This window comes from uncultured Desulfovibrio sp., from assembly GCF_944327235.1.
Lineage (GTDB): Bacteria > Desulfobacterota > Desulfovibrionia > Desulfovibrionales > Desulfovibrionaceae > Desulfovibrio.
On sequence record NZ_CALVHE010000004.1, the window covers coordinates 1 to 57,158 of the forward strand.

The following is a 57,158-nucleotide window of genomic DNA, read 5'->3' on the forward strand; positions in this document are numbered from 1 at the left end:
AGAGTAGACATGGTAACCTCCGTCTCCATACCTACTCTTTTTTGAAGCGTATGGAAATAATGAGTCCTGACCCTAGTTGCCGTAGCGTGCTTCGATGTCCGCGGCGGCCTTTTCCACGCCTTTCTGCATGTCGGCGCGGGCGGCCAGGATGCGCTCATGCAGGGCGCTGTCCTCCACGGCCAGGATCTGGGCGGCCAGCCAGGCGGCATTGCGCGCCCCGGCCTTGTCCATGGCCACCGTGGCCACAGGGAAGCCGGGAGGCATCTGTACCGTGGCCAGCAGGGCGTCCATGCCGCCCATGACCCCGCCGGAGACCGGGATGCCGATGACCGGGCGGGCGGTGCGGGCCGCCACGGCGCCCGCCAGATGGGCGGCCATGCCCGCGGCGCAGATGAAGACCCGCGCTCCGGCGGCCTCCTGTTCGCGCACGAGTTTTTCTGTCCGCTCCGGCGTGCGGTGGGCGGAACTGACGGTAAAATGGTAGGAAATGCCCAGCGAACGGAGCACTTCCACGCAGGGGCTGACCTTTTCCTCGTCCGAGGCGGAGCCCATCATGATGACGACCTGAGCCATGTTTTCTCCTTGTGTTCCTTCCTGTGCGCCAGCGGCGCGGTCAGGGGGAGGGCGTTATGCCCCGGTCTTGCCCGCCAGTCGGTCGATGCCCTTCTGGCCGATATCGCTGCGGTACTGGCTGTCCGGCATGTCGATCTTCTTCAGGGCGGCATAGGCGGCGTCGCGGGCCTCGGCCAGCGTATCGCCCAGCGCGGTGACGCAGAGCACGCGGCCGCCGCTGGAGACGATCTTTCCGTCCTTGAGGCTAGTGCCGCTGTGGAAGACCTTGACGCCGGGCAGGGCATCCGCCTCACTCAGGCCGCCGATGGACATGCCCTTGGGGTAGGAGCCCGGATAGCCCTTGGCGGCCACCACCACGCCCAGCGCCGTGCGCGGCGTGTAGGAAAGGCTCGCCGGGTCGAGGCGTCCTTCCACGCAGGCCAGCATGACGGAGGGCAGATCGCCCTCCAGCCGCATGAGCAGGGGCTGGCATTCGGGATCACCGAAACGGGCGTTGTATTCTAGCACACGCGGGCCGTTGGGGGTCATCATGAGCCCGGCATAGAGGATGCCCACGAAGGGGTGTCCGTCCGCGGCCAGCTCGCGCAGGATGGGGCGGGCCACCAGATCGGCCATGCGCTCGGCTTCGCTGTCGGGCAGCACCGGGGCCGGACTGTACGCGCCCATGCCGCCGGTATTGGGGCCCTTGTCGCCGTCGAATACCGCCTTGTGGTCCTGAGCGGACGGCAGGGGGACGGCCGTCTTGCCGTCGCAGAAGCAGAGGAAGGAAGCTTCCTCCCCGATCAGGCACTCTTCGATGACCACCTGATCCCCGGCAGCGCCGAAGGTGCGGCGGCGCATGATGTCCTCCACGGCTTCCAGCGCTTCTTCGGTGGTGCGGGCCACCACCACGCCCTTGCCCGCCGCCAGACCGTCGGCCTTGATGACCAGCGGCGCGCCCTTGGCTTCCACATAGGCGCGGGCCTTGTCCGCATCGGTAAAGATCTCGCAGGCGGCGGTGGGCACGCCCGCCCGCCGCATGATGTCCTTGGCGAAGGCCTTGCTGCCTTCCAGCCGGGCACAGTAGGCATCCGGCCCGAAGCAGGCGATGCCGGCTTCCCGCATACGGTCCACGATGCCGAGCGTCAGCGGCAGTTCCGGGCCCGGCACCACAAGATCCACTTTCTCGCGGCGAGCCAGTTCCACCAGACCGTTTATGTCGTCAGCCGCCACAGGCACGTTGCGCGCCCCTTCGGCAGCGGTGCCGCCATTGCCCGGCGCGACGAGGATCTCCGTGACCGACGGGCTTTGCCCGAGTTTCCAGACAAGCGCATGTTCTCTGCCGCCGGAACCAATGACCAGTATACGCACGATGCCTCCCGCAGTTTCACCGGAATGTCTTCCGGCATCTTGGGTGTGAAAGGATGGTTGTCTTGCCGTCAAGGAGCCGCTCCCGGGGAAGCGCCCCAATGAAAAAAGCCGCCCGGAAAGCAGCTTCCGGGCGGCGGAAAAGGCTAGTTGTTGGGGTTGATCTCAAAGTCGCTCATGTCCGCCGGCGTATTGGGATCCATCTTGGTCACGTCCAGCGGATAGGCCGTGATGATGCACTGGCGGCCGCCCACGCCCAGCGAGGGCGAGGAGTTGAGGCCCACCACAAGATCCAGGATGCCGTCGTTGTTCACGTCGGCCAGGTCGGCCTGCGCCACGGAACCGCGGATACGGCGGGTCTTCCACTTGAGGGCAAGGCCCACGCCGTCCCAGAACAGGGCATGGATCTCGCCCTGCGGGAAGAAGCGGTAGCGATCAAAGAACTGCGAAGCCGTGGAGATGGGCTTGTTGATGATCAGGCAGTTCTCGCCCGTATTGCCGATGTCGGCCACGATGAGGCGCATGGGCGCGTAGTAGCGGCTGGGGAGCTGATAGTTCCTGTCCACGCCGAGGCCGGGCATACTCTTGTAGTGGTCCATCCCCGCCGCGGAACCGGAGAAGCGTTCCATGGTGGTGTGGATGAGCGTATTGTTGTTGCCCTGGAAGACCTTGATGCGTTCTTCCGGCGTCAGCATGATGAGCTGATCGCTCTTGTTGCCGCGTCCGGCCGGGATCCAGGCGCAGTTGAAGACGTTGGCCCCCTCAGGCAGGTTGATGCGCTGGCCGGGAGCGTAGCTGTCGCCGCTCTTCTGCAGGACGAACACGCCGCGCGCGAAGAGATTGACCGAATCCCAGCTCTGGCCCACCAGGACCGGCGAGAAGTTGGGCGGCAGCTTCATGACGCTGGCGAAGTAGGGGATGCGCTTGCTGCATTCCTTGAGGCGGTTGCCCTTGAAGGAATAGAAGTAGGAGTACGGACGGTTGTCGTTCTCGTCGTAGGTGGCGATGACCAGATCCTGCGCGCCGTCACGGTTGAGGTCAATGGCCCGCATGGAGAAGTTGGCATTGGTGCGGTTGATGGTGACGTCCTGCAGGGGATTGAGCTTGCCGTCGCGCCCCCACTTGAACATCATGAGCTTGTGGTCGGTCAGGATGGCGACCTCGTTCTGGCCGTCGCCGTTGAAATCGGCCACAGCCATGTCCACCATGGCTTCGGGGATGCGCTGTGAACGCAGACGCGAACCGTCGCTCGCACCGGCCCCCTGATAGCGGAACTGCGGATTGAGGTAAGCCTGGTTCTGACCGGTCTCGTTGACGATGATGTCGCTGCTGCGCCCGCCGGACGCGGCACGACCGCCGCTCGCGCCGCCCATGCCCATGACTTCCGAGGCAAGGGCGCCGGCCAGCTGCTGGGCGGTGCCGTTGAGGTTGCTCACCGGGCCGGACCCGGTCTTGCTCCATTCCTTGCCCGCCTTGTCGACGCTGTGCAAGGTGATGGTGCTGTCGTTGCCGACCACGCTCACCTCGCCCCAGATGGCGTAGTCCGCGCCGCCGAGAGCCTTTCTGGCCTGAGCGGCCGAGGTGGCCTTGGTCGAGCCGACGCGGCCCTGCGCCACGCCGGGACGGTTGAGCCTGTTCAGCAGGGAGGACGGCAGGGCCTTGGAAAGATAGCCGTAACTCTGCGGCGCGTTGACCGTAAAGGGCAACAGCACGAAAGATTTCTGGGCGGCCTGGGCCGCCGTTGCCTGAACACCGACCAGCAGCATCAGGCAGGCCATCAAGGCCAGTCGCATGGCGAATCTCATTCATTGTCTCCTTGAAAAGAAACGAAGCCGCGTCTCGCGGCGCCGGATTGCCGACCATACAGGCCGGGAGCCAAACTATAGCCGTACTTTTGCCGGGGCGCAACATGGCCGTGACGGCGCAAAAGACTTGCCCCACGGCGTTGGAGAGGCTATGCACACGGCATGGAGACCACGGAAAATTCTGTCCCCGCATCCTCCGGGCGTTCCTTTCGCCTGCTCTGTTCCCCGGAGGAGGCGCCGCATGTGGAGGCCCTGCTGCAGGCTCAGGGCTACCGCTTCGAGCCGGAACCCTTCTCGCCCCTCTGCCGCCGCCTGCTGCACGAACCGCGTCCGCTGGGCGCATCGCTGGCCGCCTTTTTCGGGTACATCTACATCCAGGACCGTTCGTCCATGCTGCCGCCGTTGGCCCTTGCTCCGGCGGCGGGGAGCAGCGTACTGGACATCTGCGCCAGTCCCGGCAGCAAGACGGGCTTCCTGGCCCAGCTGGTGGGCAAAAACGGCTTCGTGCTGGGCAACGAGCCTTCCCGTGCCCGTCTTGCCACGCTGCGGGCCAATATGCACGTCTGCAACCTGCTGTCCGTGGGCACCTGCACCTGCGAGGGGCAGAAACTCCCGCTCCGTCCCGGCAGCTGGGAGGCCATCCAGCTTGACCCGCCCTGTTCCGGCTGGGGCACGGTGGAAAAGCATCCCCGCGTCATGGAGCTTTGGCAGGGGGAAAAGGTCCAGCCCCTCGTCGGCCTGCAACGCCTCTTGCTGCGTCATGCGGCCTCGCTGCTGGCTCCGGGGGGACGGCTGGTCTATTCCACCTGCACCACCAATGCGGCGGAAAACGAGGAACAGGTACGCTTTGCCGAAGAGGAGCTGGGGCTTGAGCGTCTGCCGCTGACGCCTTTCCCGGGTTTCGTCTGGGAGGAGCTGCCGGGCGGGGAGGGCACGCTGCGCGTGGACGGACGCCGCTCCGCCGCACAGGGCTTCTATGTGGCCCTGTTCCGCAAACCGTACAGTGCCGTGGAGAGCGTAGCGGAGCCGCTGCCGACGCGAACGGACGCCCGTCCTCCCCGTCGGGGCGGCAAAAGCGTCGGCCGACGGGAACAGCCCGGACAGGAGTTGCCCCGCGAGGCGCTGGCCGGGCCGTGCTGCGATCCCTCGCTGTTGCCGCCCGGTCGGGTCATGCTCTACGGGGATCAGGCGCGTTTCCTGCCGGAGGATGCCGCCCGTCTGCTGCCGCCGGACATGGCATGGCAGGGGGCGCTGCTGGGCAAGTTCGCGGGCGGACGTCTGCATCCCGCGCCGCGTCTGCGCGTCCTGCTGCCGCGCCGTCCTGACGCCGGGACGGCCCTTGTGCTGGACAGCCCCGACGACCTGACGGCCCTCCTGAGCGGCCAGAGCCTCCGGACGGAGCTGGAGGGCCGTGAGGCCGCGCTCTGGTGGCGGGACCTGCCGCTGGGCCGGGTCTCCCTCAAGCAGGGCCGGATGACGGCGACGTTTTCTTAAGTATATTTTGGGATACTGATGGTTCATGCCGGGGGGAGGGGTTCCCCTTCCCCCCCAAAAAAGCACGCAGCGGATAGAGGATTTTGCCTTTGAAAAAAAGGCAAAATGCGAGGCGACGGCACAGCGCCGCCCGGCCCAAACCAAGCGGAAAATCGCGTTTTTTCCGCGAAACGACAGGCCGTATGGTTTGGAACGCGAAGCGTTCCAAACTGAAAATGTTCTAGTGTTGGGCAGTCCTCAGGACAGGCGGTTGCGGAAATCCTCGTAACCGAAGGCGTGCAGCAGGCGAAATTCCCCGTCAGGCCGGAGCAGGCCGATGCCGGGCAGGCGCAGGCCGTTGAAGGTCGTGGTCTTGACCATGCTGTAGATGGCCATATCGCAGAAGATGAGGCGCTGGCCCACGGCAAGCGGCGCGGCAAAGCTGTATTCTCCGATGACGTCGCCCGCCAGACAGGACTTGCCCGCCAGACGGCAGGTCCAGCTTTTTTCTCCGGCTTCGCCCGCCTGCGCGAGTCCCTCCGCTTCCCGCGCGAGCACGCGGGGCCGGTAGGGCATTTCCAGCACGTCGGGCATGTGGCAGGCCGCTGAGGTGTCCAGGATGGCGATGGGCATGTCCGCCTCCACCACGTCCAGCACCGTGGCCGTCATCCAGCCCGCGTCCAGGGCCACGGCCTCGCCGGGTTCCAGATAGATCTGCGCGTCGTAGGTGCGCTCCATGTGGTCGATGCAGCGGCAGAGCAGGTCCACGTCATAGTCCGCGCGGGTGATGTGGTGGCCGCCGCCGAAGTTGATCCAGCGGCACTGGGCGAGCTGCGCCCCGAAGTGGCGTTCCACGGCCCGCAACGTGCGTTCGAGTGCGTCCGCGCCCTGCTCGCAGAGGGTATGGAAATGCAGACCGGAGATGCCGTCCGGCAGACGTTCGGGCATGTGGCGCGGCCGGATGCCGAGGCGTGAGCCCGGCGAGCAGGGGTTGTAGATGGCTACCGCCCCTTCGGAATGTTCGGGATTGACGCGCAGGCCGCATTCGATATGGCGGCCGCTTTGACGGCGGTAGGCCGCGATGCGCGGCCGGAAATGCTCCCACTGGGCCAGCGAATTGAAAACGATGTGATCGGCCAGCGGCAGGAGCTCGTCCATATCCGTATCCGACCAGCCCGCGGCAAAGGCATGGACCTCGCCGCCGAACTCTTCCCGGCCGAGGCGGGCCTCGTCCACGGAGCTGGCGCAAGTGCCGTACAGCGGCCCTTGTCCGCCCCTGGCGGCGTCGCGACTGAGCAGCGGGAAGGTGGCCCAGGCGGCATAGCCCTTGAGGGCCAGCAGGATACGGGCGTGCGTGCGCTCCTGCACGCTGTTCAGGATGGCGGCATTGGCCAGCAGGCGGGCCTCGTCCAGCACGAAACAGGGGGAGGGGACACGGGCCGGGTCAAGCAGGGGAAGCAGATGGTTCATGCGCTGTGCTCGAAAGGAAAAAAGGTCGGAAAAAGGGAGAGGCGCAACGCCCCTCCCTCTGTTGACGATACTGGCGGCAGGTCCTCGGGCATGTCTGTGCAAAATTTCAGTCATGTTAAGGGGTAAAGAAAACGAGCTGACATGCCAGCTTGCCTTTTGATGAATGCTTACACCGAACTTCGCCTTTTCCCCTGCTAAAAGCGCGCTGGGGAAAGGATGGGGGGCTTGGGGGGAAGGGCCCCCCCTCCCGCGCCGGCGGAGGGGTTTCCCTTCCCCCCAAAATAAGCAATGGACAGTGTTAAGGTCCTAGTCCACGTCCACGCACTGCCAGGGCAGGCCGTAGACGTTGAGGTCGGCCATGAAGGGATCGGGGTCGAACTGCTCCATGTTCCAGACGCCGGGCTTGCGCCACTGGCCGGTGACGATCATCTTGGCGCCGATCATGGCGGGCACGCCGGTGGTGTAGGAAATGGCCTGCGAACCCACTTCCCGGTAGCATTCCTCATGATCGCAGATGTTGTAGATGTAGACGGCCTTTTCCTTGCCGTCCTTGACGCCGCGCATGACGTCCCCGATGCAGGTCTTGCCCTTGGTCAGCGGGCCGAGGGAGGCCGGGTCGGGCAGCAGCTTGCTCAGGAACTGGATGGGCACGATGTCCATGCCGTTGTAGTTCACGGGGTCGATGCGGGTCATGCCCACATTGCCCAGCACCTTGAGATGGTTCAGATAGTTCTCGGAGAAGGTCATCCAGAAACGGGCGCGCTTGATGCCCTTGAGGTTCTGTACGAGGGATTCCAGCTCCTCATGATACATGAGGAAGCACTTCTTCGGCCCGATGTTGTCCGGGAAATCGTAGGTCATGCTCCAGGCCAGCGGATCGGTCTCCACCCATTCGCCGCGTTCCCAGTAGCGGCCGCGCGCGGTCACTTCGCGGATGTTGATCTCCGGATTGAAGTTGGTGGCGAAGGGCTGGCCGTGATCGCCCGCGTTGCAGTCGATGATGTCCAGCACGTGCACTTCATCCAGCTTGTGCTTCATGACCCAGGCCGCAAAGACGTTGGTCACGCCGGGATCGAAGCCCGAACCGAGCAGAGCCGTCAGGCCCGCCTCACGGAAACGGTCCTGATAGGCCCACTGCCATTTGTATTCGAACTTCGCCGTATCCAGCGGTTCGTAATTGGCCGTGTCCATGTAGTGGACGCCGCATTCGAGGCAGGCATCCATGACATGCAGATCCTGATAGGGCAGGGCGATGTTGCAGACCACTTCCGGTTTGACTTCACGGATGAGGCTGCACAGTTCGGGCACGTTGTCGGCATCCACCTTCGCCGTGGCGATGTCCACGCCGAAACGGTTCTTCACCGATGCGGCGATGTCGTCGCACCGCGACTTGGTACGGCTGGCAAGGGTGATCTTGCCGAAAACGCCTTCAGCCTTGGCTGCCTGCGCCACCTTGTGCGCCACAACGCTGCCGACGCCCCCGGCGCCGATGATCAGAATGTCCGCCATGATGTCTCCTTTTGGGGTAAGGGGCCCGTTGGGCCTCGTCCAGAACGGGATGCGCCCAATCAGTTGCGCGTGCCGTTCACATAGCGTGAAGCGGCCACAAGGTAAAGGGCGGCGGGGGCCGTGGCCTGCGTTTTTTCTGTGACGGAGCCTGTCCGGCACGTCGATGTCTCATGGAGCATTTTCCGTTGGGAACGCTTTGCGTCTCAAACCATGCGGCCTGTCGTTTTGCGGGAAAACGCATTTTTCGCTTACGTTGTGCCGCCGTCCCGCGTTTTGCTTTTTTCAAAGACGCGACGCATCCAAGATGCATCAACCAAGTTTTGCAAGTAATTTCAATGAATAAGATGAGAGGCTTGCGACGGCAGCGCACGCCATTTTTTGCCGTTCCCGCATGGAGGGCATCCGTTGATGAGCGATTCCAAGCGAAGAGGTATATTGACGGAATGGTATATTTTCCCTGCAAAAAGGAAAACTATATTCGCGAAGTGGTCAGCTATGCAACGCTCGTCCGCAATCAGGTGCTGCCCCAGTCCGCTGTCTCCATGCTGGCGCAGGCCAACGCCTTTCCGCATATGTTATTGCGGCTTTTGCAAGAGTAACGGGGGATGTCGAGCAGGCTTTTCTCTGTCGCGGGGCTGCGTTTTCAAAAGGATATCGGGAAACATCCGCCGTTCGGCAGCGGAAAGAGATCCCGTTCCGGCAGGCTCAGGCTGTCTCTTCCGGCTGGTAGGGCAGACGTTCCAGCGGCACGCTGCGGGCGATATCGGCAAGGACGGCTTCGGCCTGTACGCGCATGTGCGGCGAGAAAATGTATTTGATGAGGGCTTCCTTGCGGTCGAGGACCGTGAAATAGGCCACGTTTTCATAGGCTTCCAGCAGGAAGCGGAACAGCGCCGTCCGTTCGGCGGGAAGGCGCAGATAGAGTGCGTCGCTCTCACGGGCCGAGGGGAGCGGGACGGAGCGGTCGCGGCGACGCCGCAGGGACGGCAGGGGAGCGGCGGCAGACATCAGTACAGTCCGAAAAAGCGTGCTCCGGCCACCAGCAGCATGGCGAAGATGATGGTGCCGAAAAAGCTTTTGGTCTTCCAGGCCACCAGCAGCGAGGGCAGGGCGGCCACAAGATAGAGATTGCCGGGCGTCGGGTCGAATTTGTCGTTATAATAGAAGATCTGTGAAGCGAGCAGAGCCGCCATGACCGAGACGGGCACGAAGGAAAGCCAGTGCCGGAGCAGGGGCGGCAGTTTTTCCGCCCGCAGGTACATGACGGGCAGGACGCGCGGGATGGCGGTCACCAGCGTGCAGCCGATGATGCACCAGACGAGTTCCATGTGCTGGGCAAGGAAGTTCATGCGTGTTCCTCCGGCGGCCGCCGGTTTTGGCGGGCGAGCAGGCAGGTCCCCGCGCAGGCGGCCAGCACGGTGGCCATGACCACGTTCCATTGCCCCATGCCGGCGATCTTGAAGCCAAGGGAAAGCACGCCTGCCAGCAGGGCGGTCACGACGTGCAAGCGGCTCACGCACTGCGGCACCAGCAGCGCGAGGAACATGGCCGTCAGCGCATAATCGAGGCCCAGCGGGCGGACATCGGTCACCAGTTCGCCGCAAAAGACGCCGAGCGCCGTGCCGCCGACCCAGGCGGAATGTGCCGTGACGTTACAGGAATACAGGGTCGCCGTCGCAAGCTGCCAGCCTTTCTGGAACGCGCCGATATGCACGCCGAAGGTCTCGTCCGTGAGTTCGCAGCCGAAAAGGAAGCGCTGCCAGCGTTTGAGCGGGGCCAGATATTCCGCCAGCGCGGCGGACATGAGCAGATGCCGCAGATTGACCACGAACACCGCCACCACCACCGAGGCCGCTCCGACGCCCGCCCCCCAGAGACCGGCGATGACGAACTGTCCTGAACCGGCAAAGAGCAGGACGGACATGACGACCGCCAGCGCCGGCGGGATTTGGCTCTTGACGGCAAGCACGCCAAAGGCGAAACCTACGGGCACATAACCGAGAACAATGGGCAGGGCGCGGCGAACGCCTGCGCTGATGGGGGATGGCATACGACCTCCTGCGGGCGACGGCCCGCAAATTGCGAGCCCCCTTGATAGCGCTTTCACACGGTACTGGCAAGGATACGTCCGCGCGGGAGACCTGCTCCAGGGAGTTGCCCCATGAACGATGAGTCCCGGCAGCATTCGCTGGCCGCTCTTTCTCTTTTGTGTTTTGCGCTGGCCGATGTCCGGGACGGGCTCGGCCCCTTTTTCGGGGTGTACCTGCAAAGTCACGGCTGGACTCCCGACGCCATCGGCTATGTGATGACGCTGGGCGGCCTCATGGGCGTGGTGGCGGCTTCGCCGCTGGGGGCGCTCGTGGATGCCGCGCAGGACAAGCGCCGTCTGCTGATCGCCGTGGTCCTGGGCATCTTGCTGGCCGCTGTGGCCGTTTTCCTGTCTCCTTTGCCGCTGGTGGCCGGGGCGAGCCAGATCACGCAGGGGCTGCTGGCGGCGGCCGTGGCTCCACTCATCAGCGCGCTGAGCCTGGGGCTCGTGGGACAGGAAGGTTTGTCCGCCCGACTGGGCCGCAACGAGGCCTGGAACCATGCGGGCAATGCTGCCAGCGCGATGCTGGGCGGCGCGGTGGGCTGGTTTTACGGCATCGGCGGCGTGTTGCTGGTCATGGCGGGCATGGGGCTGCTCTCGCTGCTGGCCGTGCGGGGGATCCGTCCCCAGCATATCGACTACGCCGCGGCGCGCGGGTTGGAAAAAAGCGTCCCCCCACAAGGCAAGCTCCAGAAATCAAGCCGTGAGGCCGGGCCTGCTCCTTCACATCTTGGTCTGCTGTTCAGCGACAAGGCGCTGCTTTGTACCGGCGGGATCATGCTGTTTTTCCATCTGGGCAATGCGGCCATGCTGCCCTTGCTCGGTCAGTCCGCCGTGGCCCATTTCGATGTGGACCCCGCCGTGTACACGGCATGTACGGTGCTGGTGGCGCAGGGGACCATGATCCTCACCGCGCTCTGGGCCGCCTCCATCGCGCCGCGTCGGGGCTACGGACCGGCGTTGTTCTGTGCCCTGATAGCCCTGCCCGTACGCGGCCTGATCGCCGGGTTCTGGCAGAGCCCGTGGAACATCGTGCCCGTGCAGATCCTGGACGGCGTGGGCGCGGGCATCATGGGCGTGGTGACGCCGGGCATGGTGGCCCTGCTGTTGCGCGGCAGCGGGCATATCAACCTCGGTCTGGGCATGGTGATGACGTTGCAGGGCATCGGCGCGGCCTTCAGTGCCTCCTGGGGCGGCATCGTGGCCCGGCACTACGGCTACGGCATGGCCTTCCTGGCGCTGTCGGTGGCTCCCTGTGTGGCCTTGCTGCTCCTGTTGCTGGGCATCCGCTGCCTGCCGCGTCTGCGTGCGGCGCTGGCGCGGCAGCAACTCCGCTAAAGACTTGCACAAAAGCGGCAGTCCGCGTATGGTTACGGATAACGATTCCCTTTAACGAAAAGGCAGGAACGTATGTCGCAGAATGCTGAACCAGTTGGCGGCGTCGGCGCTCTCACAGGCATGAGCCCGGCGGGGACCGTCGATTATTTCCGGCAGACATCCCGGACGCCTGGTCGCGAGCAGGATCCTTACGGGCAGTTCGGCCCGACGCAGGAAAAAGACGCCGCGCAACAGGGGGGGAGTCCTTCCAGTCAGACCGGCGACAGCGTCCAGCTTTCTCCTGAAGCGGAACAGCAGCTCAAGGAGCTGAAACAGCGGGATGCGGAGGTGCGCGCGCATGAGCGGGCGCATATGGCCGCAGCCGGGCAGCACGCCATGGGCGGCGCCCAGTATACCTATCAGGCCGGGCCTGATGGCCGCCGCTACGCCATTGGCGGACACGTCAATATCGACACGTCTTCCGTGCCCGACGATCCGGAAGCGTCCGAAGAAAAAGCGCAGCAGGTGCGGCGGGCCGCCCTCGCGCCCGGCGATCCCTCGGCGCAGGATATGCAGGTAGCCGCGAAGGCTTCCCAGATGGAAGCCGAGGCCCGTGTGGATGCGCGCGAAGAGGAGCAGGACGAAACGCAGTCCGGGGCTTCTGACAGCGGCGCGTCCATGAACGTGGATCCCCTTACCAGTAGTCTGGCGGCGGGGCCCAACGTCAACATGGCGGCACAGGCTCCCGGCATGGCCGCCTCCGGAGCGAACCGTCAGGATGAGGCGCTGGGGAGCATCGAAACGGAACGCAGTTCCCGGCGGCAGGCCGCACAGGCCTATGAAAGCGCCAGTCTGGGCTTCCCCGCGACGGGAGAGCTGCCGCGTGCGGCTTCCGGCGACGGCGGTTCGTGGCGCATGACCTCTGACGGCATCTTTGCCGCCTACAGCAGCAGCGGCAGCCAGTCGCAGCGTTCGCAGTCCTCCAGTGGCGAAAGCGTCTGGTCGGGCGTCAGCCCGCAGCGTGCCACGCGGGCCTACTCCGGCATGGCCGCCGGCGGCGCGGGCTTTGGCGTTTCCGCCAATGTGTCCGGCTCCATGTTCTCGTTCGCCGTGTAGACCGTTTCGCAATACGCTATACAAGCCCGTTCTCGTGAGAGAGCGGGCTTTTTTTGTGCCCGGCGTCGTCTTGCCGGACGGATCTGCGGTAGTGGCGCAAACCGGTCGTTGCGGCAATAGAGTTTTTTCCTTTGAAAAAGGCAAAATGCGAGGCGGCGGCACAGTGCCGTCCGGCCCAAAGTGAGCAGAAAAACCGCGTTTCTCCGCCTGAAAATGCCCCTATGACGAACGAGAGTGACACGGGCAGGCAGGCGGAGGACCTGGCAGAACACCGTGCGGACGGCATGTCGTGCCCCGGCAGCCTCAACGGGCAAGGAGAAAGGGGTTGCCGGAAAGAAGAGAGGCAAGGCCGTTTCCGGCCTTGCCTCTTCTTCCCGCAGAGCGGGATGTCCGCCGGGCATGATGCCCTCCATGCCCAACGGAATTATCATACGCTGGAATGCCTGCCAGCGCAACTAGTAGACGACGCTGTAGCTCATGACCTCGGGACGGTGGAAAACGAATTCCACGCGCCGGTTGGCTGCCTTGCTTGCCTCGTCGATGCCGGGCTTGTAGGGGCGGGTATCCCCGTAGCATATCCCGCGCAACGTAGTCGGCTTGATCCCCTGCGTGGTCAGATAATGCAGGGCGGCGGCGGCACGAGCGCCGGAGAGTTCCCAGCCGGAAGGATAATTGGGCTGGGCCTCGGCGGAGTCCGCATGGCCGCGTACCACAAGATACAGGTTGTACTCGCGCAGGATCTTCATCACGCTGCCGAGGACCTTCACACCCTGCGGGGACAATGCCGCCGAACCGGGCTGGAACATGGCGTCCGAATTGACACGCAGCTGTACGCCCACATCATCGGCGCTGATGCCCGAAGCGCTCTGCGGGATGGCGTCGGCCATGAGCATCTGCTGCAGCTTCTGGGCGATGGCGATGTGGGATTTCTCATTCTCCGAGATGCGGAGCGAATCCGTGCTGATGCGTGCCGTGTTCTGCAGGAAGGGGTTGTTGGAGACCGGCGACGTGGCGCTGGAATCGTATTGCAGTTCCCCCTTGAAGTAGGCGGCAAGACCGGCCTTCGTCTCCGGGGAAACCGAGCTCAGTACCCACAGGAGAAGAAAAAAGGCCATCATGGCGGTCACAAAGTCCGCGTAGGCAACTTTCCATGCACCTGCCATATATCCTCCTTAAAAGACTCGCCTTTCCCAGAGCGGGTTTAGGCGCTCCGCAGACGTTCTTCCATTTCCGCGAAGCGGGGCCGGAAGGGATAGGGGACGGCGCGGCGGCCATATTCCACGGCGATGAGCGGCGTTGCGCCACGGATGGCGGCGGAGACGGCTTCCTTGACGGCATTGAAATAGAAATGCTCTTCGGAAACGTAGTTCTCCAGCTTGGAGCCCATGGGACCAAACAGACCGTAGCAGGAAAGGATACCGATGAAGGTACCCACAAGGGCCGCGGCGATGTAGTGGCCCAGCACTTCCGGGGGTTCGTTGATGTTGCCCATGGCGAGCACGACGCCGAGCACGCAGGCCACGATACCCATACCAGGCATGGACTCGGCCATGTGCGTGATGGCGTGGGCGGGCAACAGGCCTTCACCCTGCATGGTGCGCATGTCCACGTCCATGAGGCTGTTGATGTCGGCCGGGTCGCCGGTGGTCAGATAGACGCGCAGAGTGTCCCCGATGAAGTTGACCAGCGTCGTATTTTTGGAGATGCCGGGATACTTGCTGAAAATGGGGCTCGATTCCGGCTTTTCCACGTCGCTTTCCACGCTGATCACGCCTTCACGATGCATCTTGGTGAAGAGGGTGTACAGCAGCGCAAGGGTGTCCAGGTAACGGTCCTTGCTGGAGCCCGGGTCGGAAAAGAGGTTTTTCAAACTCTTGGTGATGAGTTTGAAGGTGTACTTTGTCTGCGAACCGAAGAACGCGCCCAGGCCGCAGCCAAGAATGATGATGAGTTCGGCGGGCTGAAAAAGGACGGACCATTCCCCGTGCGCCACAGTATAGCCCACGATCACGGAGGAGAAAACGACGATGAGGCCTATCAGAAGATACATACAGTCCCACCAGCGCCGGCAGCTAGCCGGGTTTACCTGCCCGGAAGGATTTCCGGAAAAATGCCATACCTTACTATAACGCCCGGAGAAGAAAAATCTTTAGCCTTCTTCGGACACATTGTCTATCTGCCCAGGATGCCGCGCATCAGCCCGCCCGCGCCGCGCACGGTCTTGTCGATGACGCTGCCGGCTCCCTTGGCCGTCTCGCCGGCGGTCTTGCCGGCCTGCGTGCCGCCTTCCAGCAGAGCGCCGGGCAGGCTCGTGGCCATGCGCGCGAGGAAGCGGGGATCCACCGTATAGGACAGATCGTCGAACGGCCCGTCGATGATGACCGGGACGGTCAGCCCCAGCGTATGGACATCGGCGGTAGCGTGCAGACGCTTGCGGGGCAGACTGGCCGTGGCCTGACCGTTGGCGCTGAGCGCGTCGGAACTGGCCACGATGGGCTTTGCGTTCACTTCTCCCTGCCGGACGACGAAGGGGACCTGCACGCGCGTGATCTGTTTGGGGATGGCGCCGCTCACGCCTGGTATGTCGCGGGGCAGGGCGGAAAGGGCCTGCAGGTGCAGGTCGCGCACTTCCAGCGCCCCCTTGCCGTCAAGCGAGGCCATGAGGTTTTCGCTGCTCTCGCCCGCGGCGCTGAGGTCCGCCGTGAGCCAGGCCTTGCCGTCGGCGGGGCGGCCCTTGCCCAGCATCTGGGTAAGGCCGCCGATGTCCACATCGTCCGCCTTGAGGCTCAGGGCATACCGTTTTTGCGGCAGATCCGCGCTGCCCGTCCCGGCGACGGCGCCGCCGCAGGCAAGGCGGCAGCGAAGATCCCGGAGGCGGTAGCGCCCCTTTTCTCCCTGCAGGCGCAGGGCCAGTCCCTGTACGCCCATCTCCTTGTACCGCAGGCTGTCGACAGCCAGACTGACGTCCAGAGTCGGAAAATCGGTGGTTGTTGAGGAGGTCACGCGCTCCGTCCCCTTGCCGCCGGACGGCGAGGCTGGAGCCGCTGCCGTTGTGGGAGAAGCCTCTTCGGGCAGATAGTGTTCAATGACGATGTCGTTGAGGCGCAGGTTGCCGCGTATGGCCGTGTCTGGACGCAGGGAGAGGTCCAGCGAACCTTCAAGATGCGTCTTGCCGCGTGCGGCCTTGAGCTGGTGCAGCGCCACGCGGCTGGGCGAGCATTCGAGGCCCGTGGAGACCTCCAGCCTGTCCTCGCCCTGCTGCGGCAAGCGTACGCCCCAGAGGGCAGCCAGGGCGCGCGGCGCCGTGACCAGAGAGAGCGCGCCGGCAAAGCTCCGGGAGCCGAGGTCGGCCTCGCCCGACAGTTCGGCGCGGCTGGACGCGCAGGCCAGCGCCACATTCTGGAGGCGGAGTTTCCGAGTGGCGAAGTTCAGCGCGGCCTCTCCCTGCAGGGCCAGCGGGCCGAGGTCCTTCGGCAGGGGGCCGCTTTTCGGGGTCAGGCCAAGCTGCAGATCGCGGACAGTGAGATTGGGGGCCTGATAGCGCACTGTCGCCTTGAGGGCGAAGTTGCCGGAGATGTCCTGCCCTCCCTGTGACAGACTGTAGAAAAATCCGGTATCCACCGTCATGTCCGCATGGCGGCGAACGTTTTTCAGATCCAGATGCAGACCGTCGATGCCGAGCCGGTTGCCCACGGCATCGGTAAAGTTGATGCGGGCCTGTTCCACGCGTACCTGCCCCAGTTCCAGCGGCAGGACATCCGAGGGCACGTCAGCATCCGCGGCGGCGGGAGCCTGCGCGGATGGGGCGGCCTCCTTTTCCTCGTGGGGCGTCCCGGCGGCAGGCGCGTGCAGGACGATGTCCAGCGCCGGGCCTGTGAGCGTGATCTCCTCCACGACGATGTTGCCGGAAAACAGAGGCGACAGGGCCACCCGCGCATGACCGCCGGCGGCGCTGACCGCAAGGCTCTTGTCCGCCTGTTCCCGTTTCCAGGCCAGTCTGCCGAAATCCACGCCCAGCGGGTAGAGGGAAAGACGGGGCGGATCGGTGAAGGTCACCGGCGCGCCGGTGGCCTTGTTGACCGCATCGGAGATGGTCGTGGCCACAAAGCCGGTATCGACCCGGGTAAGCACGAAGGCCCCGGCCGCCGCCAGCAGGATGAGAAGGATGGACCAGAGCAGAAAGCGTTTCATGGGTTCTCCCGTGAGGCTCTGCGGCAGGGCAGGCACGGCATCCCCTCCCGGCGGCGTACCGGCCGGGAGGGGAGAAGTTCAGGGGGCGCCGGGATGACCGGCGGACGGAGGGGCACTCCTACAGATTGGCGGCGTACCAGTCGCCTGCCAGGCGCAGGCCCCGGCGGACGTCCACCTGCGGATCGTAGCCCAGCAGGGTGCTGGCCCGGCTGATGTCGGCAAGGGAGTGGCGCACGTCCCCGGCCCGGAAATCGCGGTGCACGGCCTGGGCCTTCGCGGCTTCGGGCTTGTGGCGGGAGACCTCCTCGCGGATGAGGGCAAAGAGTTCATTGAGCGTCGTGCGCTGGCCGAAGGCCACATTATAGATCTTGTTGCGGGCCTCATCGGCGGCGAAGCTCGCCAGCAGGTTGGCCTGCACCACGTTGTCGATATAGCAGAAGTCGCGACTGGTCTCGCCGTCGCCGTTGACGTAGACGGTCTCGCCCTTGAGCAGGCTGGCGAACCATTGCGGGATGACCGCGGCATACGCCCCGTAAGGATCCTGCCGCTGGCCGAAGACGTTGAAATAGCGCAGGCCGATGGTCGTGAAGCCGTAGCAGGCGGCAAAAACGTCGGCATATAGCTCGTTGACGTATTTGGTGACGGCATAGGGCGAGAGGGGGCGGCCTATCTTGTCTTCCACCTTGGGGAGTTCGGGCGAATCGCCGTAGGTCGAGGAGGAGGCGGCATAGACGAAACTCTTCACGCCCGCGTCACGGGCCGCGATCAGCATGTTGAGCTGTCCGTCGATATTGCAGCTGTTGGACAGCAGCGGATCGTCGATGGAGCGCGGCACCGAGCCGAGCGCGGCCTCGTGCAGCACATGGTCCACGCCTTCGCAGACGTGTCGGCAGGTGTCGAGGTCGCGGATATCGCCCTCCACGAAGCGGAAGCGATCCCACATTTCCGGCCCCACGGCCTCGCGCACCATGTCCAGGTTCTTCTGGTAGCCGGTGAGGAAGTTGTCCAGACCGACCACGGTCTGGCCCAGTTTCAGGAGATGCTCCAGCAGGTTGGAGCCGATGAAGCCCGCCACGCCGGTCACGAGCCAGCGGGAGGGGCGCGCCTTCATATCGTCACAAAGCGTATTCCATGTCAGCATAGTTACATCCTTGGCTGTTGCCGGGAGGCGGGGAGCGGCTCCCGGTGGATATGCAGTTTACGATGGAGCGTAACGGCTGTCAAAACTTCCGGGAGGAATGCGGCGGTTTTCTCTTTTCAGGCGGGGGCCTTGCTGGTATACCCTGAAAAAAAGCGCCTGAATACAGGCCCAGGGGATTGCTCATGAAAATTGTTGTGCTTGGTAATCAGGCCCGTTCCGTGGCCAATTTCTGGAGCGTGCTCATGCGCCGTATGCGGGGAGCTGGGCATGAGGTGATCTGCATGGTGCCGGCGGGGGACGTGGCCACGGAAGGCCGACTTGCCGCGCTGGGGGCCTGCCCGGCCGATGCGCCCGGTTTTCCGAAAGCCCCGGCCCTGCGCATCGTCAATTATCCGCTGGATCGCAAGGGCCTCAATCCCCTGTGGGATGCCGCCACCTTTGCCTCCCTCTACAAGACGTTCCTGCTGGAAAAGCCGGACATGCTCTTCGCCACGACCATCAAGCCGGTCATCTACGGTTGCATGGCCGCCAAGCTTGCCGGGGTGGAGCACATCTACGCCACCATCACCGGGCTGGGCTACGCCTTTGAGGCCGACAACCGCTTCAAGCGCTGCGTGAACAAGTTGAGCGTCTCCCTGTACCGCAACGCCCTGAAAAACGTGGAAGGCGTCTTTTTTCAGAACCGGGACGATCTGGCCATCTTCCGCGAGTCGGGCATCCTGGGGCCGCGGGCCCGCGTGCTCATGGCCCGCGGCACCGGCGTGGATACGCTCCATTTTGCCGAAGCGCCCCTGCCGCCCCTGCCCGCTGACGACACGCCGCCTGAAGAGCGTCGCGTCGTTTTCCTCCTGGTCGCGCGCCTGCTCGAGGCCAAGGGCCTGCGGGAATACGCCGCGGCGGCCCGTCTGCTCAAGAGCAAGTATCCCGCTGCGGAGTTCCGCCTGCTCGGTCCGGCCGAGCAGGGCGTGGGCAGCGTGAGCGAACGCCTTGTCCGGCAGTGGGAGGAGCGTTGCGGCATCACCTATCTGGGGCAGGCCGCCGACGTGCGTCCCCATCTGGCCGAAGCGCATGTGGTGGTGCTGCCGTCCTGGCGCGAAGGCACGCCCACGGCCATCATGGAAGGCATGAGCATGGGCCGTCCCGCCGTGGTGACCGATGTGCCCGGCTGTAGTGAAGTGGTGACCGACGGGGTCAATGGGCGGCTGTGCCGTCTGCGCGACGCGGCCTCCTTGGCCGAGAGCATGGAGCACTTCCTCCTGCATCCTCAGGATATCGCCGCCATGGGACATAAGGGGCGTCAGCTGGCCTGTGAAGAGTTCGACGCCACCGTGGTCGCCCGCCGCATCCTCGACGACATGCGCGTGCCGCAGCCGTCCGTGCGTCTGGATGAGACCCGCTAAAAGGAGTCATCATGGTCAGTCGTTATCGCATGGCCTTGCTGCAATGCATGGACCTGCTCTGCATCCTCGTGGCGCTGGGCGTGGTCGGCGTGCTTGCCATCGACCCGGAGCTGAGCGTTTTTGACGACTACACCGGCGCATCCCTGTTCACCATCTTCTTCTACATGCTGTTCTTCTATATCCTTGACGCCTACAGCGTGGGCGTCGAGGATTTCCGGGACAGCGTGGTGCGGGTGCTTCTGGCGGGAGTGCTGGCCATCATTTCGTCCGCGACTTCGTCCTACGTCTTTGATCACTGGCGTTTCGACCGGCCGAGCACCGGATTGCTCTTCCTGCTGTCCATGTTGCTCTGTCTGGGCTGGCGTCTGTTCTATTACCGCAATACGGACAAGCTCACCTTCCAGATGCGGGTCCTGCTCGTGGGGGTGGACCGCGCGGGCAAGGTGCGTCAGCTCCTGGCCGAAGGGCTGCCCACGGCGCGCATCATCGGTTATGTGGGCGAGCCGGATATGGACCCGGACGCCGGTCCCTGTCTCGGGCGGCCCTATGAAGTGCTGGATGTCGCGCGCGAACGCCGGGCGACCACCATCCTTCTGCTGCCGGACGCCCCCATCGACGACGATATCGCGCACGATCTGCTGGAAGCCAAGCTGCGCGGGCGCATGGTGGTGGACATCCGCTCGTTCTACGAGCATGTGGTGCAGCGTCTGCCCATCTCGCAGATCAACGACGAGTGGCTGCTGCAGACAGAGGGCTTCTCGCTGAACACCCGCGGTTCCCTGCGGCGTCTGAAACGAGCCTTCGACGTGCTGATCTCGCTGGTGCTGCTGGTGCCCGCCGCGCCGGTCATGGCGCTGACGGCGCTGCTGATCCGGCTGGAGTCGCCCGGGCCTGTCATCTACCGGCAGGACCGCGTGGGCCTGCATGAACGGGAATTCACGGTCTACAAGTTCCGTTCCATGCGTGTGGATGCGGAGAAGAACGGCGCGGTCTGGGCCAGTGCCAACGACAGCCGCGTCACCCGTGTGGGCAAGTTCATCCGCAAGGTGCGCATCGACGAGCTGCCGCAGATCTGGAACATCCTCAAGGGCGACATGAGCTTCATCGGGCCGCGTCCGGAGCGCATGGCCTTCGTGATCCAGCTCAAGGAGCATATCCCCTATTACAGCCTGCGGCATACGGTGAAGCCGGGCCTCACGGGCTGGGCGCAGGTCTGCTATCCCTACGGCGCTTCGGAAGAGGACTCGCGGCGCAAGCTGGAATACGACCTCTACTATGTCAAGAACATGTCCATCCTGCTGGACATCCACATCATCTTCAAGACCGTGGGGGTGGTGCTCTTTCCCAAGGGCGCCCGCTGATCCCCGCCGTGTGCCCGCCTCCCACCGGAGGCGGGCGCTTTTTCTCCCATGCCCTCCGCCGCGGCCATGCCGGGCAGGCTGAGGGCTTTTGATGCGGCAGTCGTCTGCCGCGTACATGTCGCAAGAGCGTTTTGTCCCTGGAAAGGGCAGAGCGTGAGGCGGCACAGCGCCGTTCGGCCCGACGTGAGCGGGATGACCGCGTTTTTCCGCGAAACGACAGGCCGCATGATTTGGGACGCGAAGCGTTCCAAACTGAAAATGCTCAAGGACAGAACATGGCATCGCATCTCACCGCGGCGACAGACACCTCGACAGCGTCCCAGCCCATCGGGCTTTTTGATTCCGGCATCGGCGGGCTGACCGTCCTGAAGGCCATCAGCACGCGCCTGCCGCGGGAGGACCTGCTCTATCTCGGGGATACGGCGCGTCTGCCCTACGGCACCAAGAGCCGGGAAACCATCATCCGCTATACCCTCAAGGCCGCGCAGAAGCTCGTGGACTGCGGGGTCAAGATGCTGGTGGTGGCCTGCAATACGGCCACAAGCGCCGCGCTGCCGACGTTGCGCGAACATTTTGCCCCGCTGCCGGTGCTGGGCGTCGTCGAGCCTGGCGCACGGGCCGCCGTGGCCGCGACCCGCAACCGGCATATCGCCGTCATCGGGACGGAGGCCACCATCGCGGACGGCGCGTACCAGAAGGCCATAACGCGCCTGTTGCCCCATGCGACGGTACTGGGCCGCCCCTGCACGCTCTTTGTCTCGCTGGCCGAAGAGGGCTGGCTGACCGGCCCGGTGGCAGAGGGCACGGCCCACCGCTATTTGGACGATCTTTTCCAGCCGCTCGTGACCGCGCCCCGGCCGGATACGCTCGTGCTGGGCTGCACGCATTTCCCTCTGTTTGCCGACGTGCTGCAGCGTGTGGTCGGGGAAACGGTGCACATCGTGGATTCGGCGGCCACCACGGCCGAGGCGGTCGAAAACGAACTGCTCCGACTGGATCTGGCCCGTCAGGCGGTCCCCGACGTGCGGGGCGAACGACGGTTCATGACCACGGACAACCGCAACCGCTTCGTGCGGACGGCCAGCATCTTTCTGGGCCAGCCGCTGCATCATGCGGAAGTGGAGCTCGTCAATCTGTAGAGCATTTTGCCTTTGAAAAAGGCAAAACGCGAGGCGGCGGCGCAGTGCCCGGCCGAAACCAAGCGGAAAAGCCGCGTTTTTTCCGCGAAACGACAGACCGTATGGTTTGAAACGCGAAGCGCTTCAAACTGAAAACGCCTCTAGACATGGGCAACCCTCCGCCGCTGCCGGGAGTTTTTCGCGGCGCGCGGGGCGACGACAGGAAAGGCGGCACCGGACATGGCACACCGGAGGGGGCTGTCTCCGTTTTGCTGTCCAACGCGCCGGGTCGCACGCGCTATGGAGCCTCTTTTCTGCAACAAGTGCCGGATGATGCGGCCTTTTTGGGTTGACAGGCAGGGGAAGGCTTACTTACAACAACACAGTTCGACATCAAGGGGACATGCCCCAAATCCCTCTTTGGAGAGTATCTATCATGACGAAAGCTGAGCTTGTTGAAAAAGTGTATGCCAAGGCTGGGCTGCCCACCAAGGCCAAGGCCGAAGAAGCTCTGGATGCGGTCATTGCCTCGCTGCGCGAAGCTCTTGCTGCCGGCGAATCCGTGACCTTTACCGGTTTCGGCAGCTTCAAGGTCGTGGAGCGCGCCGCTCGCAAGGGTCGCAATCCGCGTTCCGGTGACGAGATCACCATCCCCGCCGGCAAGGTGGCCAAATTCACGCCCGGCAAGGGGCTCAAGGACGCCATCAAGTAAATTTCGCACGCGGGCAGAAACGGCGTCCGTCTGGTCGGCAGGCGCCTTTTTTGTCCTTTTTTCTGGAGGGGTGGCAGAGCGGTTTAATGCGGCGGTCTTGAAAACCGTTGAAGGTTCGCGCCTTCCGGGGGTTCAAATCCCTCCCCCTCCGCCAAGTCCACATTCGCAACGCTGCGCAGATGTCCGCAAGGCAGACAGCCATGCGGATTTTTTTGTGCCCTGTGCCCAGCGATAGCTGCGGCAGTTGGCGACATCCGGGAAACGAGCAGCGCCGCCCGCCCATCCTGAGCGGGATGGCCGCGTTTTTTTCGCGAAACGCCAAGTCGTATGGTTTGGAACGCGAAGCATCCCAAAGAGAAAAATGCTCCAATGATGCTGCCCGCGTCCTGAGGACGGCATGTCGTCTTTCCTCAGGGCGCGGGCAGTCCAGATACGCTATGCGCGATGCGGGGCCGTTGCGTCTTATGCGTTCTTCATTTTCTCTATCAGCGCATTGAGCTTGCGGGCCTCGTCCGCCATAGCGTTGACGGACTGGGCGGCCTGCTCCATGGCCGCGGCATTCTGTCCGGCCACCAGATTGATGTCCGCGATGGAACGATTGATCTCTTCGCTGGTGGCGGACTGCTGTTCGCTGGCGGCGGCTATGGCCCGCACCTGATCCGCGGCGCTCTCGGCCAGATGGACGATCTCCTGCAGGGCGTCTCCCGAACGTCCGGCAAGGTCCGTGGCGGCGTTGACGCCCTCCACCGAGACATCCACCTGTCGGATGGATTTGTCCGTGCTCTTCTGGATGGCGTTGATGGCGTTGCCCACTTCCGAGGTGGAGGCCATGGTCTTTTCCGCCAGCTTGCGCACCTCGTCGGCCACCACGGCAAAGCCGCGTCCGGCCTCACCGGCGCGGGCGGCCTCGATGGCGGCATTGAGGGCGAGCAGATTGGTCTGGTCAGCGATATCGGAGATCACGCTCATGATCTGCGTGATGGCAGCGGCGTTGTTGCCGAGGTTGGACATGTCCTCCTTGAGCGTCAGGGACATGTCCCGCAGCGACTGGATGCTGCGTACGACCTCGCTCACGATCCTGGCCCCTTCCTCGGCCTTGTGGCGCATGTTTTCCGACACTTCGGCGGCGCTGCCCGCGTTGCGGGCCACTTCCAGCACGGTGGCGTTCATCTCGTTCATGGCCGTGGCCGTCTCCGACGCCCGATCCGCCTGATGATGTGCGCCGGACGCGGACTGCGCGACCTGCCGCGAAAGCTCGTCCGCCGCCGAATTGATGACGCTGGTGGAGGCTTCCAGATGCTGCGCGGCCTCCATCATGCCCTCACGCCGGGCGTTCTCGGCCTTGTTGCGCGCTTCTTCCGCCTTGCGCGTGGCCTCCTCGGCCAGCGCGGTGTGGCGCTGGGCATCCTCGGTCTTTTGCTTGGCCTCGTCGATGAGGCGTCCCAGAGAGCTGATCATGCTGGCCAGGCTGTCGTGCAGCTGCAGCAGTTCCCCAAAGAAGTGGCAGCCCTCCACCCGGGCGTCCAGATTGCCCCCGGCGACCTCTCCGGCATTGCGCACCAGCGCATTGAGCGGGCGCACGATGGAGCGCACGATGAGCAGGGCGACGCCCAGCATGAGCAGGGCGACCACGACGGCGATGAGGCTCACATGCTGCATGGCCGTATTGCTGCGCTCGTTGATCTCCCGCACCGACTGCATGGCCACCGCCTTCCAGCCGGACTGGGTGGTGAGGATGTTGGCTACGTAGGCCTGTCCTTTCGCCTCCACGTCCACGACGCCGTTGGGCACCTTCATGATGGCTTCGAGCGCGGGGGTGTTGACGTCCTTGCCGATGACCTTGCCGACCATCTCTTCTTCCAGCGGATTGCAGATGATGCGGCCGGAGTCCTCGATGATGAGGAAGAAGCCGGTTTTGCCGAAGTTCATTTCCGCTACCCGGCGGGAAAGCTCCGCAAGGGAGATGTCGATGCCGACGACGCCGGTGAGGTTGCCCCGGGCATCCTGCAACTTGTGTGTGACGGCCACCACCATCTCGCCGGTAACGGAGAAATACGCCGGAGCCAGGCCGGACTTGTCCGGGGAGGCAGCCCGGCGGCGATACCATTCCTTGGTGCTGAGGTCGTGGTGGGCGGGGATCTTCATGTCGTCGCAGCTGCTGGCGTAGCTGCCGTCGGCATAGCCCACATAGATCTCAAGGTAGTCGGGGTTGGCGCGTCCCACGCGCAGGAGGGTCTCGGTGAGCGCCTGCGCCTCGGGGGAGAGGTCGCTCTGCCGGTAGCGGCTTTCCTGCGGATTGTCCACAAAATGCGGGAAGATGTCTTTGGCCTCGGCCAGTCCCGGCAGTTCGGCCACCATCTGGGCATTGTGCCGCGCCGCATTGACGAAACTGCTGATGTTCTCGTCCATGAGCCGCAGTTGCTGTCCGGATGCGGTGAGGAAGTAGCCGCGGGCATCCTCGCGCATCTGCCAGCCGGCATAGCCGATGACGCAGGCGGCGACAATGGCTATGCTGCACAGAAAGCCGAGGGTGATACGAAGTTTGATGGTCATATTGCTTCATCCCCCAGAAAAAGACCTGCTTCCCCTCCGTCAGACCTTATGGGCGGCCCGTCATCAGGAAAGACCTCGTGCATTATCGGCTTTCTGAAAATAACCTTTAGGTATTAAGGCCTGGCGGCATGACTGACGTCCACGGGGGAAGAGGGAAAAACGCCACTGCCATACAGGAAGAGCGGCGGGGCAGGCTCGTTGCCCGACAAGCCCCCTTGCGCTATGCCGCCGCAACGGCGACGAGATACACGAACGGCCCGATGACACAGGCGTTCATCGGGCCGTCATGGCGTGATGTGGTAAAGGCGACGCATCGTTTCAGGACGGCCGGATTGCTCCGGCGTGCCCGGCGGCGCTACTTCTTCCAGTCGTCCACGTATTCGATATTGCCGTCGTTATAGGTCCAAGTGATCTTGGAGTAGGTGAAGGAGACGCTTTCCATGTCGTGATAGGGCTTGTTTTCCGCCAGAAAGGTCAGCGGGGTCTCCTTTTTCATGCTCACCACGATGGCTTCTTCCATCTTGATGGTGAAATATTTTTCTTCGGTCCCGTCAGCGGCGATGCGGTAATGGTCGATGGTGACCGTGCACTGTTCGCCCGTGCAGCAGGCCTTGTACAGCTTGGGGCTCGCCTGATCGAGATGCTTGGTGATGGTCAGCGGATGGTGGATGCGCTGGCCCGTCGGCAGGCCGGTGTGCGTATCCTTGGGGATCTCCACCAGATGCTCGACGGCATAGACCAGGATCTTGTCCTTCTTGTCGCCGCCCTGCTGGCAATCGCCCTTGATCTCACCCTGAGACTTGCCTTCGACCTTCATGTATGCCGTCAGTGCCATAGATTACCTCGCTTTTTTTGGACGCGTGGGCGTCTCGTTGCAAAGTCTGCCCATCCGCACGGGCCGAAGCCGCCGGGCGGGCATGGTCTCGTTTGTAGAGGGTTTTCCGTTTGAAACGTTTCGCGTCCCCAATCATACGGTCTGCCGTTTCGCGGAGAAACGCCGTCATTCCGCTTGCTTTGGGCCGGACGGCGCTATGTCGCCGCCTCGCGTCATGCCGTCTCCAACGGCAAGACGCCCTAATTCTTGTCCAGCTTGCCCACAAGCGAGAGGGTGAAGCTGGCGCCCATGTACTTGAAGTGCGGGCGGGCCATGATCCCCACGGTATACCAGCCGGGTTCGCCCTCCACATCGTTGACCGTTATCTGGGCCATACGGAGCGGGCGCTTGCTGCGGGTGACGGGATCGGGATCGTCCATCTCCGTCACATACTGGCTGATCCAGGTGTTGAGCTCCCGTTCAAGATCGTTGCGTTCCTTCCAGGTGCCGATATTCTCGCGCTGTATGACCTTGATGTAATGGGCAAGGCGATTCATGATCATCATATAGGGCAACTGGGTGGACAAACGGTAATTGAGCTCTGCCGCCTTGCCTTCGGCCGTATTGGGGAACACCTTGCTCTTCTGGCAGGAATTGGCCGAGAAGAAGGCGGCATTGTCCGCGCCCTTGCGCATACTCAGGGCGATGAAGCCCTCTTCGGCCAGTTCGAATTCCCGACGCTCGGAAATGAGCACTTCAGTGGGGATCTTGGTCTGTACCTGGCCCATGGATTCAAAGGTGTAGACGGGCAGGTTCTCCACCGCGCCGCCGCCCTGCGGGCCGATGATGTTGGCGCACCAGCGGTATTTGGCGAAACTGTCCGTCAAACGGCCCGCAAAGGCAAAAGCCGTGTTGCCCCAGCAAAAGTCGTCGTTTTCCGACGCTTCTTCCTCGAAAACGAAGCTCTTGGCCGGGACCGTATTGGAACCATAGGGCACGCGCAGCAGGAAGCGGGGCAGGGTCAGCCCGATGTAGCGGGCATTCTCGGACTCCCGGAAGGAGCGCCACTTGGCGTACTGGGGCATCTCGAAGATGGACTTGAGGTCCTTGAGGTTGGGCAGCTCGTCCCAGGAGTCGATGCCGAAGAATTCCTGACCGGCCGCCCCCACGAACGGTGCATGCGACATGGCGGAGACAGCGGCCAGATGCTGGAGCAGCTCCATGTCCTGCGGGCCGGGGCCGAATTCGTAATTGCCGATGACGGCGCCCACGGGCTGTCCGCCGAACTGGCCGTATTCAGCCGTGTACACATGCTTGTAAAGGCCGGAGCTCATGATCTCCGGCGCATCCTGGAAGTCCGTCAGCAGGTCTTCCTTGCTGACGCTGATGAATTCGATCTTGATGTTCTGGCGGAAATCCGTGTTGTCCACCAGATACTTGAGTCCGCGCCAGGCCCTTTCGAGCTTCTGGAACTGCTCGTTGTGCATGATGGCGTTGACCTGCGAACTCAGGCGCTTGTCCAGATCGGCAAGCAGGTTGTCGACCAGCGCGGGGGATACCTTGGTCTCTCCGGAAGGTTGCGCGACGAGTTCCTTGAGGAAGGCCTGCAGGCCGTCACGGGTGGCGGCAAAACCGTCGTCGCCGGGTTTCAGGCGCGTCGCCTCCACGATCTCGTCAAGAAGGCTCAGAGTAGCGGGCGCATCGGTCGAGGCGGCAGGGGCATTTTCGGTCTGGCTCATGGAAGTTCCTATTTTTCGTCGAGGTTGAGTTCGCTGAGCAGGGCCGCGCGGGCCTTTTCATCGGAGACCATCTCCTGCACCTTGCGCCGGAATTCGGGCACGTTGGCCAGCGGCCCCTTGAGCGCCTTGAGGGATTCGCGCAGCTCCAGCAGCCGGGCCAGTTCCGGCACCTGACGGACGATGGCGTCCGGGGTGAAGTCGTTGATGTTCTCGAAACGCAGCGTGACGGCCAGTTGCGCTTCGGGGTCGTCCTCGACCAGCTTGTTGGGGACGGAGACGGTCATGCCGAGCCCCTGCCCCTTCATGACATCGTTGAAATTGTTCTTGTCCACGGAGACCGGTTCGCGATCTTCCACCGCCCTGTCGTCTTCCCGCTGGGTGAAGTCGCCAAGCACCATCAGCTTGAGCGGCAGTTCCACCTCTTCCCTGGCGTCGCCGGTGGCAGGCCGGTAGACGATATTGACGCGCTCCTTGGGCGCGACGGAGCCTTCCTTACTCATAGAACCTCCTTGTGTTACGGACGGCCTCCGGGACTGCGCCGTTCAGGAGGCCGAAATATTGTCCGCTCCGGGCGTTGGAGCATTTTCCGTTCGGAACGCGAAGCGTTCCAAACCATATGACCTGTCGTTTCCCGGAAAAACTGCGGTCTTTCCGCTCACGTTGGGCCGGGCGGCGTTATGCCGCCTCCCGTCATGCCGGTTTCAACGGCAAGACGCTCTAGAGATAGGGCGACCGGGAGGGCCGGAGACGGACGATGGCCGCTGCCGTCTCTGCGGCACGCTGGTGGGCTTCCGGCGTTTCCAGGCCCGACCAGACGGCATGGCAGACCAGCAGCGCATCCAGACAGGTGGCGGGCTGCCAGGTCTCCAGCTCGTGCCGCCTGATGGTCGCCGCCAGTTCGTCGGCCAGTGAGGCCGCGGCCTGCGCATGTCCTCCGGCAAGCAGCAGGCGCGTCTGTTCGATGCGCAGGGGAAAGGCATGGGCCGAAGCTGAGCCGTCACGTCGGCGCGCCTCTTCCAGCAGATCCAGCGCGCCGGGCAGATCGCCTTCCGCCGCAGCCGCACGGGCCCGCTGTACGGCATCGTCCGCCGTGCTCGCACCGGAGGGCGGAGACGCTTTCGCCGTCGTGGGCTGTTCCGTCAGCCATTGGCGGGTCTCCGCATCGGCAAACGGACGGCCGTCGGCAAAGGCCAGCTGGGCGACCCCCGGAAGGCGTCCGGTCAGTCCCCGGCATTCTTCCAGGACGCGGGCGGCGTCGAGGGGACGCCCGCAGGTCGTGAGGGCCTGAAAAAGCAGGCGTTGGGCATCAAGGCAGAACGGACAGGCGGGCAGCAGGCGGGCGAGCGCGGCGGCGGCTTCCGCGGCGCGCCCGGAAGCAAGCAGTCTGCGGCAGGAGTCCAGATCCTCTTCCGGTGGAGCGGGCAGGGCCGTCATCCCGCCCTCGGCGGGCGGCAACTTGTCGATGCGTCCCCACAGCACGGCATACAGGGCGGACCAGGCAACGAAGGTATCCGGCAGTCCGTCCGCAAAGGCCAGCGCGACATAGGCCCGCGCCGCGCTGAGGACGTTGGCCAGCGCTTCCCGCGTATCGGTCGGCGGCGTCGGGGGAGCGGCGGGCTGAGAGGGCGGCGCGGCGGGCGCGGGCGCTTCCGTCGTCTGCGTTGGGGCGGCCGGAGGGGGCGTGGCGACATCCTTCGGGATGTCCTCCTTTGGCGCGGCTTCCTCTGAGGTCTCTTTTGCGGCTTCCTCCCGCGCGGAGATGTCCACCGCCACCTCCGGCCCTTCCGCTTCAATGTTCTGGACGCGTTCTTTCAGGTCGCGCAGGGGCGGCAGATCCGGCAGGCAGACGCCCAGCAGGCCGTCGAGCTCGTCGAGCGAGGCCAGCAGTTCGTCCCGCAGGGCCGCGGGGATGCCCGCCGGCGCGGCGGACAGCCATTGCGCGACGCGTTCGTGCCACCAGACAAACATGTTGGCACGGGCGCGCAGACGTTTGAGCGGCGGAAAACAGTCGTTCCACCAGCAGGCGAGCAGATCCGCCAGGACGCGGACCCCCGCTGCCAGCCCGTCCATGCCCTTCGTATGGGCAAGCCCCACACAAAGGTAGACGGCTGCGGGGATGTCCTTGGCCTGCTTGTCCAGCACCGCTGCCGCGCTGGCGACGACCACGTCCCAGTCCACGGCGGCCGCCCCCTGCAGAGAGCCGAGCTTGCCGGTCTCTTCCAGCAGCCGTTCATACTCCGGGCTTTGGCGCGACTCTGTCCCGGCGGGAGCGGTTTCGCTGATGGGGCGTTTCCCAAGTTCTCGAAATTGCATGGTCATGCTGTATGATCCTGCTCTGTGGCGGGCTTTTGACTGCACAGGCTCGTTAAAGACTATCTCAGGCGTCTACTGTATGCAACTCATAACAGTGCCGGTTGGCAACCGTGTCCCTCCCGTACGTCCCGGCACGGGGCTGACGGACGCCGGACGGCTGCCATCAGGTTGAGATGACTACATGTCCTGAAGGCTCCACACATGTCGTCCAGTGGATGGGGATGGTCCTGTTTTCCAGAACGAGTTCGGCATCCAGCAGAAACGTGAGCTGCAGAGGCTGCTGAGGATCCGGGGCATACCGGAGATGGACCTGCCGTAGTCGCGGCTCGCAATGCGCGATGAAGGCCGAGAGTTCTTTCTCGATGCGCGGCAGCTCCGCTGTCGTGAAGGTCGCGCCGAGGGCGCTGAAATCCGGCATACCGAAATTCTGGTCCAGCACGGTATTGCCCTGCCGCGTATTGAGGATGCGCGACAAGTGATCGGTGATGGACTGGACGATATCCTCCGTCTCCACGGCATTGCGTTCGTCGCCCTGACGATGGGCGTGCCGCAGGCGTTCCAGAAAGCGCAGTCTGCTCATGGCAGTCGGTTCCGCCGTTCAGGTCGTGTTGTCATTGTCCATGATACGTCCGAGAGCAAGGTGTCTCTTCCCCCCAAACTGTTAACAGGCCCTAAGGAGCAAGGATATGGAAAATGATGCGCAGATCCTTGTCGGAATAGCTCACGTCAGCGGCGAGGGGCTTCCCTTCGCGGCCGACGGCGCTGATGCGCAGCCAGCCCGGATGGGACGCTATCTGCAGGCGTTTGACGCATCCGCTCTGGGGACGGGTGTCCACCGTGATCTGCGAGCTCCATTGGCCATGGATATCGACGCTGCGTGACGGCACATTGGCCGGGGTGATGGTGGTATGTTCCCCCAGCGAACCTTCATAACCGAAGAGCAGCAGCAGGGAGCCGTCCTTGCGTACTTCGATACGGGGAGGCAGGAGCCGTCCCTTGCCCGGCCGCTTGCCGCGAGGCAGGTCGCGCCATGCGGATGGCCCGTCTGCCACGGCCGGTTGGACAGCCGGTTCCGGGACAGGTTCCGGTTCCGGCGCGGGTGCGGGCTCCGGCGCGGGCGGAGCGGGGACGGGGGCCGAGGGCGGCATGACCGGCGTCCCGGGACCGGCGTTGCCGGTAAACAGGAGCGCCAGCAGATTGCCCGCGGACGTGCCGCCGCCCAGAGCGGCGACAGCCATGCCGCAGACGGCGATCAGCCATGCCGCGAGTATGATACGACAAAGGAGGCGCTGGGCATTGGCGGAGGTCACCATGTATACACGATCCTTTCCGGCAGCGTGGAGGGCGCGTTGTCCCTGGCTTCGAGCAGGGCGGCGGCATTGTCCGGCAGCAGCCGCACCGTCATGCTCCTGACGGAGATGGCGTTCAGCTTTTCCGCGGCATCAGGGAAGTCCTCGGGGCTGAAAGTGCGTTCGCCGTACTGGAAATCCCGCAGGAAGGCGATGAAGTCGGGATATTCGTACCGCAGTTCGATGTCGGGGAAGCGCAGGACGATGCCCGCGGCCGCGCACGCGCCTTCCGCATAGTGGATGCGTCCTGAGCGCGGATAGTTGTTGTTGATCAGCCGTTGCGGCCCCTCATTGCAGCGGAGGTAGAATTCCGTGCTGTCGGGGCGCTGGGCGGCATCCCGGTTGAGTATGGTCGGCTGCGAGCGCAGCAGCACGTCGTAGGATTCGCGCGGGGGGACGACCGCCACCGACTCGGCGCGCGACATGGCCCCAAGGAAATCCGAGGTGAAGGGGAAGGGCGTCCCGTCCCAGAAGGCGGCCGCCGGAGCGGCATCCTGCCGCCGGATCAGCGGAGAGAGGACGCTGCCCATGAACTTGGTCACCACGCCGTCCTTGCCGTACAGGGCTTCGAGGTTATGGCCTTCATAGAGGGCGACCGGGCTGCTGAGCACCTCGTTTTCCCATTTGTGCTGCACGGCGGCCGCGGCCTGCACGGTGATCCCCTGCCGCAGGCAGTCCAGCATGTCCGTCAGCAGCAACCGGGCTGCGCCATGCGGCGCGGACAGGGGCTGGACGACGTCTTTCATGGCTTTCCGGGCCGCACTGTAGGGGCTTTCCGACGGGATGTCCCTGGGATTGGCAAAGTGCGTCTGGGCCAGCGTCAGCGAACGGCCCTGACTGCCCATGATGCGCAACAGCTCGCCGCATTGGACGAGATAGCCCCGCAGAGCGATGGCGGCCTGCAGCGACTGGCGCAGATGTTCCAGATCCCGCGTGGATTCGCGCAGCGAGGCCAGCAGTTCGGGCGATTCGAGCGAGAGGGAGAGGATGCTCCGCCAGACGGGAGCCTTGCCGCTTTGGGGATCCGTCAGCGCGATGTCGCACAGCACCTGCAGGAGCAGCGCATCCTGGATCCACGGCGAAAGCGGCGTGCCGTTTTCTCTGGCATAGCGGGCGGGCGGCATGAGCTCGCTGCCCATGCGGCGGAGCAGGCGCACATGCGGCAGCGCGGCGATGTCGCCTTCGGCCCCCAGCGCGGCAAAGACCTCGCTTTGCTGCAGATTGCTCCAGCCTTGCGCAAAGGCCGCGGCAAATTCCCGCCAGGCGCGTTCATAGCGGCGCAGGTATTCGTGCCGGAAGGCGTTGAGGTTTTGCCGCATGTTGTCGTTTTTGCCGCTGATGGTCAGGATGTCCGCCAGCGCGTCGTCCATCACGTCATACCCGCGGGCCGTGTAGGCGGGAGGGACGCACACGTCCTTCTCATTGCCCGGCGAGACCTCCTCCCAGAACTGGGAAAGGCAGATGCGGGCCGCGGGCAGATTGACGTTGAGGCTTTGTTCCACATCGTCCAGCAGGGAGACCTCATTGCGCGAGACGGCCAGATCCAGCAGGGAACGCAGGCCCGCCGCAAGCGCGCGCTGCATCTCATTGTCCGGCATCCAGTCCAGTGCGAAGAGGTAGAGCTGGGCGGAGATCATGTTCCAGTCATCCTGCTCCCCGACCAGCGGAAAGACTTCCATGCTTGCCGCTTCCCTGATGCTGCCGGTGCGCATCTTTTCGGAAACGACATCGCACAGCCAGCTTATCTGTACGACCGCATCGTGATATTGCGCCCTGTTCTGCGCCGTGACGGGCTGGACGAGGTTCGCATGTAGGCGGTTGCGCAGCGGGGCCATGATGTCGACATACGTCTGCTCCACGAAGCGCTTCTTGCTCCGGCGCTCCGCGTGTTCCAGCATGTCCAGCCCGAATGTGGGCAGCAGCCAGCTCTTGCGGGCTTTCTCCAGTTGCAGGGCATAGAGCATCTCCGCGTAGAGCTTCTGGATCTTCGGATCGCTGGAGATGATTTCCGTGGTCGGCGGGGGGAGCGTGAGCACGTTCCGCTGATAGATGGTATTGGCCATGAGCAGGGCGCAGGCGAAAAGCGTGACCAGCAGCCACGCGCTGAACAGCCACAGACGTGTGGAGGCGAGGAAGGGGATCCCGCCGCTGAAAGGACGGGAGTAGCCTTGCGCGGGCAGGAGACCGGAAAAATACTCCGCGACGAAGGGCGGCGTCCCGCCTTTTTCGGGCAGGGGCGCGCCAAAGCAGAAATGCAGACCGCGCAGCGGACTGAAGGCCTGATGGGCCAGGGGCGCGCACAGCGGGCCGAGCAGACGGTCGAGTCGGGGGGCCAGCTCCCGGAGGGCGTGCAGGGCGTACAGGGCATCCCCCTGCGGGGCCATACCGTCCCTGGCCTGCTTGCGCAGACCGGCTTCCAGCATGTCCGCCGCCTGCTCGGCGGCTCTCGGCAGCTCTTCTTCCGGTCGATCCAGCACCCGGCCCAGCGTCTGCCCCGCCATGCCTTCGGGCAGCAGACGCATGAGGGCATCCATGCCCGGCAGCGCGTCCAGATCGCGCACCAGCACGAACACCGGACAGGCGCGGCGGCGGCAGAGCAGGAACTGCTGCACGGCATTGGCCATGCTCATGCCGCGCGCGGGCAGGCTGTCCTCATCGGCAGACTGGAGGCGACGGGCCGAGATCGTCAGTACGATGCCCTGGAAGGGATAGCCGCCACGTTGACCGGCGGCCAGTTCCAGCAGCGAGGCCCAGTCCTGACTGTCGCCCTCCGGGGCGGCGCATTCCAGTACGACGGAAGCGCGCAGGAAATGCCAGTGCAGCGGTGCGCCCTCCTCAGCGGGAACGGTCTTTCCCGTCCCCCGGAGCAGGGAGGGACCGTCGTCGCACGACAGGGCCAGGAACCACGGCTGGCTGTAGCGCAGCGCATGATGGAAGCGCGCGGGCGAGGAGACCATGATGTTCATGCCTTGCCGCCAGGCATCGGCCAGACCGCCCGACGCGGGCAGCGTGAGGCTCGCGCTCGTCTGCTCGCTGAGGACTTTGCGGATAAAGAGTTTTTTGTTGTTCCAGCGCAGGAAGAAGCGTACCGCCACCAGCAGGACGAGTCCGGCGATCAGGCCCAGCAGGATGACCGCCCCCGTGGCCAGGGGCCAGCGCATCCACCATGCCAGCAGCGTCAGCAGGCCCAGCACCAGAATGAGCAGTATGAGCCAGAGCGTTATCTTGAGTATTTTGCCCAGTGTTTGCATCCGTATTCGTCCTTGCGCGTCGTCATGCTCCGGGGCGGACGGCTTGGGTCGCCCCGTCCCGTTGCCCGGCGGGGCGTGACGGCCTGTGGCGCGTCACGTCGTCGTGACGGCGAGCGCTCTGGTCCCACGGAGAGGGGCGTCGTCATGACCGCGCGGAGCGCGCGCCCTCTCTTTCGCGGGGAAAGATCAAAATCGCGGCAGCGGGATATTGGCCAGTTCCGCCGCGCATAAGGCTCCGAACAAGAGCACGATCAGGGGCGGCACGAGTATGTAGGCGGCCTTCTCCACGAGAGAGGCCACGCGGGACTCGGCGGGCCGGGCCGGTACGGCTGCGAGTCCCGCGGGAGCGTCGTCGCGCCGCAGCAGCAGATAGGCCGCTTTCCGGTAGCGGGCCAGCGCTTCGGGGAAATCATGCAGCATTCCCTTGAAGCCGTAAAGCAGACAGAGCGCATATACCCGTATGGTCGCCAGAGTGAGCGCATCCCCCCCGTGCAGCAGGACGGCTTCCAGAAGCTGCGGGCCGTTTTCCGCCGGAGCATCCGCGTCCGCCGTCGTCTCCTCGTCCGCGAGCGGGAGCGTCCCGCGTGTGAGCGCCTTCAGCCGGGCAAAGAAATCCCGTCCGGCATCCGTCGTGTCGAAATAGTGGTATTGCAGGCTGTAGCCGAGCCAGTCCATGGCATCGAGGCGGGAACTTTGCAGGATCTGTTCATCGACCCAGGCATAGACGGCAAAGCGGGCATTGTCGCAGGCGAACCGCAGCCGCTGGGCGGCATCGTCGGGAGAGGGGAGCCCCCCGGTCAGCGGCAGATCGGGAACGGGCGCGGCGACGGTCGGTCCCTCCGCCTCCGGCAGGGGCAGGGCGCGTTCCTCATCGGCCAGCAGTTTCAGGCGCTCATGCACCTCGGCAAGCGGCAGCTCCAGCCCGGCGGGCGTGCTGCCGCAGTGCAGGGCCTCGGCCATGAGACGGGAGAATCGGGGAAGGAGGTCCATATGTTCCATCCAGAGCGAGCGGTCTTACCGCTGGATCACGGCCAGCACCACGGCCAGATCGTCAGGGGGCGCGGGGAAGGTCAGCGCGAGGTTGCCCTGCTGCATGATCTTGCGCCACAGCGGATCGTTCTGGTCGATGGTGAAATAAAGGGTATCGGTACGCTGGGGAAGCCCGGCGGGCGGCTGGGCGGAAGCCCGCAGGCGGATGCCGGGCAGGGCCTGAGCGACGATGCCGTCGAGGCTTTCCGCGGGCGCCAGCTTGGCGAGCCGCTCCATGCGTTCGGCCAGTCCTTCCGGCTGGGCGGTACGCACCAGCAGCCAGTAACTGTACGTCCCTGTGCGGGCCGTCTGCGGCAGGACGATGCCCAGCCGGTCGGGCCGCCCCTGCGCTTCCAGCGGGAAGGTGAAGGCCGGGCCGATGACGAAGGTGTCCACGAGGCGGGCGATGATGCCGCAGGCGGCACGAAAGCAGGCCTGGAGATCCTCGTGATCGTAGGGAGGCAGGGCGCGGGTTCCCTGCGGCGTCTCTCCCAGTGCCGAGAGCGTGGCGGAAAAGACGGACAGCTCTCCCACCAGACGGCAGAGCGCCCGGTAGACGGGCCACGGATGGATGGAAGGCGCGTCCAGGAATTGTTCCAGTTCGGGGACGTTGCGGCTGAGGATGCCCAGCACGCTGAAGAGGGTCATGCCGTGCAGGGAGGAGACGCCGGAGACGCCCGCGTCCCCCGCGATGATCTTGTATTCCTCGAGCTGGCGGCTGCGCGAGAGCAGCGTGTCGCGCACGTCGTGCAGCAGATGACGCAGCTCGGAGGCGGCGTTGATGTCCACGCAGGGCGGGGTGAAGGACGTGTCCAGACGGATGCGGTCGCCGTCGCGCAGCAGCCTCGCCAGCGGGAAGCGCGGCAGATCGGGACAGTCGTCGGGGCCGAAGCAGAGCCGTAAGTTGAAGCGAATGGTGGCGACATCGGCTTCCGGGCCGTCGCCCATGAGATCCGGGACGACCTGCGGGGCCAGCGGCGCGGTGTAGCGATGGCTCTCCGGCGCCTGGGCCGGATCGTCCGTGCGCAGGACGTTGTTGCCCTGCTCGCGGAACTCGGCCAGCGCCAGCGAGACGGTCAGAGGTTCTTCCGGCGTCGTCCATGCCGTCAGGAAGGAGCGGGGCGGCAGGGTGGCATTGTCCGGCAGCATGGCCCACTCCCCGGAGCGCAGCAGCAGTTCCAGATGCGTCACCTCGAAGATGCCGTTATTGAGGGCGTCCTCATTGAGGCGCAGCCGTCGTACGCCCCAGAGATGGGGGTTCAGCAGGGAGACCATGCGCGTGAGCGCCGCAAGCTGCTGCCGGTGCGCAAGCTGGAAGTGCTGCGGCTGGAGGAAAAGGCCGTGTTCCCAGAAAAGCGGGCTATCGTACACGTTCGGCTCCTGTGATGCTGAGGGAGGACTCCCCCAGACGGATCAGCACCTGTACGGGGGCGGCGGAGTAGACGGGAGAGCGAAAGATGACGCCCTTGCTCTCTGTGTGCAGGGGAAAGGGCAGGACCGCGGCGCACTGATCGGGACGAAGATGGGTATAGCCTGCCACCACGCCGAGATAGCGGGCGTGTTCGGCGCGGTCCATGACCACATCCTGCGTCGCGCCGGGCTGGAGCTGGAAGAGGCGGGCGCTCTGGGCCTGCGCCGCATCGGGGCGGCATTGCAGCAGTTCGTCCAGCCCTTCGGCGCTGGCGGCCTTGTTCGAGAACTGGTCGTACTCCTTGAGCTGATAGAGGCAGAGCGTCAGGCCCAGGGAGGTGTCGTTGTCGCGGTTGAGTTCGGGAGATGCCTCCAGACGGCAGCGCAGACCGCCGGGCTCCAGTCCCCAGACCACATCGCTGGGGCTTTCCGCCGGGGCGGGCGCGGGAGGCTGGGGGGACGGCGACTCGCCGCCGCAGGCCCCAAGGGGCAGCACACAAAGGAAAAACAGGAGGCAAAGACAGGCCGGACGGCAGCGGAATCGGTGCGCGGAAAATGTTCGAACGGAGCCAGTCCGCGCCATGCGCGGCATTCTTTCCTCCCTTCCCCGGTGCGTTTTTGTTCGAGGAGGGCACGATGCCTGTGACAGCCGTTCAGCGAAAAGCCTGTGTGCCATGCGTGGTGATATGTTGTATCCTTTTGAAGTTACCTGTAAATTTTTAGAGCCTAGGCGATCTGCACCTTCATCTGCGCGGCCATGCAGCACATGCCCGTGGTGTTTCCCTGATTATGTTTGGTGCTCGCTCCCTGCGAAACGGCCGCCTTGCCTTCCAGCGTCACCTTTTGCGAGCCCTTGGTGAATTCGCCCTTGCCGATGAATCGCCCCGAGGAGACGCCGCCAGCGGTCCCCGGTTCGTCTCCGTTGGAGAGCGTGGTGGCGGATTTGAGATGCAGGGCGGGCGCGCCGTCGATGAACACCTTGGAGCAGGCTGTGTTGGGCGTGACCAGCGAGCACTGGAAAATATTGACGTAGGGCACGGGCACAGTGCCGGTGGGCGAGGGCGTGTTGCAGACATCCGGCGGTGTGCTCATGCAGGTGCCGCCACTGAGCGTCAGCGCGAACATGGCCTTACCCCACCTTGATATGCCGCCCGTCGATATCCACCTGTTCGGCGGCGCGGATGTCGGCGTGTTCCGCGCGCAGGCGGTAGGAGGTGCGCGCTTCGCTGCGGACGCGGCCCGCCGAGCGGTGGGCAAGATCGCGCACGTCCTCTTCCAGAGCGTCATACCGTCCGCTGCGCCGCAGGGCGCGCTCCCCAAGATGACGACAAATGGTCTGCACCACGGCAAAGCCCTGCAGGAGGACGCGCCCGCCAAGGGAGAGCAGCCCGGCCCGGATGTCCATGCTGCGCCCGCGCAGCCGCAGGTCGTCGGCTTCGAGGGTCAGCTCTCGTCCCAGCAGGCGTGTCTTGTCGGGAAGGGCCAGCACGCTTTGTGCATCTCCGGCCGCATCGGCCCGGCGCAGCACGCTGATCGCCCAGGCCTCGCCATTGTCCAGCAGGGCCAGCAGGACCGTGTCCCTGACGTTCGGGGCCAGCAGGCAACCTTCGGCCCGCAGGGCGCGCACGAGACCGAAGGGCCCGGCCACCAGCAGCGCGTCCCCTTCCCGGGAACGGACCGTTCCCGCGGCAAGACCGCTGCCATAGCTCAATACAGGGGCTTCCATCGTCCGTCACCTCAGGCGGGAATGGGGGAAAAGCGTTCGGCCTTGAGTCGTGCCGGATCCGTCCGGCGGACGCCGTCAAGGCGAGCGCCGCCAAGGGCGCAGGCATCCATGCGGGCGGCGTGGAGATCCGCCGTGCGCAGATCGGCTTCCCGCAGATCGGCGCGGCAGGCATTGACGTGCGACAGGTCCGCCATTTCCAGACGGATGCGGGGCAGGCAGGCGCCTTCCATGTCCGCATGGGAAAGGACCGCCTGCCGGGCATCGACATCCTGCCATATGGCGGCCCGAAGGTCCGTCGAGGCAAGATGCGCCTGCACAAGGCTGCATGACGCAAGGCGGCTGCCTGAGAGGTCGCTGCCCATGAGCCCGGCCTTGTCCAGACGACACCGGCTGAAACGCGCTCCCGCCAGATCGGTATGCATGGCGATGAGCTGTTCCAGATCGCAGTCCTCGGCCTCAAGAGCACGGCAGGAGCATCCTTGCAGGACGACGAGTCTAGCAGCAACATGGTTGAAACGCAAGGCGGCCAGATCGCAGTCGAGGCAGTGCAGCTTATGGGCCACGGCGTCTTCCAGCGACGGCAGGTGGGAAAGCCCGCGCAAGGTCGCCCGGGAGAGCGTCACCCGGGGCCATTGGACGCCTTCAAGGTGACAATCCAGCAAAAAGGCGCGCTCAAGGACGGCATCGTCCAGCCGCACGCCGCGCAGCGCGGCGCGGGTAAAGCTCGCGCCGTCGAGCCGGGCCGCACGGAAGGAGCAGTCCTCCAGCGTGGCCTCGTCAAAGACGGCATCGCTGAGGTCCGCACCGTCAAAACGGCAGCCGCGCAGCCGCGCGCGTGTGAAGTCCGCCGCGCGCAGGTCCGCCCCGCTCCAGTCGCGATGCTCCAGCACGGCATCGGCAAAGGTCTTTTGCATACGGGTCCTCTCTTCAGAAACTGATGGATGCTTTCCGCACGGCAAGGGGGCCGCCGTTCGGGCGTTGTTCGCAAAAAAGCGGCCTCACCTTACAGATGACGTATCCGGGGCAGCCTCCGTTCCTGTCTTTCCCGCTTCCGGGGGGCCAGCAGCACGGGAAAGCGTTTGCCTGCCCTGGTTCATTCCATCCTCCAGAGTAAAGCGCGTTGGGGGAAGGATGGGTTCCCTTCCCCCGGAAAAAGAGCGTTCCGTCAGCCCTACGCCTGCTTTTTGCGCGCCGCCAGGATGGTCGCCGTGATGTCGGCGTCGTCGAGGCGGCTGTTCCCGTCAAGGCCGAGACGGTAGAGGTCGGCCCCGTAAAGACTGGCCCCGCGCATATCCGCGCCATGCAGGCGGGCTTCACGCAGGGAAGCCTCGAAAAGATCGGCGCGCCGCAGGCTGGCCCCCCGCAGGGAACAGCGGGTGAGATCGGCTTGCCGGGCGCTGACGGCATTCCAGTCGGCGGCGGAAAAATCGCAGTCCGTAAAGCTGGCACCGTGGGCGCTTGCCCGGCAAAAGACGGCGCCCGGCGCGGGCACCTCCGTCCAGGCGCTGCCGCCAAGGACAGCCCCGCTGAAGTCGGCCTGCGCGGCCTGCGTGCCGTGACCAAGGGCGGCGTCGGACAGGTCCGCCCCGCCCAGACGGGCATGGTCCAGACGCAGCGCGTGCAGATCGGCGGTGTGCAGGTCCGCGCCCGAAAGATCCGCCCCGGAAAAGTCGCTGTGGCGCAGGCGGATATTCTCCATGCGGGCCTGCGGGGCGCGCAGGCCGGGAGCCTGACTTTCGTGGAAGAGCGCGGAAGAAAGGTCGGCCTCGCCGGCGTCGGCCTCGGTCAGATCCGCTGCGCTGAAATCCGCATCCACCGCGCGGAGTCGGCGGAGGTCCGCCTGCTGCAGGCGGGCGCGCAGGAAGCAGGCTCCGGACGCGTCGGCCCCGGTCAGTTTCGCGCCGTGCAGATCGGCATCGACCAGAGAGGCCCCGCGCAGATCGGCCCCGGAAAGATCGGCTCCGGCAAGCCGCTGGCCGTCGAGCCGCAGCCCGGAAAGGTCGGCTCCGACCAGCGAAAGCCCGGCCAGCGAGCCACCGGCGGCCAGCACGGCGACAAGTGCCGCGCGGGAGGGCGGCGCATCGTCAGAGGCCGAAGCGGTACCGGCAAACGCCGCTCCGGGCTGCGCCGCGTCGTCCAGCTCCTGCGTGGATCCTGTCGCTCCAGCGTCGTCGGCCGGTCCGGCGGCTGCGGCCTCCGGCGTGTATTGTCCCGCGGAGGCGGCAGCGGGAGCGTCCGGACTGTCCTTCAGAGGCGAGGACGGGGCCTGCGCTTCGGCCTTGGCTTCAAGTTCCTTGAGCGCCGCCTGGTAGCGTTCGATATGTTCGGAGACCGAACCCGGCGGGAAGCCCGCGCCCGCTTCCAGCAGACGCGCATAGGCCGGGAGTTCGTCGGGATCGTCCGGCGCGTTGTCCAGGAGTTCCAGCAGGCGGTCGGCCGCGGCGGGACTCATGCCGGCGTTTTGCAGGACGGCGCCGGGCGTAGTGGGCAGGCCGCCGCTCATGGCCTTGAGACATTCTCCGCTCCCCGGCCCCAGGAGCTGCAGCGTCTGGGACATGGTGTCAATGAGACTGTCCGACGGCTGCATCAGCGCGGAAAAACGGGCAAGGAAGGCGTCGCTCGCGGCCTGCCAGGCTGCGGCATCGGCGTAGTCGGCGGGATCGGGCAGATCCAGTTCCAGCGCCGCATTGACGGCGGCGATGCGTTCTTCGGAAAGACCGGCCTGCCGGAGCTGTTCTTCCAGCGACGGCGGCGGGGGACTGGCCTGCAGGGCGGCGGTCTCGGCGCACAGACGATCGAGATGCTGCCGGGTCTCGGCGATCTGTTCCGGCGTGAGAGGCGGCAGTCCGGCCTGGGCCAGTGCGGCATTGAATTCGGGCAGGCTCTCCTCCAGATCGGCATGGAGCGCCGCGGCTATTTCCGCCTGAGCGGGCGGAGCCGGGGAGGGGGCGGGCGCTGGCTGGGGCGCGCTTTCGGGCACGGCGGCATTCGTTCCCGAGCTTGCGGCGGACGGAACAGCGGCGGCGGCAACGCCTGCGACGGCCGTCCCGGCGACTGCCGCGGCCGTCATGCCGGTGGCGCTCATCCCTTGCGCCGACGGTTCGGCAGCCGTCGTCCGTTCCGCCACAGAGGCGTCCGCGTCTGTTGCGGGCGCGGCGGGAGAGGGCGCGCTTGCCGCCTGTTCAGGCGAAAGGAGGAAGCGCGCCGCGGCGATGTCGGAGGGCTTCTCATCCGCGCAGGGGACAAGGGCGTGCCAGCAGATGATGGCCGTGTGTTCCACGGGGAACAGCCAGAGCGTGTCAGCGGTGATGGCCTGACCTTTCCATTCGTTTTCCCCCGTGCGGAGCACTTCCATCCGCAGGCGCACGCCGGGCAGGCGGACGTGCTGTTCGGGCGTTTCCGGGCCGAAGGCGGAAAGGAAGATCTCTTCATCCCCGCGCAGGCCGCCGGGCAGACGCTGCTGGGGCTGCGCCTCATTGAAGAAATGCCAGTCCGCGTCATCCGGCAGGCCGGGCCAGCGCGTTTGCAGCCAGCGGGCGTCATAGGTGCCCAGCCCCTTCATGCGGCAGGGCCACGCGCCCAGCGGCAGCGGGCAGGCGGGCGCGCCGTGCGGCAGGGCGGGGTCGGAAAGCAGGGGCGCGCTCTTGTTGCCCAGAGGGTTGCCCGCGGGGTCGAAGGCCGCGACTTCCCAGATCAGGGGCACGGGCTTGCCGTCCGGCGCGGCCTTGACCAGGAAGCGGCGACGGCTTTTCCCCACCCTGATCTCGACGACGCCGCCCTCGCGCGCCTGCGGCGTGACCGTACCGGCCAGCAACCATTCCGCGTCCTGTTTGGGGATGCCCGCATCCAGACGGCAGCCCGGCGGCAGGGCGGCCATGGCCGCCGCCAGCGCCATCTCGGCGGGCAGGACCTCCCCTGTGCGCAGGTCGAGGCCCAGCAAGGCGCTGAACGCATGATGCGGCGCTCCCCGCCAGTCCAGCGGCTGCGACGCGTAGAACAGCGTGTCCGGCTTCACTATCTCCATGTGGCTGCCCCTTTCAGATCATCGGTCTCTTTTTTCCGCACGATCACCGTCGCCCGCCGTTCCGTATCGCCAAGGAAAAAGCCCAGGCGGCTGTCCTTGCCCAGCGCCGTCCGCCGCGGGGGGCAGGGCGCGGGGTGCAGCACGAGCTCGAAGGCCAGCGAGTGCCGCACATATTCCCGCACATGCTCCTCGATGCGGCGGCAGCTTGGGCCGCTATGCAGGAAGTCGGGCATCTCCTCGGGGAGCACGGCATCGAGATGGATACGGAACAGCCCCGTACTGTCGCGCACTTCGCTGCCGAGCACGGCCGTCTCGCCCAGCACGGCATTGGCCGTGCCCGGACGGCATCGTTGTTCCGGAGCGATGGCGACGCGCCGTTCCACGCACTCTTCCACGCGCACATCGGAGCGCCGCAGCAGAGAGGCCAGAGAGCGCTGCAGTCGCAGGGCCGAGCGGTGGCGGCAGACGAGCAGCTCCGCCGTGGCGGCGGGAGGCATGGCCTCGTCGTGCTCCGGACGGCTCATGAGGCAGTGGAGCAGATGCGCCGCCCGCTGATCCCCTTGCTCGGTCAGTCGCCGCGCCAGCCGGTGCTGTCGTTCGGCGGCGTACAGGAGATGGTAGAGACGGTTATTGAGGATATCGAGGAAATCCCGGCTCAGGCTCTCGTCGTTGCGGGCCTCGTCCAGCAGCTCTTCGGTGTAGAAGGTCGGCAGCGGCCCCATGGTGCCGTAGAGGCCCAGCAGGGTCGTGGTCAGCTGCCAGGCGGGAGGCGTGGCGGGCGCGCTGTCCGGCGGCGTGCGGATCTCCGTGATGTCGGCGGCGGGAAAGGCCAGCGAAAGATGGGGCCGGATGGCGACATCCCGCTCGAAGGGGGGCAGCTCCGGCGCGTCGGCGTGCGCGCGCTCCAGCAGGCGCAGGGCCTGCCCGAGCGTCATCTCCCGGAGATGCCCGCGCAGCAGCTCGCTCAGATCAGCGGGCGCGTGCCCAGATGCGGCGTCCATGACCATGTTGCATTTTCATTTGCCAGCGTGACGTGCAGCTGGGTGTAGTTGTTGAGCAGGGAGAACTCGGAAAGCAGATCGTCCAGCGCGCCGCAGAACAGGTAGGCGTCCCCCGCTGACGTGAAGCCCTCGCGGTTCAGCGCCAGGTGCAGCTCATGGCCACGCATCAGGCGGCCGCGGAAAAGCCGTTCCCTGGGGACGGAAAAGAAGTCGCGCACGGCGTCGCAGCGGCGGCGGTTGGCCATGAAGAGTTCCGGGGCGGATTCCGGCGGCGGCAGATAGAGGGAGAGCAGGCCGCGCAGGGCCTGCGGCGAGGCCAGCGAGAGCAGGTTGGCGTTGATGTGTCCCACGAAGCGCCAGAGCAGCGACTCGTCGCGCGGGCGCGGCAGCGTGGGCGTGGGCGCCAGGATATTGCGGAAACTGGCCAGACTGGGGGAGCTGTCCGTCGCTTCGCAGATGTCCCCCACCTGCAGGCGGGCGGGTTGCGTCGTATTGCAACAGCGCAGATGGAGCGCCAGCGTGAAGGGTTGCGTGTCCATGGCCGCGTCACGCCGGTAGAGCGGCATGATCAGGTGTTCCGGTTCACCGCTGACGGGCGACAGGCGGCAGCGGATCTGGTACAGGCCGCCCGCTCGTTGCGGATCGGCGGCCTCGAAGCTGGTGAAGCTCTCCGTACGCCCGCCGGGGAAAAGGGCCGTGGCCTGCTCCACGGAAAGGATGTCCAGCGTGCGGCGCACGCCGTCCTGAGGGCGCAGGATGTATTCTTCCTGCGTGTGGCTGACGTTGACCGGCTCGGAGGGCACCCGGCAGATGTTGCTGGCGGGGAAGACGTTGAGCAGGAAGGCGTCTTCCCGGAAGTGCACGTTGCGGACGGCATCACCCTGCAGGTACAGGCGCAGTTCGCAGGCTGCGGCGTCGGACGGCATCGTCAGCCGCTCCAGCCCCTGCAGATGGAAAAAGAGGAGCTGCTGCGGCTGGAGGAAATAGCGATGCAGAGCCATATAGGCGCGGGCCAGCCCGCGTCCGGCGGCAAGACGGCCGTCGTGGGGCGAGACGGACAGCGGCTGCAAGGCGTTCGCGGGCAGGGTCTGGACGGTATGGCCCGTGACGACCTCCACGCGACGCAGCCCCTGCCGCAGGGCATGATACTGCTGCACGGCCTCGGCGTAGGGGGCGGCAAGGTAGAGGCGCAGGGGCGTGCCGCGCAAGGCCGAGAGGGGACCGCTGCCTTGCAGATGCAGGGAAAGGACGAGGGAGGTCTCGTTGCGGCGTTCGCAGGTGACGCCCCGGATATGCAGCGGCAGCAGATCCGCCTCGGTATCCAGCGTGTAGATGCAGGGGACGCCGTCCACGGGCCGGGAGGCCAGTTCCGCGCCGCGCGGCAGATGCAGCGGCTCGCGCAGGTCCTGACGTGGCGTGAAGGCCATGAGCGTCGTGGAGGGCGTGGGCAGGACGGCGTGGGGGAAAGTCAGGCGCAACAGCGTCTGGAGCAGTTCCGGGGCCGTCTGGTCCAGCCGTTGCCGGACGCGCCCGCACAGATAGGCCACGCCCTCGAGGATGCGCTCCACATCGGGGTCCGCGCCGGGCTGCATCATGGGGGCCAGCGCCGGATAACGCCGCCCGAAGGCCTGCGCATCCTCGCGCAGGATGGAAAGTTCTCGCTGATAATAACTGTCCATAACGCCTCAGAAGTGGGCTTCCCGTTGCTTGCGCCTCGCCTGTTCCTGTGCGGCGGCGGTCTCGTCGAGGTGCTGTTCGTCCTGCTTTTGTGCGGCGGCGCTTTTTTGCAGGGCGGCAGGGTCTTCCAGCCGCAGGCGGGCCGTGCCGCGCGTATTGGTCATGGTCAGGCGCACGTCGCCGGCGAATCGGCGCGCGTAGTCACCGAAGCCCGCTCCCACGGCGTCCCCCTGCCGCTGTACGGCCCCCAGGCCGAAACGCTCCTTGGCGGCGGTATAGAAAGCCTCCCCGGCCTTACCCTCGATCTCCCAACCGGCGACGCGGCGTTCCGGCCCGCACAGCCAGATGTCCGCCCGGCGCATGGCCGCATCCGGCGAGACATGCTCGAAGCGTTCCACCACGCAGCCCCCGTCCAGACGCATCTCCCGCGAGCGATAGCCTGCCTCGCGCATACGGGCATGGACGGTCGCGGTCTGATCGCCCAGCCGGATGCCGAAGGCGGCGGGTGCGGGCGGCGGCGCGTCCGCCGCCGGGACGGGCAGGGCGAAAGCCAGCAGCGGGAGAAGGCAGGCCGCGCCGCACGCCCATGCGTCGTGCCTAGGCATCGTACTCTCCTGCGAGCATGGCCTGCAGCAGCTTCGCAACCTTCTCAACGGAAAGGACTTCATCCTGCCGCTGCTCGAACTGGTCGGCCGCCCGCGTGGACGCGTCGCCCTGGAGCTTGATGGTGGCGCTTGCTCCCGTGATCTTGATGGCCCCGTTGCCGAGCGTCAGGATGCCGTCCCTTGTGCCGGTGATCTGGTTGCCGGAAAAGGCGATATCCGCCAGCGTCACCTTTCCGTTGGCCGGCTCCAGAGAGATGCCCTGGTCGGAACAGACGATCTTCGACCCCTTTCCGTCAAGGCATACCTTGTTATCTTCAAGGATGAGCCGGGCTTCCTTTGCGGACAGGTTGGCGGTGCCATCCCCCATGTCCAGACGGGCTGTCGGATTGACCACGTTGTCGGGTTTGCAGGTCACGGCAAGCGAGGTGGGAGAAAAGATAGCCTGTGTGGCGGCGGCATTGTTGGCCGAGGCCTGACTGGACAGGACAAGCTGGCCGTGATCGTCCTTTGTCCCCAGGAGCATGGCGATATTTTGCGCATTTGTTACTTGCTGCAAGGTCATGGCGGCGGGTCCGCTGGTGAGCGTCAACTGCTTGTCGGCCGTGATGCGGGCATTCTCCTCGCTATGCTGGTAGGCCCAGCGGTTGCGCCTGAACTCCAGCTCCGTGGTGTCGGCAAGGAAGGTGGCCCGTTTGCGGATGTAGTCGCCGCGCCGCGTCGTCGTGTCGTCCTTGATGCGCCAGTCCAGAGCGTCTATTTCCTGCATGAAGTCCGTGGCGTGTCCTTGCTGGATCTCCAGGCCCCAGGCGTTTGCCTTCGCCATAGCGTCATCCGCATTGAGGGAGGAGAAGGGCGTGAGGACGCCGATGTTGCCGGGGGCCTCTCCCGGAGCGTAGTTCTCCAGCTTGCCCAGGGCGTCGGTCGTCGTTTTGGTGTACTTCTTGTGGTGGAGAGCCATATCCGGGGAAGCCGGCCGCGGCAGATCACGGGTGTTGCGCAGGATGCCGCGCTGGGAATGCATGGCGATGGAATCCCGCGCCGTCATGGTGATGTTGGCGTCGTCGGTGCGCAGCAGGATGCCGCCCAGCGTGTTGGTTTTTTCGTAACCTTGTACGAAAAGCACCAGAGAGACCAGTTCCGGGATGAGCGCGAGCACATCGTCAGTAACGAAGGTCCGTACGGCGTCGATCTTGTTTTTGTAGAAGTAGGCGGCGTCGCTCATGGAGTTTTTGCCGCAGCAGTCCTGCCAGACTTTTTCCAGCGCGGTCAGGCAGGCGCTCAATTCCGCCTTATTCTGTTCCTGCTTGACGATCTCGGATACGCAGCCCGCGACTGTGGCGTCCATCGTCGTTTTGTCGCTGGCCTCCTTGGCGGAGGCCTCGTACGTTTTCATGGCCTCACTGGCCGCATTTTTTTGGGCGGCAATGGCTGAGTCATAGGTGGCTATGGCTTTGACAAGGGCCGTGGCGACCTCCTCATAAGCGGCGCAACCAGATGTGATCCTCGCTGCCCGGCCGCTTTCATTGTAGGCTGCATACACCTTCTCATCCTTGTCGTACAGCGTCTTCATGGCCGTTTCCAGCGCATCGAGATAGACGGTCTTCGGGACGGCCGAGCCGGCTTCCAGCCCGAGATTCGTTATGTCGGCAGCGCTCTTGAGAGCCAGCGACGTAAGATAGGTGACCATGACGGACAGCAGTTCCGCCTTGTTGGGGAATATCTGCAGCAGCGATCTGGCCTCATCCGACTTGGCAAGAAGAGAGACGCCGTATTTCAACGGCGTCATCCCCTTGGATGACTGTATCGAGGCGGAGGCGTTGAGAGCGGTCGCCAGCGCCTTCAGGCCGGTGCTGCTCCATGCGGCGCTCTCTTTCCCGGTAGAGTCCCCGGCGACCGAGCTGCCCAGCGAGTCCGCGGCCGTGCTGCCGATATTGGCGAGCGCTTCAAAAAACGTCGTGAAGAAATAGGCGTGCCCGTAACCGTAGACGCCGTTGTTGAGCTTGTAGCCGCTGATCTGGGAAAGGCCGAAACTTGCAAGCTGCGTCATGCCGACGCCCGCGGTCTGCATGACGTTGGCCGAGGTGAGGATGGCGCTCTCCGTGGAGCCCGCCGCCAGGGTCAGGCCGCTGCCCGCGGGCGTGGAGAGAGATATGCCCTGTTTCTTGTCCGTGTCGTTGATGGTGATCTGGTTGCCGCCGGGGCTGCGCAGGCCCTGAAAGTTGGCATTGCCCGAACCGGAGATGCTGCCCGTCTCGCCGTTGGCCAGCGCGCCGCCGATGACCGGTAGGTCGGGATTGCCGTCAACGAAGGAGACGAGCACTTCCGTTCCCGGCAGCAGGGGCAGACCGAGGCCGCTGTCCTTGCCCACCTGCGGCTGGGCACGGCGTATCCAGCAACTGGCATTGCCGCCCGTCCTGCCGGAGATGTCAAAGGGAAAGGTCAGCTTGTAGCGGCCGTATCCGTCCATCTCCGCCCGCGCTCCGCTGCTGTCCCCGGCCACGAAGGCCCGCAGCACGCCGGGGATGCGGCTGCGCGGGGCCGTGCGCGCCGGGCGGTAGGGCACGTCCGCCTCCATACAGGTGAAGGTGTTGCGGTAATAGAGGCGCTCGCCGGGTTCGCGCAGGGGGATGCCCAGCCCCAGGGAAAGGAAGGCGTCCTGCCGTCCTTCGTGGGTGACTTCTGTAATGAGGTAATCCCGGTTGAACGGATCGCTGTAATGCCCGTCCAGCCGGAATATCCGGCCCGGCCGCAGCGCGGGCGCGGAGCTTGCGCCGTGGAAGAGGCGGCCCCGGCAGCGCAGTTCCTCGGCACGGATGGCGGCCAGCCGGTTGGCCTCGTTGTCGTTGTCCACATATTCATTGCTCAGGTAGACATCTCCGAGACCGTTGCCGTCCACATCCGCCATGCCCACCACGGGCTTGTTGGGATTGCGCCAGTCATAGCTGCGCAGCACCACCCGGCGCGGCAGCGGCGTCTGGGTCAGGGCAAAGAAGACGATGACCTCTTCCCGCATATCCCCTTCCAGGCCGGAGGCGGGCGAGTAGGACAGTCGGGGGATGTCATCCGTGCTGTGCGACTGCGGCGCATCGGCAAAGATGACCTTGTCCGTGCCGTCCTTCTCCTCGAAATAGAAGTACGCGCCCTGCTCCTCCATGCGCCAGCACATATAGTCATGGAGCGTCTCCTGATACTGCATGGCGAATTCGGGAGCGGGGTAGTCCTGCGCCGTCAGGCGGAATTCGTGCGGGAAGCTGAAAAACGGTTGCGAGGACATGAGTTCGCGCAGCACGTCCTCCAGCTTTTTGCCCAGAAAGATGGCGCTTTGTCGTATCTGGCTCAGTTTCCAGAAGGTCGGGCGCAGCCGCACGGCATAATAGGCGTAGCCGTTGAAAAATCCCCGCTGCTCCACCGCCGCGGGATAGCCGGAAAAGACGGCCGGTTCGGCGTCGCCGTCCCGCACCACCTCGAAGCGGCAGGGAGCGGCTAGCAGGGCCCCGGTATCCACGGCGGCGTCGGTGCACACAAGGTCTATCTGGAAGTCGAAAAGCTGATGCAGGCCCTCCACACCGCGAAAGCCCACGACATGGAATGGCTCGTTGCTCTGATGCGACGAGAAAAAGCGGAAACGTTCGGTCAGCGTGGTCGGCATGGCATGTCCTTGGTGGAAGAAGAGGAGCGCGATGGGCTTGCCTTGTCCCTGTCACTTCCCTTGCTCAAAGCGTGCTGGGGGAGGGATGGGAGGCTTGGGGGGAAGAATGGCAAGAATGCCTTTTCTCGCTTCGCTGCGAAAAGGCTGGGCCCTCCAGCGCTGGCGGCGACCGAAAGGCGGGCCGCAGGGCCGTGCCTGTTAGGCGACGCAGGAGCCTTACAGACATCGACAGCAGAGCGAGGGGGTCCCCTTCCCCCCAAACAAATAGCGAATAATATCAACAGGCCCTAACAGAGCGGCAGCACGAAGAGGTCCGCCGCGTCGCCGTCGGGGAGCGGGCCGAAGACCAGCGCATCGGGCAGACCGTCCAGACGGACGAAATAACTGTCGGCCGGAGTCAGACGGTTGCCTGTCCCCCAGGCGGTGAATTCCCGTTCGGCCGCCGTGAGCCGCAGCCCGCGCAAGGGGTGGTGCAGGGTACAGCGCTGCGGGATGGTCCCGGCCTGTCCCACGCCGTGCGCGTCGGGCGCGCAGCCGCACGCCCCCAGCAGCACGCCCTCCCACGGGTCATGCGCCGGGCCGCACTCCAGCCAGAGGCCGAGGCCGGGCCGGGCATGGACGGCAAGGCGGTAGGGCGGCGCGGCAAGAGTCCCCGGCGTATGCAGGCGGGCGATGGCTCTGGCCCCGATATTTTTGGTGACCACGTCCGCATCGGCCAGCGGGAGCGGCAGCGGCGGCAGCTCGCCGCCGGAGGGGGCCAGCAGGATAGGGAGCGCCCGCCCCGCTTCCTGTCGTCGCGTATGCTGCACGGCCAGCGCCGTGAGGGCCAGCCCCCGCAGGATATCCTTGCGGGCGAAACTTTGTGCGTTGCCGACGATGAGCCATGCCCCGCAGTCGGGGCGGCAGACCTCCGTCAGCAGCGGGGCCAGTGCCTGCGCATCGGTGATGCCCGTCAGAAAATGCGCCTGACAATCGGCCCCGAGGCGGGAGATCTCCCCGCCCAGCGAGCGGGCAAGGGCTTCGTTCTCTTCGAGCAGGGTCAGGAGAAGGGAGGGGCGTCTGCTCATGCCGTGTGCTCCGGGGAGGCAGCGTCAAAATCCATGACGAGCTCGTTGTCCCTGATGTCCAGATGCACGCCTTGCGGCGGGCAGTCCCCGGCCATGTGGGAGAGGATGCTGCGGGCCAGATCGGGCAGGACGGTCCCGGCAAGGACGTAATCTATGTTGCGCGCGCCGGTCTCGGTCTCCGTGCAGCGGGAGGCCAGCCAGCGCGGCACGCTGTCGCTCCAGACGCAGCGCATACCGTTGTTGGCCGCCAGCCTGCGGGCCAGCGCATCCAGCTTGAGCCCGGCGATGGAGGCAAGCATCTCCTCGTTCAGGTTCAGGTAGGGCACCACATGCATACGGGCCAGCAGCGCGGGCTGGAAATGTGAGGAGAGCAGCGGCCGCAGGGCGGCGGCCACGGTCTCGAGGGCGGGCGGTTCCTCGCAGCCTTCGCAAAGCGCCTGCGTGATCTCCGAGCCGAGATTGGAGGTCAGCATGATGACCGTATTGCGGAAGCTGACTTCCGTCCCTTCGCCGTCGGTGAGCGTCCCCTTGTCGAACACCTGATAAAAAAGCTGCATGACATCGGGGTGCGCCTTTTCCACCTCGTCCAGCAGCACCACGGCATAGGGGCGGCGACGTACGGCCTCGGTCAGGAGACCGCCTTCGCCGTAGCCCACATAGCCGGGCGGCGAGCCGATGAGTCGGGAAACGGTGTGCTTTTCCTGAAATTCGCTCATATTGATGGTGATGACCGAGCGTTCGTCCCCGAAGAGGGCATCGGCCAGCGCCAGACCGGTCTCCGTCTTGCCGACGCCGGAGGGCCCCACCAGCAGGAACACGCCCAGCGGCTGTTCCGGCGCGCGCAGACCGGCCTTGCCAGCCTGTATGCCTTCCACCACGGCGCGCAGAGCCATGTCCTGCCCCCGGATGCGGGCGGACAGCGTCTGCGCGAGCGCGGCGATCTGACCGGCCTGATCGCGGGCCACCTTGCCCACGGGGATGCCGGTCCAGTCGGAGACCACTTGCGCCACCACATCGGCCGTCACTTCCACACTGACCAGCGGCGTCCCGGCCTGACGGGCGGCGAGCGCTTCACGGGCCGTCCGCAGGGCCGCTCCGGCGGACGCGACAGCCTCCGACGCGTCAGGCTCCGCCGCATCCTCAGCGGCGGCACGGGCGGCGGCCAGCGCCGCGCGGGCATCCAGCACCGCCTGCGCCAGCTCCTTTTCCTCCCGCCAGCGGGCGTCCAGCGCCTCGGCTTCGGCATGGGCCGCCGTCATGGCGTCCCGCAGGGCGGCGCAACGGCTCTCGTCCACATCCGCCCCCTCGGCGGCGTCGCGTTCCAGCGCGTCGAGCTGGCGGCGGCAGGCCTGCGCGCGGCGTTCCGCGTCCTCCAGCGCGCCGGGTTTGGCTACCTGCGAGACCTTGACGCGGGCGCAGGCCGTATCCAGCAGATCGACGGCCTTGTCCGGCAGGAAGCGTCCGCTGATGTAGCGCCCGGCATAGTCGGCCGCCGCCTGCAGGGCCTCGTCCCGCACGAGCACCTTGTGAGCGGCCTCATATCCGGCGCGCAGACCGCGCAAAATGAGCCCCGTGGTCTCCACCGACGGCTCGTCCAGGCGCACGAGCTGGAAACGCCGGGCCAGAGCGGCGTCCTTTTCAAAATATTTCTTGTATTCCTTCCAGGTGGTCGCGGCGCAGGTGCGGATCTCACCGCGCGCCAGAGCGGGCTTCATGAGGTTGGCCGCATCCGAGCCGCCCGCGCTGTTGCCCGCCCCTACGAGCAGATGGGCTTCATCAATAAAAAGGATGATGGACTTTTCCGACGCCTTGATCTCGTCCAGGACGCCCTTGAGGCGGCGTTCGAACTCGCCTTTCACCGAGGCCCCGGCCTCGAGCAGGCCCATGTCCAGACTGAGCAGGGTCGTCCCCTGCAGGGTCTCCGGCACGTCGCCCTCACTGATGCGCAGGGCGAGGCCCTCCATGACCGCCGTCTTGCCCACGCCGGGCTCCCCCACGAGGATGGGATTGTTCTTGCGGCGGCGGGCCAGGATGTCCACCATCTGCCGGATCTCCTGATCCCGGCCAAAGACCGGATCGAGCTTCCCGGCGCGGGCCTTTTCGGTAAAGTCCTCGCAGAAGCGGGCAAGGAAGCTCTCGCCGCCCTGTCCCGCGTGTCCGGCCTGCCCGGTGGCGATGTCCGCGGCCCCGGCGGACGGCAGGACATCCGTTTCGCAGGTGCCTTCGGTCAGGCGGGCGAAATCGCGCAGCAGCGTTTCGCTGTCGAGGGAACGCAGCAGGGCGGGATAGTCGCCCTGCGCATAGAAGCCCGGACGGCGCAGGAAGGCCAGCAGCACGCCGCCGGAGCGCAGACCAGCGGCCCCCAGATCCACGGACGAGACCAGCCAGCCGGCTTCCAGCACGTCCTGCAGGGTGGGCGAAAAGACCGGACGCCCCGTATTGCCGCTGCGCAGCAGGGAAAGGCTGCGCTGCAGCTCGCGCCGGAGAGGGGCGATATCGCATCCGGAACGGCTCAGCAGCAGGGGGGCGTCGCCGTGTTCCTCTTCGAGGCAGGACAGCAGGAAGTGCTCGAACGTGACTTCATAATGCTCGTGGTTGACGGCGTATCCCGCAGCGGCGTGCAGGGCCTGAGTACAGAAACCGTTGCATTTGTCGATGAGACCCTTCATGTCTACGCCGATCATGACCTCTCCTTGCTGCGCACCGGGCTGGCGGTAAGCGTCTCCCCCGGCCACGGCAGGGACATCCCCGATGGATGCGCCCGCTTCCGGCAGGGAGATGGGCAGACTCCATTTTGTATTTGAGCACTCGGAGGACTGTCAAGGGGCGTTGCCGTCCCCTTGCGGCGGCAGAAACCAATGGCCGGAAGCGGAACGGAAGAGCGCCGCGTGGGGCGGAGAAGGGCGAAAGGAAACAGTGGCATCCGCAAGCGGCTGTTACCGCAGGCGTTTTTCGCAGGGGGAGGGAACGTATCAGGTACGCAACGAGAGCGCGTCATGCTCGTATGGGTGACGTATCGGGAAAGCGTCAGAGACGCATCAGAAGTGGTACCCGGAGCCGGGCTTGAACCGGCACAGCCAGAGGCCGAGGGATTTTAAGTCCCTTGTGTCTACCAATTCCACCATCCGGGCATGGGATCGTCAACAGGAGGGCGTCGTGTCGGGCGTAGCCGCCGCTTCATCTGGTTGCGCTTCCGGCGCGGACTTCTCTCCGTCCGCTCCGGTCTCTCCGTCTTCTTCCTCTTCTTCCGGCTCCGGCACAGGCCAGAGCGGCGTGGACGTCACTTGACGGACAGGCAGATGCTCCGGAGCGCTCTCCGGCAGCGTCCGCTCCTCTTCACGCCAGCTGCCCGCCTCCAGCCAGTACAGATGCTGGACGGAGAGATCCTTCTTGAGGAAAAGCAGGTTGCCGCGCACCGCTTCCGGCAGCAGGGCGGCCAGCTCCTGCGCCAGCTTGCGGAAGATATAGGTCTTTTGCGCTTCAAAGACGCACTGCACCAGCAGGATGTCCCCCGTGGGGGTGAAGTCCACATGGGCGGCGCCTGCCTGTTGCAGCAGCTCGTCCAGACGGGGGACGAACAGGGCTTCGACGTCCTGAAGTTCTTCGTAGGTCAGGATATCCCCGTAGATGAACTGCCCGAACATTTCACATTGATATCTGCCCATTTCACAACCTCAGCAACTATATACGGGAAAAGGCGGCGGCTGGCAATGGGCCGGACAGGGGGCGGGTCGGAACGCCTCGACGCTGCGTGCATTTTTTGACAAACTCTCTCCCGCGCCAGCGGGGCGATCATTTGAGATGAGAGAAGGAACACACGCTAACCGGCAGGGCGGACATGCCGCCTGCCGCTGTCCCGGACGACCGGGAGAGGAGGAAAACATGCCGCAATGGCTCATTCTGGGATTTTGCCGTCTGTGGAAAGCCGGGCTTTCGCCCATCATGCCGGGGACCTGTGGTACGGCGGTAGCCTGCCTGCTGGCGCCGTGGCTCTTTTTGCCGCTGTCGCCGTGGGGGCGCATAGCGCTGCTTGTGATCCTCTTCGTGCTGGGGGGGCTTGCCGCCTCCCGCGCGGAGGTGCTGCTGGGGCGCAGCGATCCCGCCGAGGTGGTCATCGACGAGCTGGTGGGGGTATGGCTGGTGCTGCTGCCCTTTGCCTATGAGGCGAAGGGCTTCCCGTGGCCGCTGTTGCTCGTGGCCTTCGTCCTTTTCCGCATCTTCGACATAGCCAAGCCCGGCCCTGTCCGCGCCGCGGAGCACTGGCTGCCCGGCGGCTGGGGCGTGATGCTGGATGACGTGGTGGCCGGCTTCCTGGCCATGCTTTGCCTGTGCGTGCTGTACGGCTTCGCGGGCGACACTCTTCTGTAGGGCGGCACGCTGCGCAGCCGCCTTGCGTTTTGTCTTTTCCAACGGCAAAACGCTGCCGCGCAGGAAAGGAAACGGGCCATCATTGCTGATGGCCCGTCGTTTTTTGGCGTATTGTGACGCAGAGCATTTCCCGTTTGGATCGCTTTGCGTTTCAAATCGTCCTTTCCAGAGCAAACGCACTATTGCCGGGGCGCTGCCTGGGTATTGTCTTCGGCCGCGTCGGGGGCTTGCGGGTCAAAGTCGATGACGCGCCCCTGCAGCCAGACATAGGCGTCGATCTCGTCCCCGGCTTTGGGTTCGTAGTCCTTCAGCACCATTTTCGAGGCATAGACCGGCAGGAGCATGGGCTCGCGTCCTTCAAAGGGAAAACGCAGATACATGAGCGTGATGGGCATCTGTTCCAGCTGGCCCTGCCGCACCGCCTCCACTTCCGCGCGGATCTGGTATTCGCAGAAGCGGCGGCCCGGCATGATCATCCGGCGGCCCTTCATGCTGACCTTGAGCGGCGGCACGTCCAGCCGTCCCGTACCGGGATGGGCGGCAAGCCAGTCGGCGGCGTAGGCTTCGTACTGCGGGCCCTGGGTGATGGTCACATCGTCCAGCAGGGCCTTGCGCACGGCAAAGCAGAGACCGGCCAGCGTAAAGGTGTGCGTGATGCCGGGGGTGAGGTCGTCCTTGTCACGGATATAGAGGGGATCGTAAAGCCACATGGGATTTTTCCCCTCGATCATGGACACGGCCACGTCCGCGCCGGAGCCGTTCTCCCAGGGATGCACGCTTTCCACCGTCAGGTCGTTGGGCTGTCCTTCCAGCAGGGGGACGGCGTCGCAGGGACGGAGCTGGCCGCCCTCCTCCTCGGCCCGCAAGAGCACGGAAGCCCGCAGGGCCTCCTCTCGGGGCCAGGCCATGAGGACATATTCCTTGCCGCCGCGTTTCCACTGCCATGCGGGGCGGGTCCCCCCTTCATGCAGGACGGTGCTGATGACCTGCGGCATGAGGGCGGCGGGATTGCGGCCCAGCACGACGGCCCAGGCATCGCCCAGCCCTTCGGCATGGGTGCGGTTCGCGCCGCTGACGATGGCCTGCACCTGCTCGGGCGTGAGGTCGGGATGTTCGGCATCCAGAGGCTGCAGGTCTTCCGCCGCCTCGCGCGCAGGCTCCGCCGCTTCGGGAGACTGGGCGGCCTCGACCGCTTCGGCCTTTTTGGCCTTCTTGCCCTTCTCGGCCTTGTCGCTCTTGTCCGTCTTGTCCGCGGCGCTCTTCTTTTCCTTGCCGGCCTTTTCGGCCTTGGGCGCTTTCTTTTTCTTTTCTTCCACGGGCTGCTCAGTATTTTCGCTTTTCTTGGGCATAGATTTCCCCGTTCTTTCCGCCTCAGCGAAACGGGCGCGGGATCGGCCTGCCATCCCGCGCCGTTATCTGCTCATGAGTTTACTGGCCGCGCCGTTCTCCCCGGTCGCCGCGACCGCCGCGGCCGTGCCGGTCCCCGCGCTCGCCCCTGTCGCCCCTGTCCCCGCGGCTGCGCTGCGGGCGGGCGGTCTCTTCAGGGTTCCAGGGATGGCCCTGCTCTTCCAGCAGGACGGCCTTGCGGCTGGCCCGGATACGGTCGCCGTTGATCTCGATGACCTTGACCACCATATCTTCGCCTATGTGGGCCACGTCGCCGGGCTGCTCCACGCGGTTGACGTCCAGCTGCGAGACGTGCACGAGCGCTTCCACATTGGGGAGCACTTCCACGATGGCGCCGATCTCCATGATCTTCTTGACCTTGGCGGTGTAGTTCTTGCCCAGTTCCGGACGCTGGTCGTAGTAGCTGATCATTTCGCGCGCCTTGTCCAGCGCGTCGGCCGTGGGGGCGAAGATGGACACGCGACCGGAATCCTCGATGTCCACGGAAGCGCCGGTGGCCGTGGTGATGGCCTTGATGTTCTTGCCGCCGGGGCCGATGATCAGGCGGATGATGT

General features: G+C 65.2%; 45 protein-coding genes and 2 tRNA genes (1 of these 47 running past the window's edge). 10 read left to right on the plus strand and 37 right to left on the minus strand.

The window, feature by feature from the left end:
* Positions 1–72: 72 nt before the first annotated feature.
* The 3 genes from purE to Q0K00_RS01315 all read right to left on the minus strand — a co-directional run bounded on the left by purE (position 73) and on the right by Q0K00_RS01315 (position 3,725).
* Entirely contained in the window at positions 73–573 is a 501-nt protein-coding gene (gene purE / locus Q0K00_RS01305) for a 5-(carboxyamino)imidazole ribonucleotide mutase (RefSeq protein WP_297226766.1), read from the minus strand.
* A gap of 54 nt (positions 574–627) precedes the next feature.
* Positions 628–1,923 carry a phosphoribosylamine--glycine ligase gene (gene purD / locus Q0K00_RS01310; RefSeq protein ID WP_297226767.1) on the minus strand — a complete coding sequence of 432 codons (1,296 nt, stop codon included), beginning with the start codon at positions 1,921–1,923 and terminating at the stop codon, positions 628–630.
* 143 nt (positions 1,924–2,066) lie between these two features.
* Positions 2,067–3,725, minus strand: coding sequence for a VCBS repeat-containing protein (locus Q0K00_RS01315; RefSeq protein WP_297226768.1), 1,659 nt, complete (start codon positions 3,723–3,725; stop codon positions 2,067–2,069).
* Between the two features lie 162 nt (positions 3,726–3,887).
* On the opposite strand from Q0K00_RS01315, the gene Q0K00_RS01320 reads away from it, so the two are divergent.
* Positions 3,888–5,219: an RsmB/NOP family class I SAM-dependent RNA methyltransferase gene (locus Q0K00_RS01320; protein ID WP_297226769.1), complete on the plus strand. Its 1,332-nt coding sequence runs from the start codon at positions 3,888–3,890 to the stop codon at positions 5,217–5,219.
* Between the two features lie 237 nt (positions 5,220–5,456).
* Here the strand turns inward: Q0K00_RS01320 and nspC are convergent, their stop codons facing one another.
* Positions 5,457–6,668 (minus strand): carboxynorspermidine decarboxylase, encoded by a 1,212-nt coding sequence (nspC, locus tag Q0K00_RS01325; protein WP_297226770.1) that lies wholly within the window; start codon positions 6,666–6,668, stop codon positions 5,457–5,459.
* Between the two features lie 306 nt (positions 6,669–6,974).
* The gene (locus tag Q0K00_RS01330; protein WP_297226772.1) at positions 6,975–8,177 is read right to left on the minus strand and encodes a saccharopine dehydrogenase family protein; all 1,203 of its coding nucleotides are present in this window, start codon (positions 8,175–8,177) and stop codon (positions 6,975–6,977) included.
* Positions 8,178–8,347: 170 nt separating this feature from the next.
* On the opposite strand from Q0K00_RS01330, the gene Q0K00_RS01335 reads away from it, so the two are divergent.
* Complete coding sequence (locus Q0K00_RS01335; protein WP_297226773.1) at positions 8,348–8,776, plus strand: hypothetical protein; 429 nt, start codon at positions 8,348–8,350, stop codon at positions 8,774–8,776.
* 106 nt (positions 8,777–8,882) lie between these two features.
* Here Q0K00_RS01335 and Q0K00_RS01340 read toward each other — a convergent pair whose 3' ends face one another.
* The 3 genes from Q0K00_RS01340 to Q0K00_RS01350 are packed head-to-tail and all read right to left on the minus strand — an operon-like array spanning position 8,883 to position 10,227.
* The gene (locus Q0K00_RS01340) at positions 8,883–9,185 is read right to left on the minus strand and encodes a DUF4911 domain-containing protein (protein ID WP_297226774.1); all 303 of its coding nucleotides are present in this window, start codon (positions 9,183–9,185) and stop codon (positions 8,883–8,885) included.
* Complete coding sequence (locus Q0K00_RS01345) at positions 9,185–9,526, minus strand: AzlD domain-containing protein (RefSeq protein ID WP_297226775.1); 342 nt, start codon at positions 9,524–9,526, stop codon at positions 9,185–9,187. Before Q0K00_RS01345 ends, Q0K00_RS01340 begins: the two co-directional genes overlap by 1 nt.
* Entirely contained in the window at positions 9,523–10,227 is a 705-nt protein-coding gene (locus Q0K00_RS01350; protein WP_297226776.1) for an AzlC family ABC transporter permease, read from the minus strand. Before Q0K00_RS01350 ends, Q0K00_RS01345 begins: the two co-directional genes overlap by 4 nt.
* Before the next feature lie 111 nt (positions 10,228–10,338).
* On the opposite strand from Q0K00_RS01350, the gene Q0K00_RS01355 reads away from it, so the two are divergent.
* Complete coding sequence (locus Q0K00_RS01355; protein WP_297226777.1) at positions 10,339–11,604, plus strand: MFS transporter; 1,266 nt, start codon at positions 10,339–10,341, stop codon at positions 11,602–11,604.
* Positions 11,605–11,676: 72 nt separating this feature from the next.
* Complete coding sequence (locus Q0K00_RS01360) at positions 11,677–12,699, plus strand: putative metalloprotease CJM1_0395 family protein (RefSeq protein ID WP_297226778.1); 1,023 nt, start codon at positions 11,677–11,679, stop codon at positions 12,697–12,699.
* A gap of 455 nt (positions 12,700–13,154) precedes the next feature.
* Here the strand turns inward: Q0K00_RS01360 and Q0K00_RS01365 are convergent, their stop codons facing one another.
* The 4 genes from Q0K00_RS01365 to Q0K00_RS01380 all read right to left on the minus strand — a co-directional run bounded on the left by Q0K00_RS01365 (position 13,155) and on the right by Q0K00_RS01380 (position 18,031).
* Positions 13,155–13,862, minus strand: a complete 708-nt coding sequence (locus Q0K00_RS01365) for a flagellar motor protein MotB (RefSeq protein WP_297226779.1) — start codon at positions 13,860–13,862, stop codon at positions 13,155–13,157.
* 38 nt (positions 13,863–13,900) lie between these two features.
* On the minus strand, positions 13,901–14,749 hold the full coding sequence (gene motA, locus Q0K00_RS01370; RefSeq protein WP_297226780.1) for a flagellar motor stator protein MotA: 849 nt from the start codon (positions 14,747–14,749) through the stop codon (positions 13,901–13,903).
* 122 nt (positions 14,750–14,871) lie between these two features.
* Positions 14,872–16,890 (minus strand): AsmA family protein, encoded by a 2,019-nt coding sequence (locus Q0K00_RS01375; RefSeq protein ID WP_297226782.1) that lies wholly within the window; start codon positions 16,888–16,890, stop codon positions 14,872–14,874.
* Between the two features lie 118 nt (positions 16,891–17,008).
* On the minus strand, positions 17,009–18,031 hold the full coding sequence (locus Q0K00_RS01380; RefSeq protein ID WP_297226784.1) for an SDR family oxidoreductase: 1,023 nt from the start codon (positions 18,029–18,031) through the stop codon (positions 17,009–17,011).
* Positions 18,032–18,213: 182 nt separating this feature from the next.
* Between Q0K00_RS01380 and Q0K00_RS01385 the strand changes: the two genes are divergently transcribed.
* The 5 genes from Q0K00_RS01385 (at position 18,214) to Q0K00_RS01405 (ending at position 22,776) form a co-directional block, all read left to right on the plus strand.
* On the plus strand, positions 18,214–19,431 hold the full coding sequence (locus Q0K00_RS01385) for a glycosyltransferase family 4 protein (protein ID WP_297226786.1): 1,218 nt from the start codon (positions 18,214–18,216) through the stop codon (positions 19,429–19,431).
* Positions 19,432–19,442: 11 nt separating this feature from the next.
* Positions 19,443–20,792 carry a sugar transferase gene (locus Q0K00_RS01390; protein ID WP_297226788.1) on the plus strand — a complete coding sequence of 450 codons (1,350 nt, stop codon included), beginning with the start codon at positions 19,443–19,445 and terminating at the stop codon, positions 20,790–20,792.
* A 275-nt stretch (positions 20,793–21,067) separates the two neighbouring features.
* Positions 21,068–21,931: a glutamate racemase gene (gene murI, locus Q0K00_RS01395; RefSeq protein ID WP_297226790.1), complete on the plus strand. Its 864-nt coding sequence runs from the start codon at positions 21,068–21,070 to the stop codon at positions 21,929–21,931.
* A 415-nt stretch (positions 21,932–22,346) separates the two neighbouring features.
* Positions 22,347–22,622, plus strand: coding sequence for an HU family DNA-binding protein (locus tag Q0K00_RS01400; RefSeq protein WP_296304358.1), 276 nt, complete (start codon positions 22,347–22,349; stop codon positions 22,620–22,622).
* A 64-nt stretch (positions 22,623–22,686) separates the two neighbouring features.
* Positions 22,687–22,776, plus strand: a tRNA-Ser gene (locus Q0K00_RS01405).
* Between the two features lie 308 nt (positions 22,777–23,084).
* Here Q0K00_RS01405 and Q0K00_RS01410 read toward each other — a convergent pair.
* The 23 genes from Q0K00_RS01410 to Q0K00_RS01520 form a co-directional block, all read right to left on the minus strand.
* A complete protein-coding gene (locus tag Q0K00_RS01410; protein ID WP_297226791.1) occupies positions 23,085–25,175 on the minus strand; it encodes a methyl-accepting chemotaxis protein in 2,091 nt (696 codons plus the stop codon).
* A gap of 355 nt (positions 25,176–25,530) precedes the next feature.
* Entirely contained in the window at positions 25,531–26,010 is a 480-nt protein-coding gene (locus Q0K00_RS01415; RefSeq protein ID WP_297226792.1) for an Hcp family type VI secretion system effector, read from the minus strand.
* Between the two features lie 239 nt (positions 26,011–26,249).
* Positions 26,250–27,728, minus strand: coding sequence for a type VI secretion system contractile sheath large subunit (gene tssC / locus Q0K00_RS01420; RefSeq protein ID WP_297226793.1), 1,479 nt, complete (start codon positions 27,726–27,728; stop codon positions 26,250–26,252).
* 8 nt (positions 27,729–27,736) lie between these two features.
* Positions 27,737–28,228 (minus strand): type VI secretion system contractile sheath small subunit, encoded by a 492-nt coding sequence (tssB, locus tag Q0K00_RS01425; RefSeq protein WP_297226794.1) that lies wholly within the window; start codon positions 28,226–28,228, stop codon positions 27,737–27,739.
* 217 nt (positions 28,229–28,445) lie between these two features.
* On the minus strand, positions 28,446–30,047 hold the full coding sequence (tssA, locus tag Q0K00_RS01430; RefSeq protein WP_297226795.1) for a type VI secretion system protein TssA: 1,602 nt from the start codon (positions 30,045–30,047) through the stop codon (positions 28,446–28,448).
* Positions 30,048–30,204: 157 nt separating this feature from the next.
* The gene (tssE, locus tag Q0K00_RS01435) at positions 30,205–30,621 is read right to left on the minus strand and encodes a type VI secretion system baseplate subunit TssE (protein ID WP_297226796.1); all 417 of its coding nucleotides are present in this window, start codon (positions 30,619–30,621) and stop codon (positions 30,205–30,207) included.
* A 91-nt stretch (positions 30,622–30,712) separates the two neighbouring features.
* Positions 30,713–31,354, minus strand: a complete 642-nt coding sequence (locus Q0K00_RS01440; RefSeq protein WP_297226797.1) for a hypothetical protein — start codon at positions 31,352–31,354, stop codon at positions 30,713–30,715.
* Positions 31,348–34,641, minus strand: coding sequence for a type VI secretion protein IcmF/TssM N-terminal domain-containing protein (locus tag Q0K00_RS01445; protein ID WP_297226798.1), 3,294 nt, complete (start codon positions 34,639–34,641; stop codon positions 31,348–31,350). Before Q0K00_RS01445 ends, Q0K00_RS01440 begins: the two co-directional genes overlap by 7 nt.
* Positions 34,642–34,827: 186 nt before the next feature.
* Positions 34,828–35,631 carry a DotU family type IV/VI secretion system protein gene (locus Q0K00_RS01450; protein ID WP_297226799.1) on the minus strand — a complete coding sequence of 268 codons (804 nt, stop codon included), beginning with the start codon at positions 35,629–35,631 and terminating at the stop codon, positions 34,828–34,830.
* 24 nt (positions 35,632–35,655) lie between these two features.
* Positions 35,656–37,041 (minus strand): type VI secretion system baseplate subunit TssK, encoded by a 1,386-nt coding sequence (gene tssK / locus Q0K00_RS01455; RefSeq protein ID WP_297226801.1) that lies wholly within the window; start codon positions 37,039–37,041, stop codon positions 35,656–35,658.
* On the minus strand, positions 37,031–37,576 hold the full coding sequence (locus Q0K00_RS01460) for a type VI secretion lipoprotein TssJ (RefSeq protein ID WP_297226803.1): 546 nt from the start codon (positions 37,574–37,576) through the stop codon (positions 37,031–37,033). The genes tssK and Q0K00_RS01460 overlap by 11 nt, the downstream gene beginning before the upstream one ends.
* Before the next feature lie 230 nt (positions 37,577–37,806).
* Positions 37,807–38,205 (minus strand): DUF4150 domain-containing protein, encoded by a 399-nt coding sequence (locus Q0K00_RS01465; protein ID WP_297226805.1) that lies wholly within the window; start codon positions 38,203–38,205, stop codon positions 37,807–37,809.
* Positions 38,206–38,209: 4 nt separating this feature from the next.
* Positions 38,210–38,806: a DUF3540 domain-containing protein gene (locus tag Q0K00_RS01470; protein ID WP_297226806.1), complete on the minus strand. Its 597-nt coding sequence runs from the start codon at positions 38,804–38,806 to the stop codon at positions 38,210–38,212.
* Positions 38,807–38,817: 11 nt separating this feature from the next.
* Positions 38,818–39,720 carry a pentapeptide repeat-containing protein gene (locus Q0K00_RS01475; RefSeq protein ID WP_297226808.1) on the minus strand — a complete coding sequence of 301 codons (903 nt, stop codon included), beginning with the start codon at positions 39,718–39,720 and terminating at the stop codon, positions 38,818–38,820.
* A gap of 257 nt (positions 39,721–39,977) precedes the next feature.
* The gene (locus Q0K00_RS01480; protein WP_297226809.1) at positions 39,978–42,830 is read right to left on the minus strand and encodes a pentapeptide repeat-containing protein; all 2,853 of its coding nucleotides are present in this window, start codon (positions 42,828–42,830) and stop codon (positions 39,978–39,980) included.
* Complete coding sequence (gene tssG, locus Q0K00_RS01485) at positions 42,821–43,831, minus strand: type VI secretion system baseplate subunit TssG (RefSeq protein ID WP_297226811.1); 1,011 nt, start codon at positions 43,829–43,831, stop codon at positions 42,821–42,823. Before tssG ends, Q0K00_RS01480 begins: the two co-directional genes overlap by 10 nt.
* Positions 43,795–45,510, minus strand: coding sequence for a type VI secretion system baseplate subunit TssF (gene tssF / locus Q0K00_RS01490; protein ID WP_297226812.1), 1,716 nt, complete (start codon positions 45,508–45,510; stop codon positions 43,795–43,797). Before tssF ends, tssG begins: the two co-directional genes overlap by 37 nt.
* A 6-nt stretch (positions 45,511–45,516) precedes the next feature.
* Positions 45,517–46,113, minus strand: coding sequence for a hypothetical protein (locus tag Q0K00_RS01495; protein ID WP_297226813.1), 597 nt, complete (start codon positions 46,111–46,113; stop codon positions 45,517–45,519).
* The gene (gene tssI / locus Q0K00_RS01500) at positions 46,106–49,762 is read right to left on the minus strand and encodes a type VI secretion system Vgr family protein (protein WP_297226814.1); all 3,657 of its coding nucleotides are present in this window, start codon (positions 49,760–49,762) and stop codon (positions 46,106–46,108) included. Before tssI ends, Q0K00_RS01495 begins: the two co-directional genes overlap by 8 nt.
* 287 nt (positions 49,763–50,049) lie before the next feature.
* Positions 50,050–50,829, minus strand: a complete 780-nt coding sequence (locus Q0K00_RS01505) for a hypothetical protein (RefSeq protein ID WP_297226816.1) — start codon at positions 50,827–50,829, stop codon at positions 50,050–50,052.
* Positions 50,826–53,513: a type VI secretion system ATPase TssH gene (gene tssH, locus Q0K00_RS01510; protein WP_297226817.1), complete on the minus strand. Its 2,688-nt coding sequence runs from the start codon at positions 53,511–53,513 to the stop codon at positions 50,826–50,828. Before tssH ends, Q0K00_RS01505 begins: the two co-directional genes overlap by 4 nt.
* Before the next feature lie 361 nt (positions 53,514–53,874).
* Positions 53,875–53,960 (minus strand) — tRNA-Leu (locus tag Q0K00_RS01515).
* Between the two features lie 9 nt (positions 53,961–53,969).
* On the minus strand, positions 53,970–54,494 hold the full coding sequence (locus tag Q0K00_RS01520) for a hypothetical protein (RefSeq protein ID WP_297226819.1): 525 nt from the start codon (positions 54,492–54,494) through the stop codon (positions 53,970–53,972).
* Positions 54,495–54,711: 217 nt separating this feature from the next.
* On the opposite strand from Q0K00_RS01520, the gene Q0K00_RS01525 reads away from it, so the two are divergent.
* Entirely contained in the window at positions 54,712–55,197 is a 486-nt protein-coding gene (locus Q0K00_RS01525) for a phosphatidylglycerophosphatase A (protein WP_297226821.1), read from the plus strand.
* Positions 55,198–55,376: 179 nt separating this feature from the next.
* Here Q0K00_RS01525 and Q0K00_RS01530 read toward each other — a convergent pair whose 3' ends face one another.
* Complete coding sequence (locus Q0K00_RS01530) at positions 55,377–56,546, minus strand: hypothetical protein (RefSeq protein ID WP_297226823.1); 1,170 nt, start codon at positions 56,544–56,546, stop codon at positions 55,377–55,379.
* Between the two features lie 79 nt (positions 56,547–56,625).
* Positions 56,626–57,158, minus strand: partial view of a polyribonucleotide nucleotidyltransferase gene (pnp, locus tag Q0K00_RS01535; protein WP_297226825.1) — the 3' end only. Its footprint extends 1,705 nt past the window's final position; only the last 533 of its 2,238 coding nucleotides appear in the window; its start codon lies beyond the right edge, outside the window; the stop codon is at positions 56,626–56,628.

Excerpts from the sequence above, each read along its gene's own strand:
- purE (WP_297226766.1), bottom strand. The coding sequence starts at position 573 with ATGGCTCAGGTCGTCATCATGATGGGCTCCGCCTCGGACGAGGAAAAG.
- Q0K00_RS01315 (WP_297226768.1), bottom strand. The coding sequence starts at position 3,725 with ATGAGATTCGCCATGCGACTGGCCTTGATGGCCTGCCTGATGCTGCTG.
- Q0K00_RS01320 (WP_297226769.1), top strand. The coding sequence starts at position 3,888 with ATGGAGACCACGGAAAATTCTGTCCCCGCATCCTCCGGGCGTTCCTTT.
- nspC (WP_297226770.1), bottom strand. The coding sequence starts at position 6,668 with ATGAACCATCTGCTTCCCCTGCTTGACCCGGCCCGTGTCCCCTCCCCC.
- Q0K00_RS01330 (WP_297226772.1), bottom strand. The coding sequence starts at position 8,177 with ATGGCGGACATTCTGATCATCGGCGCCGGGGGCGTCGGCAGCGTTGTG.
- Q0K00_RS01335 (WP_297226773.1), top strand. The coding sequence starts at position 8,348 with ATGGAGCATTTTCCGTTGGGAACGCTTTGCGTCTCAAACCATGCGGCC.
- Q0K00_RS01340 (WP_297226774.1), bottom strand. The coding sequence starts at position 9,185 with ATGTCTGCCGCCGCTCCCCTGCCGTCCCTGCGGCGTCGCCGCGACCGC.
- Q0K00_RS01345 (WP_297226775.1), bottom strand. The coding sequence starts at position 9,526 with ATGAACTTCCTTGCCCAGCACATGGAACTCGTCTGGTGCATCATCGGC.
- Q0K00_RS01350 (WP_297226776.1), bottom strand. The coding sequence starts at position 10,227 with ATGCCATCCCCCATCAGCGCAGGCGTTCGCCGCGCCCTGCCCATTGTT.
- Q0K00_RS01355 (WP_297226777.1), top strand. The coding sequence starts at position 10,339 with ATGAACGATGAGTCCCGGCAGCATTCGCTGGCCGCTCTTTCTCTTTTG.
- Q0K00_RS01360 (WP_297226778.1), top strand. The coding sequence starts at position 11,677 with ATGTCGCAGAATGCTGAACCAGTTGGCGGCGTCGGCGCTCTCACAGGC.
- Q0K00_RS01365 (WP_297226779.1), bottom strand. The coding sequence starts at position 13,862 with ATGGCAGGTGCATGGAAAGTTGCCTACGCGGACTTTGTGACCGCCATG.
- motA (WP_297226780.1), bottom strand. The coding sequence starts at position 14,749 with ATGTATCTTCTGATAGGCCTCATCGTCGTTTTCTCCTCCGTGATCGTG.
- Q0K00_RS01375 (WP_297226782.1), bottom strand. The coding sequence starts at position 16,890 with ATGAAACGCTTTCTGCTCTGGTCCATCCTTCTCATCCTGCTGGCGGCG.
- Q0K00_RS01380 (WP_297226784.1), bottom strand. The coding sequence starts at position 18,031 with ATGCTGACATGGAATACGCTTTGTGACGATATGAAGGCGCGCCCCTCC.
- Q0K00_RS01385 (WP_297226786.1), top strand. The coding sequence starts at position 18,214 with ATGAAAATTGTTGTGCTTGGTAATCAGGCCCGTTCCGTGGCCAATTTC.
- Q0K00_RS01390 (WP_297226788.1), top strand. The coding sequence starts at position 19,443 with ATGGTCAGTCGTTATCGCATGGCCTTGCTGCAATGCATGGACCTGCTC.
- murI (WP_297226790.1), top strand. The coding sequence starts at position 21,068 with ATGGCATCGCATCTCACCGCGGCGACAGACACCTCGACAGCGTCCCAG.
- Q0K00_RS01400 (WP_296304358.1), top strand. The coding sequence starts at position 22,347 with ATGACGAAAGCTGAGCTTGTTGAAAAAGTGTATGCCAAGGCTGGGCTG.
- Q0K00_RS01410 (WP_297226791.1), bottom strand. The coding sequence starts at position 25,175 with ATGACCATCAAACTTCGTATCACCCTCGGCTTTCTGTGCAGCATAGCC.
- Q0K00_RS01415 (WP_297226792.1), bottom strand. The coding sequence starts at position 26,010 with ATGGCACTGACGGCATACATGAAGGTCGAAGGCAAGTCTCAGGGTGAG.
- tssC (WP_297226793.1), bottom strand. The coding sequence starts at position 27,728 with ATGAGCCAGACCGAAAATGCCCCTGCCGCCTCGACCGATGCGCCCGCT.
- tssB (WP_297226794.1), bottom strand. The coding sequence starts at position 28,228 with ATGAGTAAGGAAGGCTCCGTCGCGCCCAAGGAGCGCGTCAATATCGTC.
- tssA (WP_297226795.1), bottom strand. The coding sequence starts at position 30,047 with ATGACCATGCAATTTCGAGAACTTGGGAAACGCCCCATCAGCGAAACC.
- tssE (WP_297226796.1), bottom strand. The coding sequence starts at position 30,621 with ATGAGCAGACTGCGCTTTCTGGAACGCCTGCGGCACGCCCATCGTCAG.
- Q0K00_RS01440 (WP_297226797.1), bottom strand. The coding sequence starts at position 31,354 with ATGGTGACCTCCGCCAATGCCCAGCGCCTCCTTTGTCGTATCATACTC.
- Q0K00_RS01445 (WP_297226798.1), bottom strand. The coding sequence starts at position 34,641 with ATGCAAACACTGGGCAAAATACTCAAGATAACGCTCTGGCTCATACTG.
- Q0K00_RS01450 (WP_297226799.1), bottom strand. The coding sequence starts at position 35,631 with ATGGACCTCCTTCCCCGATTCTCCCGTCTCATGGCCGAGGCCCTGCAC.
- Q0K00_RS01465 (WP_297226805.1), bottom strand. The coding sequence starts at position 38,205 with ATGTTCGCGCTGACGCTCAGTGGCGGCACCTGCATGAGCACACCGCCG.
- Q0K00_RS01470 (WP_297226806.1), bottom strand. The coding sequence starts at position 38,806 with ATGGAAGCCCCTGTATTGAGCTATGGCAGCGGTCTTGCCGCGGGAACG.
- Q0K00_RS01475 (WP_297226808.1), bottom strand. The coding sequence starts at position 39,720 with ATGCAAAAGACCTTTGCCGATGCCGTGCTGGAGCATCGCGACTGGAGC.
- Q0K00_RS01480 (WP_297226809.1), bottom strand. The coding sequence starts at position 42,830 with ATGGAGATAGTGAAGCCGGACACGCTGTTCTACGCGTCGCAGCCGCTG.
- tssG (WP_297226811.1), bottom strand. The coding sequence starts at position 43,831 with ATGGACGCCGCATCTGGGCACGCGCCCGCTGATCTGAGCGAGCTGCTG.
- tssF (WP_297226812.1), bottom strand. The coding sequence starts at position 45,510 with ATGGACAGTTATTATCAGCGAGAACTTTCCATCCTGCGCGAGGATGCG.
- Q0K00_RS01495 (WP_297226813.1), bottom strand. The coding sequence starts at position 46,113 with ATGCCTAGGCACGACGCATGGGCGTGCGGCGCGGCCTGCCTTCTCCCG.
- tssI (WP_297226814.1), bottom strand. The coding sequence starts at position 49,762 with ATGCCGACCACGCTGACCGAACGTTTCCGCTTTTTCTCGTCGCATCAG.
- Q0K00_RS01505 (WP_297226816.1), bottom strand. The coding sequence starts at position 50,829 with ATGAGCAGACGCCCCTCCCTTCTCCTGACCCTGCTCGAAGAGAACGAA.
- tssH (WP_297226817.1), bottom strand. The coding sequence starts at position 53,513 with ATGATCGGCGTAGACATGAAGGGTCTCATCGACAAATGCAACGGTTTC.
- Q0K00_RS01520 (WP_297226819.1), bottom strand. The coding sequence starts at position 54,494 with ATGGGCAGATATCAATGTGAAATGTTCGGGCAGTTCATCTACGGGGAT.
- Q0K00_RS01525 (WP_297226821.1), top strand. The coding sequence starts at position 54,712 with ATGCCGCAATGGCTCATTCTGGGATTTTGCCGTCTGTGGAAAGCCGGG.
- Q0K00_RS01530 (WP_297226823.1), bottom strand. The coding sequence starts at position 56,546 with ATGCCCAAGAAAAGCGAAAATACTGAGCAGCCCGTGGAAGAAAAGAAA.